Source organism: Pseudoalteromonas sp. A22, assembly GCF_018141345.1.
Taxonomy (GTDB): Bacteria; Pseudomonadota; Gammaproteobacteria; order Enterobacterales; family Alteromonadaceae; genus Pseudoalteromonas; species Pseudoalteromonas maricaloris.
Genome location: NZ_CP047238.1, coordinates 1,360,687 through 1,418,357 on the forward strand (window position 1 = coordinate 1,360,687; position 57,671 = coordinate 1,418,357).

53 protein-coding genes (1 of these 53 running past the window's edge) are annotated in these 57,671 nt (G+C 42.5%); 48 read left to right on the top strand and 5 right to left on the bottom strand.

Translation table 11 applies throughout. From position 1 onward, the window contains the following. Positions 1 to 37: 37 nt before the first annotated feature. The 24 genes from flgE (at position 38) to GSF04_RS11030 (ending at position 27,854) form a co-directional block, all read left to right on the top strand. Entirely contained in the window at positions 38 to 1,438 is a 1,401-nt protein-coding gene (flgE, locus tag GSF04_RS10915; RefSeq protein WP_039492582.1) for a flagellar hook protein FlgE, read from the top strand. Between the two features lie 123 nt (positions 1,439 to 1,561). Beyond that, on the top strand, positions 1,562 to 2,326 hold the full coding sequence (locus GSF04_RS10920) for a flagellar basal body rod protein FlgF (RefSeq protein WP_010369280.1): 765 nt from the start codon (positions 1,562 to 1,564) through the stop codon (positions 2,324 to 2,326). A gap of 16 nt (positions 2,327 to 2,342) precedes the next feature. After that, entirely contained in the window at positions 2,343 to 3,131 is a 789-nt protein-coding gene (flgG, locus tag GSF04_RS10925) for a flagellar basal-body rod protein FlgG (RefSeq protein ID WP_039492578.1), read from the top strand. Between the two features lie 16 nt (positions 3,132 to 3,147). Then, the gene (flgH, locus tag GSF04_RS10930) at positions 3,148 to 3,831 is read left to right on the top strand and encodes a flagellar basal body L-ring protein FlgH (RefSeq protein ID WP_010606306.1); all 684 of its coding nucleotides are present in this window, start codon (positions 3,148 to 3,150) and stop codon (positions 3,829 to 3,831) included. Positions 3,832 to 3,940: 109 nt separating this feature from the next. After that, complete coding sequence (locus tag GSF04_RS10935; RefSeq protein WP_253105307.1) at positions 3,941 to 4,951, top strand: flagellar basal body P-ring protein FlgI; 1,011 nt, start codon at positions 3,941 to 3,943, stop codon at positions 4,949 to 4,951. A 108-nt stretch (positions 4,952 to 5,059) separates the two neighbouring features. Further along, positions 5,060 to 6,034 carry a flagellar assembly peptidoglycan hydrolase FlgJ gene (flgJ, locus tag GSF04_RS10940; RefSeq protein WP_211859533.1) on the top strand — a complete coding sequence of 325 codons (975 nt, stop codon included), beginning with the start codon at positions 5,060 to 5,062 and terminating at the stop codon, positions 6,032 to 6,034. A gap of 1 nt (position 6,035) precedes the next feature. Beyond that, positions 6,036 to 8,048 (top strand): flagellar hook-associated protein FlgK, encoded by a 2,013-nt coding sequence (flgK, locus tag GSF04_RS10945; RefSeq protein ID WP_099030237.1) that lies wholly within the window; start codon positions 6,036 to 6,038, stop codon positions 8,046 to 8,048. A 2-nt stretch (positions 8,049 to 8,050) separates the two neighbouring features. After that, positions 8,051 to 9,286, top strand: coding sequence for a flagellar hook-associated protein FlgL (flgL, locus tag GSF04_RS10950; protein WP_211859534.1), 1,236 nt, complete (start codon positions 8,051 to 8,053; stop codon positions 9,284 to 9,286). 316 nt (positions 9,287 to 9,602) lie between these two features. Further along, positions 9,603 to 10,574, top strand: a complete 972-nt coding sequence (locus GSF04_RS10955) for a flagellin (RefSeq protein ID WP_039492570.1) — start codon at positions 9,603 to 9,605, stop codon at positions 10,572 to 10,574. Between the two features lie 688 nt (positions 10,575 to 11,262). Continuing rightward, the gene (locus GSF04_RS10960; RefSeq protein ID WP_039492569.1) at positions 11,263 to 12,237 is read left to right on the top strand and encodes a flagellin; all 975 of its coding nucleotides are present in this window, start codon (positions 11,263 to 11,265) and stop codon (positions 12,235 to 12,237) included. A gap of 154 nt (positions 12,238 to 12,391) precedes the next feature. Further along, a complete protein-coding gene (locus tag GSF04_RS10965; protein ID WP_039492670.1) occupies positions 12,392 to 13,363 on the top strand; it encodes a flagellin in 972 nt (323 codons plus the stop codon). A gap of 78 nt (positions 13,364 to 13,441) precedes the next feature. Then, positions 13,442 to 13,849, top strand: coding sequence for a flagellar protein FlaG (locus GSF04_RS10970; protein WP_211859535.1), 408 nt, complete (start codon positions 13,442 to 13,444; stop codon positions 13,847 to 13,849). A 20-nt stretch (positions 13,850 to 13,869) separates the two neighbouring features. Further along, the gene (gene fliD / locus GSF04_RS10975; protein ID WP_211859536.1) at positions 13,870 to 15,294 is read left to right on the top strand and encodes a flagellar filament capping protein FliD; all 1,425 of its coding nucleotides are present in this window, start codon (positions 13,870 to 13,872) and stop codon (positions 15,292 to 15,294) included. A gap of 15 nt (positions 15,295 to 15,309) precedes the next feature. Continuing rightward, positions 15,310 to 15,738, top strand: coding sequence for a flagellar export chaperone FliS (fliS, locus tag GSF04_RS10980; RefSeq protein WP_039492563.1), 429 nt, complete (start codon positions 15,310 to 15,312; stop codon positions 15,736 to 15,738). Next, a complete protein-coding gene (locus GSF04_RS10985) occupies positions 15,731 to 16,027 on the top strand; it encodes a hypothetical protein (protein WP_130126599.1) in 297 nt (98 codons plus the stop codon). Before fliS ends, GSF04_RS10985 begins: the two co-directional genes overlap by 8 nt. A 4-nt stretch (positions 16,028 to 16,031) precedes the next feature. Beyond that, positions 16,032 to 18,110, top strand: coding sequence for a 6-hydroxymethylpterin diphosphokinase MptE-like protein (locus tag GSF04_RS10990; protein WP_045989525.1), 2,079 nt, complete (start codon positions 16,032 to 16,034; stop codon positions 18,108 to 18,110). Positions 18,111 to 18,457: 347 nt separating this feature from the next. Further along, positions 18,458 to 19,765 carry an aminotransferase class III-fold pyridoxal phosphate-dependent enzyme gene (locus GSF04_RS10995; protein ID WP_211859537.1) on the top strand — a complete coding sequence of 436 codons (1,308 nt, stop codon included), beginning with the start codon at positions 18,458 to 18,460 and terminating at the stop codon, positions 19,763 to 19,765. Positions 19,766 to 19,817: 52 nt separating this feature from the next. Further along, entirely contained in the window at positions 19,818 to 20,321 is a 504-nt protein-coding gene (locus tag GSF04_RS11000; RefSeq protein WP_211859538.1) for a GNAT family N-acetyltransferase, read from the top strand. Positions 20,322 to 20,369: 48 nt separating this feature from the next. After that, entirely contained in the window at positions 20,370 to 21,134 is a 765-nt protein-coding gene (locus tag GSF04_RS11005) for a glycosyltransferase family protein (protein WP_082083462.1), read from the top strand. Positions 21,135 to 21,136: 2 nt separating this feature from the next. Further along, entirely contained in the window at positions 21,137 to 22,177 is a 1,041-nt protein-coding gene (gene pseI, locus GSF04_RS11010; protein WP_211859539.1) for a pseudaminic acid synthase, read from the top strand. After that, positions 22,177 to 22,422, top strand: coding sequence for a phosphopantetheine-binding protein (locus GSF04_RS11015; RefSeq protein WP_211859540.1), 246 nt, complete (start codon positions 22,177 to 22,179; stop codon positions 22,420 to 22,422). Before pseI ends, GSF04_RS11015 begins: the two co-directional genes overlap by 1 nt. After that, the gene (gene pseG, locus GSF04_RS11020) at positions 22,422 to 23,993 is read left to right on the top strand and encodes a UDP-2,4-diacetamido-2,4,6-trideoxy-beta-L-altropyranose hydrolase (RefSeq protein WP_211859541.1); all 1,572 of its coding nucleotides are present in this window, start codon (positions 22,422 to 22,424) and stop codon (positions 23,991 to 23,993) included. Before GSF04_RS11015 ends, pseG begins: the two co-directional genes overlap by 1 nt. Beyond that, complete coding sequence (locus GSF04_RS11025) at positions 23,986 to 25,497, top strand: class I adenylate-forming enzyme family protein (RefSeq protein ID WP_211859542.1); 1,512 nt, start codon at positions 23,986 to 23,988, stop codon at positions 25,495 to 25,497. Before pseG ends, GSF04_RS11025 begins: the two co-directional genes overlap by 8 nt. A 32-nt stretch (positions 25,498 to 25,529) precedes the next feature. Beyond that, entirely contained in the window at positions 25,530 to 27,854 is a 2,325-nt protein-coding gene (locus GSF04_RS11030) for a glycosyltransferase (RefSeq protein ID WP_211859543.1), read from the top strand. A 309-nt stretch (positions 27,855 to 28,163) separates the two neighbouring features. On the opposite strand, the gene GSF04_RS11035 is transcribed toward GSF04_RS11030, so the two are convergent. The 4 genes from GSF04_RS11035 to pseB are packed head-to-tail and all read right to left on the bottom strand — an operon-like array spanning position 28,164 to position 32,346. Beyond that, positions 28,164 to 29,312 carry a Gfo/Idh/MocA family oxidoreductase gene (locus tag GSF04_RS11035; RefSeq protein ID WP_223193695.1) on the bottom strand — a complete coding sequence of 383 codons (1,149 nt, stop codon included), beginning with the start codon at positions 29,310 to 29,312 and terminating at the stop codon, positions 28,164 to 28,166. A 15-nt stretch (positions 29,313 to 29,327) separates the two neighbouring features. Continuing rightward, positions 29,328 to 30,209 (bottom strand): aldo/keto reductase, encoded by an 882-nt coding sequence (locus tag GSF04_RS11040; RefSeq protein WP_211859544.1) that lies wholly within the window; start codon positions 30,207 to 30,209, stop codon positions 29,328 to 29,330. After that, a complete protein-coding gene (gene pseC, locus GSF04_RS11045) occupies positions 30,206 to 31,348 on the bottom strand; it encodes a UDP-4-amino-4,6-dideoxy-N-acetyl-beta-L-altrosamine transaminase (RefSeq protein WP_211859545.1) in 1,143 nt (380 codons plus the stop codon). Before pseC ends, GSF04_RS11040 begins: the two co-directional genes overlap by 4 nt. After that, positions 31,345 to 32,346 (bottom strand): UDP-N-acetylglucosamine 4,6-dehydratase (inverting), encoded by a 1,002-nt coding sequence (pseB, locus tag GSF04_RS11050; RefSeq protein ID WP_039492537.1) that lies wholly within the window; start codon positions 32,344 to 32,346, stop codon positions 31,345 to 31,347. The genes pseC and pseB overlap by 4 nt, the downstream gene beginning before the upstream one ends. A gap of 223 nt (positions 32,347 to 32,569) precedes the next feature. Between pseB and GSF04_RS11055 the strand changes: the two genes are divergently transcribed. Beyond that, positions 32,570 to 33,355, top strand: a complete 786-nt coding sequence (locus tag GSF04_RS11055; RefSeq protein WP_039492535.1) for a flagellin — start codon at positions 32,570 to 32,572, stop codon at positions 33,353 to 33,355. A 147-nt stretch (positions 33,356 to 33,502) separates the two neighbouring features. Next, on the top strand, positions 33,503 to 34,942 hold the full coding sequence (locus tag GSF04_RS11060; RefSeq protein ID WP_039492533.1) for a sigma-54 dependent transcriptional regulator: 1,440 nt from the start codon (positions 33,503 to 33,505) through the stop codon (positions 34,940 to 34,942). 268 nt (positions 34,943 to 35,210) lie between these two features. Here GSF04_RS11060 and GSF04_RS11065 read toward each other — a convergent pair whose 3' ends face one another. Then, the gene (locus GSF04_RS11065; protein ID WP_211859546.1) at positions 35,211 to 35,810 is read right to left on the bottom strand and encodes a DNA-3-methyladenine glycosylase I; all 600 of its coding nucleotides are present in this window, start codon (positions 35,808 to 35,810) and stop codon (positions 35,211 to 35,213) included. A gap of 236 nt (positions 35,811 to 36,046) precedes the next feature. Between GSF04_RS11065 and GSF04_RS11070 the strand changes: the two genes are divergently transcribed. The 22 genes from GSF04_RS11070 to cheY all read left to right on the top strand — a co-directional run. After that, positions 36,047 to 37,147, top strand: a complete 1,101-nt coding sequence (locus GSF04_RS11070) for an ATP-binding protein (protein ID WP_095728221.1) — start codon at positions 36,047 to 36,049, stop codon at positions 37,145 to 37,147. Next, positions 37,144 to 38,523 (top strand): sigma-54 dependent transcriptional regulator, encoded by a 1,380-nt coding sequence (locus GSF04_RS11075; protein WP_211859547.1) that lies wholly within the window; start codon positions 37,144 to 37,146, stop codon positions 38,521 to 38,523. The genes GSF04_RS11070 and GSF04_RS11075 overlap by 4 nt, the downstream gene beginning before the upstream one ends. Positions 38,524 to 38,781: 258 nt before the next feature. Beyond that, positions 38,782 to 39,114: a flagellar hook-basal body complex protein FliE gene (gene fliE, locus GSF04_RS11080; RefSeq protein ID WP_010369155.1), complete on the top strand. Its 333-nt coding sequence runs from the start codon at positions 38,782 to 38,784 to the stop codon at positions 39,112 to 39,114. 20 nt (positions 39,115 to 39,134) lie between these two features. Then, complete coding sequence (gene fliF / locus GSF04_RS11085; protein WP_211859957.1) at positions 39,135 to 40,853, top strand: flagellar basal-body MS-ring/collar protein FliF; 1,719 nt, start codon at positions 39,135 to 39,137, stop codon at positions 40,851 to 40,853. Beyond that, complete coding sequence (gene fliG, locus GSF04_RS11090; RefSeq protein ID WP_010369151.1) at positions 40,846 to 41,886, top strand: flagellar motor switch protein FliG; 1,041 nt, start codon at positions 40,846 to 40,848, stop codon at positions 41,884 to 41,886. The genes fliF and fliG overlap by 8 nt, the downstream gene beginning before the upstream one ends. Before the next feature lie 3 nt (positions 41,887 to 41,889). Then, positions 41,890 to 42,705, top strand: coding sequence for a flagellar assembly protein FliH (gene fliH, locus GSF04_RS11095; RefSeq protein ID WP_211859548.1), 816 nt, complete (start codon positions 41,890 to 41,892; stop codon positions 42,703 to 42,705). A 72-nt stretch (positions 42,706 to 42,777) separates the two neighbouring features. Beyond that, a complete protein-coding gene (fliI, locus tag GSF04_RS11100; RefSeq protein ID WP_010606357.1) occupies positions 42,778 to 44,109 on the top strand; it encodes a flagellar protein export ATPase FliI in 1,332 nt (443 codons plus the stop codon). After that, positions 44,109 to 44,555, top strand: coding sequence for a flagellar export protein FliJ (gene fliJ, locus GSF04_RS11105; RefSeq protein WP_010606358.1), 447 nt, complete (start codon positions 44,109 to 44,111; stop codon positions 44,553 to 44,555). Before fliI ends, fliJ begins: the two co-directional genes overlap by 1 nt. A 142-nt stretch (positions 44,556 to 44,697) precedes the next feature. Then, positions 44,698 to 46,785: a flagellar hook-length control protein FliK gene (locus tag GSF04_RS11110; RefSeq protein ID WP_211859549.1), complete on the top strand. Its 2,088-nt coding sequence runs from the start codon at positions 44,698 to 44,700 to the stop codon at positions 46,783 to 46,785. A 43-nt stretch (positions 46,786 to 46,828) separates the two neighbouring features. Next, positions 46,829 to 47,353, top strand: a complete 525-nt coding sequence (gene fliL / locus GSF04_RS11115) for a flagellar basal body-associated protein FliL (RefSeq protein WP_039492515.1) — start codon at positions 46,829 to 46,831, stop codon at positions 47,351 to 47,353. Between the two features lie 10 nt (positions 47,354 to 47,363). Next, positions 47,364 to 48,458, top strand: coding sequence for a flagellar motor switch protein FliM (fliM, locus tag GSF04_RS11120; RefSeq protein WP_010369125.1), 1,095 nt, complete (start codon positions 47,364 to 47,366; stop codon positions 48,456 to 48,458). A 72-nt stretch (positions 48,459 to 48,530) separates the two neighbouring features. After that, positions 48,531 to 48,929 (top strand): flagellar motor switch protein FliN, encoded by a 399-nt coding sequence (gene fliN / locus GSF04_RS11125; protein ID WP_069018761.1) that lies wholly within the window; start codon positions 48,531 to 48,533, stop codon positions 48,927 to 48,929. After that, entirely contained in the window at positions 48,929 to 49,387 is a 459-nt protein-coding gene (gene fliO / locus GSF04_RS11130; protein WP_069018762.1) for a flagellar biosynthetic protein FliO, read from the top strand. Before fliN ends, fliO begins: the two co-directional genes overlap by 1 nt. Continuing rightward, positions 49,380 to 50,117, top strand: coding sequence for a flagellar type III secretion system pore protein FliP (gene fliP, locus GSF04_RS11135; protein ID WP_010369122.1), 738 nt, complete (start codon positions 49,380 to 49,382; stop codon positions 50,115 to 50,117). The genes fliO and fliP overlap by 8 nt, the downstream gene beginning before the upstream one ends. A 1-nt stretch (position 50,118) precedes the next feature. Beyond that, the gene (fliQ, locus tag GSF04_RS11140; protein ID WP_039492511.1) at positions 50,119 to 50,388 is read left to right on the top strand and encodes a flagellar biosynthesis protein FliQ; all 270 of its coding nucleotides are present in this window, start codon (positions 50,119 to 50,121) and stop codon (positions 50,386 to 50,388) included. Positions 50,389 to 50,390: 2 nt separating this feature from the next. Further along, positions 50,391 to 51,170: a flagellar biosynthetic protein FliR gene (gene fliR / locus GSF04_RS11145; RefSeq protein WP_045989540.1), complete on the top strand. Its 780-nt coding sequence runs from the start codon at positions 50,391 to 50,393 to the stop codon at positions 51,168 to 51,170. Positions 51,171 to 51,179: 9 nt separating this feature from the next. Next, the gene (gene flhB / locus GSF04_RS11150; RefSeq protein ID WP_211859550.1) at positions 51,180 to 52,310 is read left to right on the top strand and encodes a flagellar biosynthesis protein FlhB; all 1,131 of its coding nucleotides are present in this window, start codon (positions 51,180 to 51,182) and stop codon (positions 52,308 to 52,310) included. Positions 52,311 to 52,393: 83 nt separating this feature from the next. Further along, positions 52,394 to 54,496, top strand: coding sequence for a flagellar biosynthesis protein FlhA (gene flhA / locus GSF04_RS11155; RefSeq protein WP_039492505.1), 2,103 nt, complete (start codon positions 52,394 to 52,396; stop codon positions 54,494 to 54,496). A 19-nt stretch (positions 54,497 to 54,515) separates the two neighbouring features. Further along, on the top strand, positions 54,516 to 55,991 hold the full coding sequence (flhF, locus tag GSF04_RS11160) for a flagellar biosynthesis protein FlhF (RefSeq protein WP_211859551.1): 1,476 nt from the start codon (positions 54,516 to 54,518) through the stop codon (positions 55,989 to 55,991). Next, positions 55,984 to 56,844, top strand: coding sequence for a MinD/ParA family protein (locus GSF04_RS11165; protein ID WP_010369106.1), 861 nt, complete (start codon positions 55,984 to 55,986; stop codon positions 56,842 to 56,844). Before flhF ends, GSF04_RS11165 begins: the two co-directional genes overlap by 8 nt. 2 nt (positions 56,845 to 56,846) lie before the next feature. Beyond that, positions 56,847 to 57,581, top strand: a complete 735-nt coding sequence (locus GSF04_RS11170; protein ID WP_010369105.1) for an RNA polymerase sigma factor FliA — start codon at positions 56,847 to 56,849, stop codon at positions 57,579 to 57,581. A 42-nt stretch (positions 57,582 to 57,623) separates the two neighbouring features. After that, positions 57,624 to 57,671: the beginning of a chemotaxis response regulator CheY gene (gene cheY / locus GSF04_RS11175; protein ID WP_010369104.1), read on the top strand. Its footprint extends 336 nt past the window's final position; the window shows 48 of its 384 coding nt (coding positions 1-48); its start codon is at positions 57,624 to 57,626; its stop codon lies off the right edge, out of view.

The window sequence follows — 57,671 nt, forward strand, 5'->3', positions numbered from 1 at the left end:
TTTAAAGAATTAACCTTAAGAACTTAGAGGTGAGAGTATGAGTTTCAATATAGCACTGACAGGTATTGCCGCCGCGCAAAAAGACTTGGACGTAACAGCAAATAACATTGCTAACGTGAACACGACGGGTTTTAAAGAATCTCGCGCAGAATTTGCTGATGTTTACGCGTCTTCGGTTTTTAGCTCTGGCAAAACGAAAAATGGTGATGGTGTACAAACTACTATGGTAGCGCAGCAGTTTCACCAAGGGTCATTAAAGTTCACGCAGAACTCGCTAGACTTGGCGATTGAGGGCGAAGGCTATTTTGCCATGTCAAATTCTCTTCAATCACAGGATTTTACGTATTCTCGAGCTGGTGCATTTAAATTAAATAAAGACAACTTTATCGTGAATGCAAAAGGTGACTACTTGCAAGGCTTCCCTGTTGATCCATCAACAGGTGATACAACGTCTTTGAGTCTAAGCACAACATCGCCAATTCAAATTCCAGATGCATCAGGGTCTCCTCGAGCAACATCGCAAATTTATACATCATTTAATCTAGATGCAACGGCGCAGCCACCTACGATTGCATTCGATCCTACGCAAAGTGCATCGTATAACTCAAGAACGGCAATTACGGTATATGACTCACTGGGTGAATCACATACACTGCAGCTATTCTTCAGAAAAACGGCGGATAATGAATGGTCAACTTACGCAACAATGGACGATAAGCCATTTAACCACAATGCGCAGCAAATTGACCCAACCGCTACACCACCTGTGCCATACACTCCAGTAAGCGTATTTCGTTTTGACGCAAGTGGTATTCCTTCACAAACAGCGGATGATCCATCAGCTTCACCACTGACATTTAGTAACAATACGGGTACGACGTTTAACCCGCTTAGTCTTGCAGGTCCTCAAGATGCGGTCGATCCAACTATTGGTATGTCAAACTTGTTAGAAAACGGCGCAACCTTCCCGAATGATATTGTTGTTAACTGGCGTGATGAAGCAAACACGGCTCAGAAGTTACCGACACAATATTCATCAGGTCGATTTGAAGTGAAAGCTCTGGAACAAGACGGTGCAACCGTAGGTCGACTAGCTGGTATTGATATTGGTACTGATGGCAAAGTAGTAGCTTCATACACTAACGGTGACTCGACTTTCCTAGGGCAAGTCGCGCTCGTACGCTTCCCGAATTCTCAAGGCCTCCAAGCGATTGGTAATACTGAGTGGAAGAAAAGTCTATCTTCCGGTGAGCCACTAGCAGGCGAGCCAAACACAGGTACGCTTGGTGGTATTAGTTCATCGGCGTTAGAGCAATCGAACGTCAACCTCACAAACGAGTTAGTTGACCTTATCAGTGCCCAGCGTAACTTCCAAGCGAACTCTCGAGCGCTTGAGGTTAACTCAACATTACAACAAAATATATTACAGATCCGATAATATATTATGCCCTCCAAAGGCTGCTACAAAGGCAGCCTTTTTTATGCCCGTCAAAAACATCTCATCACTTTGGCACTGTGTTTGCATTAACTAGATTAAGTTTGAATTTTATAGGTCATCGTCATGGATAAAATGGTGTATATCGCAATGTCAGGCGCTAAGCAGAGCTTACGCGGTGTGGCACTCAAAGCGAATAACCTTGCTAATGCCAACACGACTGGCTTCAAAGCAGATTTTGCTCAAGCGCGTTCAATGCAGGCATTCGGAGAAGGATTACCCTCTCGGGTTTTTGCTATGCAAGAACGTCCAGGTACTAATATGACCGGTGGTGCAATCGTTGAAACTGGCCGTGAGCTTGATATTGCAGTAGATGATAAGTCGTGGATCAGCGTCGTTGATGCGTCGGGCGAAGAAGCGTACACCAAAGTCGGCACGCTTAACATTCGTAATGACGGTGCGTTAGTCACAGCTCACGGGCGTCAACTTATTGGCGAAGGTGGACCTATTGTCTTACCTATCCCCGTTGATAAAGTGGTGTTTAGTGACGATGGCTCTATTCAAGTGCGTCCACAAGGTGCCCCCGCTAACTTTCTTGAGGTGGTTGATAGGCTGAAAATTATTGAAGCAGATAATAGTAAGCTACAGAAAGGTAATGACGGGCTCTATAGACCAAAAGAAGATAAGTTAGAAGATGGGATCTGTGGTTTTTGTGAAATATCTCCAACTGCAAAAGTAATGAGTGGCTTCTTAGAGATGTCCAACGTCAATCCCGTTCATGAGATGGTGGATATGATCAACCATCAAAGACAATTTGAAATGCAAATTAAGCTGATGAAAACAGCTGAAGAAATAGATGAGCGACACACTTCGCTCCTACGCATAGTTTAAGAGTGAGGTAGAGATTATGAATCCGGCATTGTGGATAAGTAAAACAGGCTTAGATGCTCAGCAAACTGATATTTCAGTTATTTCGAACAACTTGGCAAACGCCAGTACCGTCGGCTACAAAAAGAGCCGCGCGATATTCGAAGACTTACTGTATCAAAACATCAATCAGCCAGGTGGCCGCAGCTCTCAAGATACAGAACTACCATCGGGCTTAATGCTTGGTGCAGGTGCCAAAGTGGTTGCTAACCAAAAGAATTTTTCTCAAGGTAATATGTTAAGTACCGAAAACTCTTTGGATTGGATGATCCAAGGGCCGGGCTTTTTTGAGATTCAGATGCCAGATGGCACAACTGCGTATTCAAGAAACGGTCAGTTCACGACGGATGAAGAAGGACGGATAGTTACTTCAGGTGCGGGTTTTCCTGTGTTACCAGAGATGAATGTGCCCGACGATGCACAGTCAATCACTATTTCTCAAGATGGCGAAGTATCAGTGCGCGTTGCAGGGCAAGCTGAAAACGTTGTCATTGGGCAGTTGACGATCAGTGACTTTATTAATCCATCAGGTCTTGAGCCAATTGGTCAAAACCTGTACACAGAAACTGCGGTAAGTGGTGCACCTGTACAAGGTAACCCAAGCGTTGAGGGGTTAGGTAAAGTAGTTCAAGGCGCACTTGAGACGTCAAACGTTAATGTTACCGAAGAGCTTGTAAATCTAATCGAGACACAACGCGTGTACGAGATGAATTCAAAAGTGATTTCAACGGTAGATCAGATGCTGAGCTACATTAATCAACAGTTGTAATTGGGTAGGGGGTATTATGCGTGCATTATATTTAGCCATCGTAACGGTCGCTGCATTATCTGGATGTAGTACAACACAAAATAAAAATGTGGTGCGTGACGATCCGTATTATGCACCTATCTACCCCGAGGATAATCAAGCCCAAATGGTAGCAACAGGGTCATTGTTTAATACGCAGTTTTCCAATGATCTTTATGCTGACAAAAAAGCGTTAAGAGTCGGTGATATTATTACCATCGTACTCAGAGAAACGACCCAGGCGACCAAAGCTGCGAATTCTGAGCTGGATAAATCCAGTGATTCAAGCTTAGACCCTGTGATTGGTCTTGGCGGCAATGCCATCAATATTGGGAAGGAAGCGATACAGTTTGGTGCTAAATCCAGCTCTTCTTTTTCTGGTGATTCGAAATCTAATCAGTCAAATAGCTTATTCGGGAATATATCGGTCAATGTCACCCGAGTATTGCCTAACGGTAATTTAGTGATCCGCGGCGAAAAGTGGTTAACGCTCAATACTGGCGAGGAATTTATTCGCTTAGAAGGATTGGTAAGACCTCAGGATGTGACCGCAGATAACACCGTTGAGTCCAATCGAGTGGCAAATGCCAGAATTCAATATTCAGGTAAAGGCGACCAACAAGAAGTGCAAAGCGCAGGTTGGTTAACGAGTTTCTTTATGAGCGCGCTGATGCCGTTTTAAGGTGCTGAAAATGAACAATATGCTTAAGAATATTTTGCTTATCGGTGCGGCCATTACGTTGGTTGGTTTTTCTTCTTTGGCATCTGCTGAGCGAGTTAAAGATGTCAGTATGGTTGAAGGTGTTCGTTCAAACCAACTGGTTGGCTACGGCCTAGTTGTTGGCTTGCCTGGTACTGGTGAGCAAACCAGATTTACCGAGCAAAGCTTTAAAGCGATGTTGAACAGCTTTGGCATAACGATGCCCGCAAGCTTAAAGCCAAAAATTAAAAATGTTGCGGCTGTTGCGGTTCATGCTGACTTACCACCTTTTGTTAAACCCGGTCAAACCATTGACGTTACTGTGTCATCTATTGGTAGTGCTGGTAGTTTGAGAGGCGGCACGTTGCTTCAGACCTTTCTTAAAGGGGTTGATGGTAACGTATATGCAATTGCGCAAGGTAGCTTGATTGTCGGTGGTTTAGGCGCTGATGGTGCCGACGGGAGTCGAGTTGTGATCAACACCCCGACAGTAGGGCGTGTGGCAAATGGCGCGACAGTGGAGCGAGCAGTACCAAGTCCGTTTACTCAGGGGGATTACATTACCTTTAACTTGAATAGACCAGATTTTACTACCGCAAAGCGCTTGGCCGACACTATCAATGGTCTTGTTGGACCAAACAGTGCTAAACCTATGGATGCAGCTTCAGTTCGAGTGATTGCACCAAGAGATCCGTCTCAGCGCGTTGCGTATTTATCTACGCTAGAGAATCTTGAATTCAAACCAGCGGATACCGCTGCGAAGATCATCGTTAACTCGCGCACAGGTACTATCGTTATCGGCAAAAATGTCAAGTTGCAGCCTGCGGCAATTACTCATGGCGGCCTTACCGTAACGATTGCTGAGCAACAAAATGTGTCTCAACCTAATGCGCTGGCGAATGGCGAAACAACAGTGACGCAGCAAAGTATTATCGACGTAAATCAGGACGACTCTCGAGCGTTTGTGTTTGACCCAGGCGTGAGCCTTGATGATTTGGTTAGGGCAATTAACCAAGTTGGCGCAGCGCCTGGTGATTTAATGGCGATCCTTGAAGCGCTAAAAGAAGCGGGCGCAATAAATGGTCAATTAGTCGTCATTTGATGTTCTATTATTAATCAACTAGTTAGCCTCACAATTGTGAGGCTTTTTTTTGGCTCGGATTTTGCATTTCTATTTGTATAGTTATTAACGTCAAACAGTGCTGAGTGTATGAACACCGACCAATTGAAAAATCAAAGCTTTTTTGACCTAGGAAACCTTGATTCGATCCGTAAAGAGGCGCTGAAAGGTGCTGGCGATCAAGGTGCCTCAGATCAGGCATTGAAAAAGGCGGCACAACAGTTTGAGTCTATCTTTACGCAAATGTTGTTACAAAGCATGCGTAAAGCGAATGAGGCGCTAGAGGATAAAGACAGTCCATTTAACTCTAGTGGTGTCAAATTTTTTGAAGAAATGCATGATCAGCAACTTTCGATGCATTTATCTGAGCAGGGCAGCTTAGGACTTGCAGATCTGATTGTGCAGCAGTTGTCTCCTAATTCTGAAAAGTATAAGCCTGCCTCAGTAATGAGATCTGACGGCGATATTTCCTTTAAAAGACAGGCGACAGCGAGTGAGAGTGTACGTAAACCTGAACCGCAGGCTGTCAATGTTAAGGCAGATACCTCAAGCGGTGAACAAACAGGCTTTGGTTCTCCTGAGGAATTCGTCGACAAAATTTGGGAATACGCTCAAACAGCTGCGAAAAAGCTAGGCTTGAACCCTGCGGTAATGGTTGCACAAGCTGCACTGGAAACCGGTTGGGGTAAGCACATCATCAGCAAAAAAGATGGTAGTAGCAGTTTTAATCTATTCAATATCAAAGCGGATAGCCGCTGGAGTGGTGAAAGTGCCAGAAAATCGACACTTGAATTTGAGCAAGGGTTACCTGTGCAAAAGCAAGCCGATTTCCGTGCTTATAAGTCGCTAGAACAAAGCTTTGATGATTATGTCAGTTTTCTAAAAGGTAATCCGAGATACGAGCAAGCCTTAAACAAGGCTGGTGATAGTCATGCTTATTTAAGTGAGCTTCAAAATGCAGGCTACGCGACCGATCCGAATTATGCCAACAAAATTAAGTCAGTTTTAAAGCGTATTGATGTATCCGATTTCTTATCCGGTGCGCTAACAAAGGGAGTCAGATGAGATGTCATTTGATCTATTAAATATTGGTGCAGCAGGGGTTAGGGCTAACTCTGAGTTACTACAAACCACCAGTAAAAACATCGCTAACCTAAATACCAAAGGGTATATCCGTGAACGGACTGAACACGGAACAATGATAGGTGGCATGGTTGGCCGCGGTGAAACCGTGCGTTTGCTCAACCAATTTGCGCAGCAGCAATTAAATCGTGATATTTCTAATCAGTCTTACTATGAGCAGTTTGTCACTGAGGCAAGCCGCGTTGATACGTTGTTTGCACAAGACTCAAACAGTCTGAGCAAGAGTATCAACTCGATGTTTAACAATTTACAAAGCGCGATTAACTTACCTTCATCGACAACTAACCGCTCTTTATTTATGACGGGCGCTCAAGGCCTTGTTGATCAAATGGATAGACTGTCAGGTATTGTTGTTGATCAAAACAGTATTGTGAACGAGCAATTGGATATTTTCTCAGAAGAAGCCAACAATCTTGTGCAAAAAATCAGCGAATTAAATAAACAAGTAGCGAGTAAATCAGCACTCAATCTGAACAATGTCGATCACAGTGTACTTAACGAGCGAGATCAAGCTATCAAGGAGCTCGCTGAACTTGTAGATATAGAAACACTCGATGGTGAAAATGGCGAGAAGCTCGTATTTTTAGGCACTGGGGATGCACTTGTGATGCAAGGTGGAGCCTTCAATTTATTCGCGATGAAAGGCAACCCAGATCCTAACCATAAAGAACTAATCCTAGACATTAAAGATAAAAATGTTGTGCAGCTCGAGTTAGATAGTGGCAGCTTGAAAGGCAAAATCGGCGGGTTACTGGCATTTAGAGATGAAGTGTTGATCCCGGCACAAAACCAACTAGGTCAAATTGGCCTCGCATTAGCCGATGCTTTTAATCAGCAAAATAGATTGGGAATGGACTTAGATGGCAACATAGGTGGAGATATATTTAAAATACCTACCGTGGGTGGCTTTGCTTACAGCGAGAATACAGGCACCGCAGCGCTTACGGCAACCCTTGAGCCAGGGCGCGGCAATGAGTTGCCAGCTACCGATTTCCAAGTTACTTATACCAGCGCAACAACCGTTGAAATAACAGCTGTAGATGCCAAAGGCAATCCTATCGGAACTCCGACGACTGGTAATATTGCAGGTGGAGTCATCACGGGAACGGGCGATTATTTTGGCTTACAAATGAACGTAACAGGCAGTGGTGCAACAGGAGATAGATTTCTTGTGAAATTAAATCAACAGGCTGCAACTGGATTGGAGCTTGCAACTCAAAGACCAGAAGCACTCGCATTAGCGTCGCCAATTCGTACTGAAAAATCAGCAGACAATAATGGTACGGCGACCATTTCAGCTGGAGTCGTCACTGATACCGATCCTGCGACCAGTGCGTTTACTGCGGGAACGCCGCCAACGTTGAATGATGGTCCTTATACTTTGACAAAAACAGCCAACGCTAACGAATATACGTTAACCAGTAATTCAGGTACAACGCATACCTTTACGGCTCCTGCGGATGGCAAAGATATTCTTTCTGGAGTGGGAGCTGCGCCTGCACCTTTTGATAATCTTGGCTTCACTTTCGATATTGAGGGTACGCCGAATACCGGTGATAGTTTTGAGATTAGTTTTAACACTGGTGGCTTTGATGACAACCGTAATGGTGCAGCGCTCGATGGTCTGAAATCATCGGATTTAGTTAGACAAAATGTAGAGTCTACAGGTAGTACAGAAAGCCATAAAACCTTTAATGAAGCATATGCCGATATTGTCACTGGTGTAGGGGTTATCACCAATCAAGCAAAAACCAATGGCGCGGCATTTGAAGCGTTAGCCAATCAGTCAAGCGCATGGTTTGAATCTCTATCGGGCGTAAACCTAGATGAAGAGGCGGCCAACTTGTTACGTTTTCAACAGTCTTACTCGGCTTCAGCGCAAGTCATTTCAGCAGCAAGAACTGTGTTCGATACCTTATTAAGTGCAGCGAGGTAATTATGCGTTTATCTCAAAATCAAATTTTTAATTCTAATCTCAATTCTATTTTGCGTAATCAGCAAGACGTGAATAAAGCAACACAGCAGCTGAACACGCAAAAGCGGGTATTGAGTGCTTCTGATGATGCTTCAGCGACTGCAAGAGCCATGCTTTTTGATGACAGGATCCAAGCAAACGATCAGTTTACTAAGAACCTGACAATGTTGTCTTCGAGATTAGATACTCAAGAGTCAGTACTAGAAAATATTAAAACGGCCATTGATAGCGCTTACGCGAAGTCGATACAGGCAGGTAACGGTGGGTTATCTGACGTTGACCGTGAAGCGATTGCTGATGAGTTAGAGTCAATCCAAGATACTATTTTGGATTTGATGAACTCAAAAAGTGAGGATGGTAAGTTTATATTTTCCGGCTACCAAGATAATACGCAAACCTACAGCTTTGATTCTGCCACTGGAAAGTACGTATATAACGGTGACCAAGGACAGCATAAAATAAAAGTCTCTGAAGGGGTCGAGATACGTTCCAGTGATAACGGTTTTGATGTATTTGAAAGTGCAGAGAAGCGACTGAATATTACTTCAAATACAGGTGTGGTTTCTGGTGGTATCACCTCTGCATCGGTTTATGTAGATGAGCAAGCTGTGTTTGATAAGTTTCATAAAGCGAATTACAACGCGGATCCAAGTGCGCCTGCAGGTGCAAACACCTTTGACTTAGTGGTGACAGCGGGTACGCCAAATACTTACCAGCTTGAGCAGGGGGGAACGGTTATTTCAACCGGTACTGCAGAAGGCGGAACTATTAAAGTCGCTGGCATGGAGTTTGACTTCGCTGGTGCTGCGCCAGGCCAAATAAGCTTTGATTTGGAAAAGCCTCAGAAGGAAAACATTCTAAATACATTAGAATCTATGATTACGTCATTGAGAGACACCAGCATTACGGGTGATGATTACAAACAGGTACTGGCTGATGGCATTACTGGCCTAGATAATGCCAAGATTAAAATATCGCAAGGACAAGCGGGGCTTGGTGGCAGGTTAAATGCTGCAAAGCTTGTATCTGATGCAAATTCAGACTTGGACGTTGATAATAAAGCAAATAAAGCGGCTTTAATTGAAGTCGATTTTTATTCAGCGATTTCAGAGCTCACCAAGCATGAAACTGCATTACAGGCCTCTCAGGCAACATTTGGCCGCCTAACTAACCTTTCTTTATTAGACTACATTCGTTAAAAAGGTAGCCTTTAAAGGTTACCTTCTTCAAAACAGCCTAAAACACTACTATCTAATTTAATGTATTGAAAGTAATAGTACTTTCAATACATTTCTTCAGTATAAGCTCATAGCCATAACTTCCTGCGTATTGTTCCACATCAAACAAAAAGTATCTATTAATCAATTTCTTATGTTTTTTTTAAAAAAAACACTAAAGGAAAATTTTTGCCGACCGATAACTTAAATAACCAAGCCGGAGAGTGAAAAACATTCAAAGGTTGGAAAGTTTCTAAGTTTGAGAGTGAAAGACTCGATTTAAAGTGGGAGAACCATCATGGCACTTTATGTAAATACTAACGTAAGTTCATTGAACGCACAAAGACAATTAATGCAATCTGGTAACGCACTAGATACATCATTTAAGCGTCTATCTTCAGGCTTTCGTATCAACAGCGCTGCTGATGATGCTGCAGGCCTACAAATTTCTGACCGTTTGACTTCACAAATCAATGGTCTTAACCAAGGTAACCGTAACGCGAACGACGGTATCTCTCTTGCTCAAACTGCAGAAGGGGCAATGGACGAAGTAACTTCAATGTTCCAACGTATGCGTACCCTAGCTCAACAAGCTTCAAACGGTTCGAATACTGATGAAGACAGGTTGGCGATTCAAGAAGAAATCCGTTCTTTAGCATCAGAAGTTAACCGTGTAGCAAAAGATACAACTTTTGGTGGACAAAATTTACTAGATGGCTCATACGAGGCTAACTTCCAAGTCGGTGCTGATGCAGTACAGACAATTGGCTTCAGCATGAAAAACGTTGGTTCGTCTGCGAATGGTTCCAACTCTTTGACAGCAAATGGCGGCTTCACAATGTCTGGTATCGCGGGGATCGCTTCCGCGGTAACTGGCAAAACAATGTCGACCCTTGCTGCTGGTATCAGTAATGTTGGTACAGGTGTTACAGAAGCGACAGCTGGTTTCACCAACATGGCAGCTACAATCATTAGTGTATCGTCACAGGAAAATGCACAACAAGTGTTAGCTGCGATGGATTCAATGATTGCAGTAGTTGATAAGAAACGAGCTGAGCTTGGTGCGGTACAAAACCGATTCCAATCAACTATTCGTAACCAATCGAATATTCAGGAAAACTTATCAGCTGCAAAATCTCGAGTGAAAGATACTGACTTTGCTCAAGAAACAGCTAGCTTGACTAAAATGCAGATTCTACAGCAGGCAAGCCAAACAATTCTAAGCCAGGCTAACCAACGTCCTCAAGCTGCACTAAGTCTACTAGGATAATTTAACTAGGATGGTAAAAGGTGCCTAAGCCAGATGGGGTATTTGCTTAGGCACCGAATTGGATGATAAAGCGGAGGAGCTAAAAAATCCAATAGCGTTCATTAAAACAATGAACACGTTAATTAAAGCACATACCATGCCAAGTTTGTGTTAAAAAAATGACACTCACTCTCAAACTTACTAAAGAGGGGCTAGCCAGCCCCTCTTTTACTTCATATAACTTCCTTTATACCAACTATATATAGAGCGTAAAATCTGTTTGTTTGCCGCTAAATCAATGTATGAGGTTTGGATAAGGCATTAGATGTTCGATGCACAGATTATTTAACCAGCGACTTCAATGCCTAGGCTATTTTGTCTAAGATTTATTGGTGAGCATCGCTCACACGGTATATGAGTACCGCTCAAATAAGCACAGTAAATTGACGCTAAGATAATCTCTATATCCAAATTTCAAAATAGAAATCTATAAATTTCATATTTATCATGGTTTTAAATTAAATTTTTAGCTATGTCTATAACCTTGTGTCTTTTTGGCCTGTAACTTGCTTTAAACCCAGTAGAGTTAATTTTGGCGTCAAAGTGGCAATTGGTTGCCTTAGTAAAAAGAAAACCTGAAACATGCATGCCGCTTTGTCATTTAACTATCTATCAATTAGATATTGATTTGGCAAAAAGAGAGTGAGTTATGGCTTTATATGTAAATACCAATGTCAGTGCAATTAATGCACAAAGACAATTGACTAATTCAGGTAATGAACTAGATACTTCTTTCAAGCGTCTATCATCTGGTTTGCGGATAAATAGTGCTGCTGATGATGCTGCAGGTTTACAGATCTCCGACCGATTAAATTCACAGATCATGGGACTTGAACAAGGCAACCGTAATGCGAATGACGGTATTTCTCTTGCTCAAACAGCTGAAGGTGCAATGGACGAAATCACCTCTATGTTCCAGCGAATTAGGACGCTTGCACAACAGGCTGCAAACGGCTCTAATACCGATGAAGACCGTTTAGCGATCCAAGAAGAGATTCGTCAGCTATCAGCTGAAGTAAATCGAGTCGCAAGTGATACAACATTTGGTGGTCAAAATCTACTTGATGGAACCTACTCTGCAAACTTTCAAGTAGGTGCAGATGCCGTTCAAACAATTGGTTTTAGCATGAAGGAAGTTGGCTCTTCTGCAAACGGTAGCAACTCGATGACCACCAATGGTGGCTTCACTATGTCTGGAATAGCGGGGATTGCGTCTGCGGTTTCAGGTAAAGGGATGTCAGTGTTGGCTGCTGGTATTAGTAATATTGGCACCGGAGTAACAGAAACGACTGCCGGTTTTACGAACATGGCTGCAACTTTGATAAGTGTTTCTTCGCAAGAAAATGCTCAACAAGTTCTCGCAGCGATGGATGCAATGATAGCAGTGGTGGATAAAAAACGTGCAGAGCTGGGTGCTGTTCAAAACCGCTTTCAGTCGACCATTCGAAATCAGTCGAACGTATCTGAAAATCTAAACTCAGCGAAATCGCGAGTAAAAGACGCAGACTTTGCTTTAGAAACTGCAAAGTTAACGAAGAATCAGATTTTACAACAAGCTAGCCAAACTATATTAGGTCAAGCAAATCAACGACCTCAAGCAGCTTTAAGTCTACTACAAGGCTAATGAGTTAAATTTTTTTAAAAAAAAGCTAAAGCTTCCTCTTTTATAGTCGATAGAAGAGTTAGAGAACTATCAATCTAGTACTCTAACCTCTTCAATACTGCAGGGTAGGGGTATCCCGCAGCATTGAAATATGTATTATAAAGCGGAGGCTATTATGGCTATTTACGTTAATACCAATGTCAGTTCATTGAATGCACAAAGACAATTGATGAACTCAGGTAGTGCGCTTGATACTTCTTTTAAAAGATTGTCATCAGGCTTTAGAATAAACAGTGCAAAAGATGATGCTGCAGGTATGCAGATCTCGAACCGTCTAACAGGACAAATTAATGGATTAAACCAAGGTATTCGAAATGCGAATGATGGTATTTCTCTTGCGCAAACCGCAGAGGGTGCTTTGGATGAGACGACACAAATGTTTCAGCGTATTCGTACGCTAGCGCAACAAGCATCAAATGGTTCGAATACAGACGAAGACCGATTAGCACTGCAAGAAGAAATTCGCTCATTGGCGTCGGAAGTTAACCGTGTTGCTAAAGACACAACTTTTGGTGGTCAAAATCTACTAGATGGCACCTATGATTCAAATTTCCAAGTTGGCTCTGATGCCGTTCAGACTATAAGCTTTAGTATGAAAGACGTTGGTTCGTCTTCAAACGGCTCTAACTCTTTGACAGCAAATGGTGGCTTCACAATGTCTGGTATCGCCGGCATTGCGTCAGCAGTATCAGGAAAAACAATGTCAACATTAGCTGCTGGTATCAGTAATGTTGGTACTGGAGTTACAGAGGCTACCGCTGGTTTCACCAACATGGCTGCCACCGTAATTAGTGTATCTTCGCAAGAAAATGCACAGCAAGTACTGGCTGCAATGGATACCATGATTGCGGTAGTTGATAAGAAACGTGCTGAGCTTGGTGCGGTACAAAACCGATTCCAGTCAACTATTCGTAACCAGTCAAATATCCAAGAAAACTTATCAGCAGCTCAATCTCGAGTTAGAGATACCGATTTTGCTCAAGAAACAGCCAACCTGACTAAGATGCAGATTTTACAACAAGCAAGTAGCTCTATTTTGAGCCAAGCTAATCAGCGTCCACAGGTAGCACTATCGTTACTTGGGTAATATTCTGAGAAAAGCGTCAAGTTTGGGAATGTTCGCGAACTTGGCGTATACTCTTTATAGGCTTTACAGGAGGTCTAGATGAGTGATGTTCAAATTTCTCAAGGGCTAAACTATTCGGTTGATAGCCAACTGATTAAGCAACCAAGGCAAGAATTAAACAATGAACGCGGTAATACTCCAGATGGAGTAAAACCTGAAGATTCACCTGAGCATAATGGCGAAGGTGCTAGCAGTAATGAACAGTTAATATCAGAAGTTAAAGACAATTTAGCAAGACTAAACGATGTTATCCCCGTTACGGCTACGAACTTACAGTTTCAACTTGATGAAGAGGGTGATCCTCCAGTTGTTCTTGTTTTAGATAAGTCTAGCAATGAAGTAATTAGGGAAATTCCTTCAAAAGAGTTTAGGGAAGTAGCTAAGGCTTTGGAAGAGTTTGCCGATAAACTTACAAAGCGTGGCGTGTTATTTGATAGAACCGCCTGATATAGATTTGGAGGTAGATTATGCCACTTATTACATCTGCGGGTGTTGGCTCAGGGCTTGATTTAGAGTCAATTATAAAAGCTTCTGTGGATGCGGAAAACGTACCCAAGATGCAAAGGTTTGCTGCAAAGCAAGAATCACTGAAAGTTGAGTTGTCTTCTGTCGGTGAGGTTAAATCTGCCATTTCAAAACTTAAAGACACAATTGAAAAACTAGCGGACATCGATAACTTTGGCAAGCGAATCGCGAATATTCGTCAACCAGATGGTGCTGAAATCATCAGCGTAACACCAACGTCAGATATTTCTACGGGTAATTTCAAGATTGCTGTAGAACAATTGGCGCAAGGAAGCCGAGCCGTTTCTGCGGACGGTGCTTTTGCTTCAGCCGACGCAGTTGTAAGTGCAAGCGGTGGTACTTTGTCTTTTTCAGCAGGTGCAGATAAATCATTTGATTTAGAAGTAACTGCTGGAATGACTCTGGCTGAGTTAAGAGATGCTATTAATGCATCAGATACCAACTTCGGTATCACTGCCAATATTATTAACACAGGTGATCCCGATGTAGGCTCCAAACTTGTTTTTACGTCAAATGTCAGTGGCGATGGAAACGACCTGGTGATTACAAGTGATACTGCTGAGCTTGATGCTATTGAGACATATGACGCGACAACAAACCCGTCCGGTGGCATGGTAATTGCGGATGCGGATAAAGCTCAAGATGCAATTATAACGGTAGATGGCCTTACAGTTAACAGCGATACAAACACATTTAAAGATGCTGTTCAAGATATGACGATAAGAGCACTCGAAGTTAGCCCTGAGGACACATCTGGTACAAAATTAACAGCTAAATTGGACGTAGATTATGACAGAGAGTCTGTCACTAAGCTCGTCGATGAGTTGATTACAAATTACAATAATCTCGTAGGAATGATTGGCCTGCAAACACGAGTCGGAAAGCCTCTAAATGGTGATGCTTCGATGAGAGCATTGAGTGATCAGTTGGTTTCTACTCTGGGTTCTACGTTGACTGATGCTGGACCATTTGAGTCAGTGTTTGACATGGGCCTTGGTGTTAATAAAGAAGGTTATTTAGAAAAGTCATCACTAGTTCGCAGCTTAAACGAAGCAATGGATGATAATTACGATGATATTGGTACAGCATTTGCAGGGGAAAATGGTGTAGCCAAAAAATTAGAAGAATTGCTCGGAAACTACGTCGATTCAGATGGACTTATGAAACAACGTGAGACTAGTTTGAATGCTCAACTTGACGATTTAGAGGACGATGTCATAAATCACCAGGAGCGTATAAAGTCGTTTGAAGCTAGCTTACGTCAAAAATATGCAGGGCTTGATGTACTTATCGCGCAAATGCAGCAAACTCAATCTTATTTGGGGGCTCAACTTTCTAATCTTCCAGGCTTTACCAAATCCAAGTAATAGAGAGGATTGAACATGTATAATGCAAAAGTTAAGAATTACCAGAGAGAAGCGCTTAAAACTCGAGTGGCAGGTGCGGATCGTTATGAAATTATCCAGATGTTGATGGCAGGCGCTATTGAAAAAATGGTACTGGCAAAGGTAGCTATTGATAAAAGAAACCTTGAAGCCAAATCCGAACATATTTCAAGAGCATCAGCAATTATTGAAGCGTTACGTGAATGCTTGGACTTTGATGTTGGTGGTGAAGTAACAGAAAACTTATATGCCCTGTATAGTTATATGATGGATAGGCTACTGGATGCATCAGTACAAAATGATTCAGCCATCGTAGATGAAGTGTCTAACCTGTTGAAAGAAATTAAATCAGCTTGGGATGCGATCCCTGTAGATGTCCGCATTAAAACACTGAATAATGCTTCTCAAGACGCTAGTCATGGATAGCCAGCATAGAGACGAACTCGGGGAATTGTTGTGTTTGATTTTCGAACACCTTCAAAGAGGTGAGATGGAACTCGCTGAAACAGAAACAAAGAAATTTTGTTTATATATTCAAAAGCGTTCAGACTTGATAGAAGATGTTGAAGAAAAAAGGGTCTACTTAGAAGAGTCAATCGCAATGTTGAATGAAGTGATTGAACGTATGAATCAAGAAAAAAGAAGTACCCGAGAGCAGTTGCTGAAGATTCAGCGAAAACAATCCTCAATCAAGAAATATAACGAGTTCAAATAATATCATGGATCCAATTAAGTCCCAGTTAGAAACTCTTGAAGTAAAATTAAAGGCCGTGGAAGAACAGGCGCTGAGAGAAGAGTTGTTTATAGAAGCTGCCAATTTAAAATTTGAAAGAAACCTTAAAGCCTTCAAATCACACTTTCCAGAAATTTACGAAAAATACTTAACCTACGAGCCAAACTCGCTGTTTAATTTATTTGTTAACCCTAACGGCAGCGCCAATATTATTGATTATAAAACTGGTGTACCGATGTATAGCGAAGACCCAGTTTCACAAATACAAAAGCAGACACAGAAAAATATCGAAAATCCAATTCTTGGACGTTTAGACCACTCCGGTGTTGCATTTGTTGAAAATGGTGACATCGAGTTTCTTCATGTTGAATTGATGCGAAACTTAGGGGAAATCTTTGTTGAGACGAAATCGAACTTAGCGCCATTTAAGAAGTTAGGTAGTGCAGTTCCAAACAAGATGATTTTCGGTATTGGGCTTGGCTATCACCTTGAAGACGTTATCGATGCTTGTAAAGCTGGTTACGTAAATATTTTTGAACCGAATGAAGACTACTTTTTTGCTAGTTTGTTTGTTTCCGATTGGGTTTCTATACTTGAAAAAATTGAGGCTCAAGGTGCTTACCTTTATCTAGGTGTAGGGGTCACAGAACATGAAATTTACGAAAAGGTTTATTCACGCTCAAGAGAAATAAGTGTAGCCAGTGTCTGCCACTCTTGGTTTTATCAGCATTACCCATCAGTTGAAGTAAATAAATGGATCGCGGAATTTAAAAAGAATTACCACCAGTTTTTCGCGGGATTTGGCTTCTTCGATGATGCAATGATCGGGATAGCTAACTCATTGGGGAATGTTAAAAACAACTGCAACTTCATGTTTTCTGCCAATGAACAGCAAGATAAAGCGCTATTGCATGATATACCAGCCGTAGTGGTTGCAAACGGTCCTTCATTAGACGCCAATATTGAACCGCTAAAACGGATCCAAGATAAAGTCATTATATTCGCGTGTAACTCAGCGACTACAGCATTAATAAAGCATGGGATTATTCCCGATTTTCACGTTGCACTGGAACGAACTAAATCAACTTATTATTTCCTCAAGCAGCATATACCGGAATCGATGCGCAAAGACTTAAATTTGCTTGTTACTAATGTGATGCATCCTGATGTGGCTGGTCTATTTGGATGGGCGGGAATGGCGCTTAAACCTGGTGAGTCAGGTACACAAATGTTGCAACTATCTCACTACAGGAATGAAAATAAAGTGCTTCGAAGCCTTTCATTTTCAAATCCTCTAGTGGGCAATACTGCGCTGAGTTATGCATGTCATCTTGGATTTAAAGACATCTATCTGTTTGGTGTGGATAATGGCTACATAGACCCTGAACATCATCATAGTAAGGCAAGCTTTTATTACAGTGAAGAAGGTGAGACTGTCATTGAACCAACCAAAATAGGGGGGCAAGTCAGGATCCCTGGAAACTTTTGTGAAACGGTACTTTCTGATGAGTTTATGTATGTTGGCAACTGTCAAATGGAAAGGATTCTAGAATCATTTCTTAAAGAAAATGTAAACTGTTACAACTGTAGTAATGGTGCAAAGATTAAGCACTCTATACCACTGGAGAGTAAAGACATTTTGTTGCCTGAAAGGGGAGTTGATAAACACCAAGTTGTGGAGCATATCAAAACTAACCTTTTTGCAGCTAAAGCTGACATTGCATCTATGGAAAAGCTACTTTGCGAAGAAGAGTTTGAGCAGCTGTGCGGCACAATGGTGGAGCTTTTGGAAGAAGAGTTTGATTGTCGGGAATCTGCGCAAGAAGTTTTACTGAAAAGTCTCAGGTATTTGTACTCATTTAGAAATTCTGCAGATCATTTAGGCTTGTATCAGTTACTAGAAGGTGAAGCTCTTTATACGTCATCAATATTAATTTCAATTCTTCATAACTTTGGTGATGATTACGAAGTGGTTCCGTATTTTAGAAAAGCGTTAAAGGCTTGGGTTGATTTTCTTAAGCAATGTCCTGAATACTACCGCCAAAGAAATAGACTTTGTCAGTAAAAGTCGATATGTAAAAGGGTGACAAGATTTTGTCGCGGCTCCGAAGTTAATGAGTAGACACTTCGGAGCCAGTTTAAACCAGAAATAATAAACGTTTTGCATGGCTTGTTACTCTCTACGTTTCCCCCCATTTTCTTTTAAAATTAGCTGTTTATTTAAAATTCCCTTACACTTTACTGAAATCTGATTCTTGAGTGAAAAATGTCAGTAAAACTACCCTTGATTTCCCTGAAGGAGTTGTTTACTGAAGATTAAAAGTGACTCAAGCCAAATTTAAAGGTTAGTTACCATCTAATTGGTACTAACTTTGCTTCATCAGTGAAGTTGAAAATGTTAGTTGAGAAATCATGACGAATAAAAATACTGAAATGCAAGCAAAAGCGAAGCAACTGATCCCTGGTCTTTCACAATTATTGTCAAAGCGACCCGACATGTTTAATCAAAGTGTGTGGCCAAGTTACTTCAGCAAAGCGAAAGGTTGTTATGTTTGGGACCTCAATGAGCAACGATATCTTGATATGTCGATATCAGGCATAGGGGCAAACATTCTAGGGTATGCTGAGCCTGCCGTCGATCAGGCTGTAATTGAAACAATCAATAATGGGGTTAGTTCTAGTTTAAACTGTCCGGAAGAAGTCATGTTGGCAGAGAAATTAGTAGAGCTGCATCCATGGTCAGATCAAGTCCGATTCGCAAGGTGCGGTGGAGAGGCAATGACAATTGCAGTAAGAATTGCTCGCGCCGCGACGGGAAAAGATAAAATTGCATTTTGTGGTTACCATGGCTGGCATGACTGGTACTTGGCGGCAAATGTGTCCTCGAAAGAAAACCTAGATGAGCATTTAATTGCGGGTTTATCTCCAGCGGGGGTTCCAAAAGCGTTGGCTGGCACTGCAATACCATTTTCATATAATGACATTGACTCTCTAAAAGAGGTTGTTGAGCAACATGGCCCTGAGCTGGGCGCTATTGTTATGGAGCCAATGCGTAATATTGCACCTAATTCAGAGTATTGGAGTTTCGTTGGAAAAATAGCCAAAACACTGGGTATCCCATTAATAATTGATGAAATATCGATGGGTTTCAGAATTAATTGTGGAGGATCGCATTTACTGCTTGGTATAGAACCTGATATTGCCGTGTTTTCTAAAGCATTAGCGAATGGTTATGCGATGGCCGCAATAATCGGAAAAGAGAAGTGGATGGATGCTGCACAATCAAGTTTCATTTCCAGTACGATGTGGACGGAGCGAGTGGGTCCGACCGCAGCACTAGCAACTATACGTTATTATGAAGCAAATAACGTGCATGATCATCTTCAAAAAATTGGTGCACTGGTTAAAGCCGGTTGGCAGTCTCTTGCTGAAAAACATGGTTTGAGCATTCATATTTCTGGTATTGATGCCCTGTGTCATTTTTCTTTCGAGCATGATAACCCACTGCAGTTGAAGGCGTATTTTATAGAGCAGATGATAAACCAAGGAGTGTTAGCTACAAATATGTTCTATGCAATGTATGCACATAAAGAAGAACACGTAGATGAATATCTATCTGCAGTAGACAATGCATTTAAAGCAGTAAAAGTCGCTCTGCATGATCCTGAAGTGCTGAAGGAGGTTACTCCGACAACTGCTGGTTTTAAAAGGTTAAATTAATATTAACAACTTTTTGAAGACTGATATTTGATATTAGACGGGAAAGCACAAAATGATGATTGTTTCCGAGCGTTTCAAAATGAGAGGGTTAACTCCGTCCGACGCAACCGCTGATTATCTTTCATGGTTAAATAGTGACGTCAGTCAGTTTATTTTAAACCGACAACAAACGACCGACGATTTAGTGACATATATCAATACACAAAATAATACGCCAGATACTTATTTGTATGGAATTTTTACAAAGGAAGCTGAGCAGCATATTGGCAACGTGAAGTTTATTCTTTCAGAATATTCTGGTGGGACCTCGGCTGAAATGGGGATCTTGATTGGCGATAAAAATTGGCATGGCAAGGGAGTTGCGAAAGAGGCAATTTTTGCTTTTATCACAATAGCAAAAGACAAATACAACCTTAAGAGAGTGTTTTTGGGCGTTGATAAGTCTAATATCCCAGCTGTGAAAGCGTACATTAAAATGGGTTTCAAGACTTTGGAACCTGATCAGCTCGATGATGAAAGTCTCTCTGGGGTTAAAATGGAATTGTTATTAAATTAGTTATTGGTTTGGCCGATAACAAAGCATTGAAGTATTTTAGTTATTAGTATGAATCAAAGTGACTCTATTTATGAAAGCTTAAAAAATAAGGACTTTCATATAATTATTCAGGCGCGGATGACATCAACTCGCTTGCCGAAAAAAGTGATGTTGCCTTTGTGTGGACGTCCAGTGCTTCAGGTTATGATTGAGCGCTTATCCCCTTTCAAAGACAAAATTATTGTAGCAACAACCAATGATGGCTCCCAAACCCCAATTACCGAACTGTGTAAGTCTTTGGGGGTAAGGTTTGTTGAGGGGGATACTCACGATGTGCTCAGCAGGTATTACTTAGCAGCAGAGTTAGTAAACGCGAAACCAGATACAGTACTTGTTCGCTGTACTAGTGATTGCCCTTTGATTGATGCCTATGAAACCGCTAAGGTCGTTTCTCATTTCTTTAATATCCGCAACAATTTTGATTATGTATGCGCGGGTCCTCATTGTGGATTTCCAAATGGCCTTGACACCGAGGTATTTACATTCGCAGCGCTAGCACAAGCACATGCCAGTGCTAGCCAAGATTTTGAGAGAGAGCACCTGACACAGTATATAGTGAAAAATTTGAAGGTCGCTGATTATAGTTATCATGAGGATTTATCTGGTTGGCGTTTGACTTTAGACGAACCAGATGACTATCTAGCAATACAGAAAGTTTTTCAGCTCTTCGATAATAAGACTGAATTTAGTTTTCCTGAACTGAAGAGAAAATTAAAAGCACACCCAGAAGTACTCGACATAAATAAACATGTTGAGCAAGTAAAAGTTGGATAAATATGTTTAAACAAGAGCTTAAAATAGATGGGCGTCTAGTCGGACATCAACACCCAAATTATATTATTGCTGAGATGTCAGCAAACCATGGACAAAGCTTAAGTCGAGCCAAAGAGTTGGTTTATGCGGCAAAGGAAGCGGGTGCCGATGCAATTAAATTACAAACATATAGTGCCGACACGCTTACAATGAAGTGTGACTTACCACATTTTTTTATTAAAGATGGGCCGTGGAAGGGGCAGTATTTATACGATCTTTATCAACATGCGTACATGCCTTGGGAGTTTCATGCTGAACTTTTTGAATTAGCTAAAAAAATAGGGATTACTTGCTTTTCTTCACCATTCGATAAATCAGCTGTTGATTTATTAGAACAACTTGATGCGCCGGCATATAAAATTGCGTCTCCAGAGCTGATTGATCATCAACTTATTCGTGATGTTGCCGCAACCGGCAAGCCTGTGATTATGTCTACTGGCGGTGCGACGCTGCCTGAAATTGCAGACGCAGTAAAAGTAGCAAAAGATGCCGGTGTCACTGAATTATGCCTGTTAAAGTGTACCAGTACTTATCCGGCACCTGCTGATAGTATTAATCTAAGAACAATACCGCATATGCGAGAAGCTTTTTCGGTTCCTGTTGGTTTGTCAGATCATACACTAGGGAACGATGTGCCTTTAGCGTCGGTTGCTGTGGGTGGATGTGTTATCGAAAAGCACTTTGTAATGGATAAAAATGATCAAACTGCAGATAGCTTTTTCTCAATGACACCAGAAGAATTACAAAACCTTGTACATGGAGTAAGACAGATCGAGAAAGCAATGGGGCAAGTACATTACCCAGATACTCCTTGTCAAAAGCGCCGTTGTGTTTACCTTATTAAGGACGTTAAATCGGGTGAAACGCTGTCTGATATGCATTTGCGACAAATGCGCCCAGGTGGAGGCGAAATTCAACCAAAGCACTTGCCATCGCTTATCGGGCGACGAGTAAATAAGTCTTTACCTGCAGGTACTCAGCTTAAATGGGAGGATTTTTGTTAATGCCTAGCGAAACTCAGCTACTTGAATTTTTTCAGACCTTTCTATTAGCTCGTGGTGTAGCCGTTAAGAGTGAACAGCTACAAGGTTTTAATTTTATGGAGTCCGGGTTATTAGACTCATTTGAAATGTTATCAATGGTAATGCAGATCGAAACCGATTTTGGGGTTCGCCTAACACCTGAGCAAATGTTGAGACCAGACTCAGCGACAGTGGGTGGCCTCATTGATGTAATCTTGAGGTCTTGATGTTTGTTTTTCGTGTTAACAGCACTCAAGGAATTGGCCACCTAAAACGATGCTTGAATTTGGCTAAGGAGCTTAGTGTTCTGGGTTGTGGTAGTCATTTCATTTTAGATGAAAATGACTGTCTGAGTGACTATATCAGTGGTATTAACTACAGCGTCACCCTAATTACTCATGGGACGAGTGAATATGATGATGCCCAACAAACTTTATCTATCGCTTACCAAGTAGGTGCTGAAGCTATCGTTGTTGACTCTTATCTATTAGGTAGAGAGTGGGAAAGCCAAATTCAAGATCAATTTAAACTTGTTGTAATAGATGATTTGGGTCGTGAACATTTAGCCAATACATTAATAGATATTAGATGGCGAGGAGATCAAACCGAAGCTTATTATCATCATTTGATATCTCATGACTGTGAAACGCTTTTGGGACCTAAATATGCTTTACTTGAAAGTGTATATCACGACAGTTCGCGCGCAGATATAGAACGTTCTCATCTGCTATTTTCTCTCGGTGGTGGCGGGGATTGGGAGTTATTGACTCCTATAATTGAATTAGTGTGTCAGCTTAGGCCATGTCAGCCGATAGAAGTTGTCCTAGGACCATCTGCAACAAATTATGACTCGATAATATCGTTGCAGCATATTTATCCACAAGTTGAGATAAACAGAAGTCCAGAGAGTTTGTACCCAAGCTTTATTAGAGCACAGTTATTTGTTGGTGCGTTGGGTACTTCGTTGTATGAACTTGCTGCAACAAAAACACCTGCACTAACATTTAGTATGGCTAAAAATCAAGAGCATAATCAGAGCTGGTTGGATGATTTAGGGCACTGTTTACATCTGCCTGAGTTTTTATCTAGTGATCCGTTGGAAGTCGTTGAATTGATTAATATATTACTTGATAATTCAGACAAGCTAGCTGAGTACAGAAACCACAGTAAAGTTTGCGTCGATGGCCGGGGAGCTGCTAGAGTTTCAAGTCATTTATTATCACAACAGGCACAGTCTGAAGCGGAAATACAGTCACTTTGTAAACGTGAATATCTACCTATAGCAGCAGATTTAACCGTTAGGATGGTAGACTTTTTTGATATTAATCGCTATTTACACGCCCGCAATAGTCAACATAATAACGTCAGAATGACTATCACGGAAGCTATCCCGACACTTGGTCACTACAAGTGGTGGCATCAAAATCAACGTGAAAACTTTGTCGTTGAGTTAGATGGTAATCCTCTCATCTATATTTGGCACCAATCACTAGAGCAAAACGGGCAAACATACTTATATGGCGGCTGGTTTTCAGCCCTTGAGCAGGTTAATTTTGCGTATGTCCAGTTGGCATTAAACTGGCAGCTAAAACTCTGTGAGGAAGAATATCCTGATGGTATTTGGCTTGCAGTAATCCATAAAGACAATAAATTTGTTAATTTGCTGAATCAGCATAATGGTTTCAAAGCTATTGAGGTCGATAGTCCTCATTTTCAGGTTACACAATCAATTTTCCCATCAGCTGATCCTAAAAAGTTTAATTATGTAATGTTAACGAGAGAGAACGAGCATGGTTAATATATACCACCTTTTTCATCGAAATGTGGAAAAGTCGCCAGATAAGGTAGCAGTAGTATTTTCCGGAACGGAAGTTACCTACCGCTCGTTATTTAATTACGTCCTAATTTTAAGTCGTTTTTTTAAGGAGCAGGGTCTAACACCGGGGCAGCGAATTGCATTGTTTGCACCCAATGGCATTGAATACCCTGTTGTATTGCTAGCTGCTGCGAAATTGGGTTTAGCTGTGGTACCGTTACCAATAACCCTAAAGGGAGCTGCGTTAGAAATAGCGCTGAAGAAGACTCCTGTAAGTATGGCCATTTGTTGGCCCACTGTTAGTCGTACTTTACTGGAAAGTGCGGTTGTGAGAGAAGATGAGGTAATAACTATAGGTGAAAGCGTTCTCGGTGAACGTTGTTGGGAAGATATTTTCACCGATGTAGAACATGACGAAGAATACTCGGATGCAGCGCCTGAGTTGGACTTTATTTTGACTATGACGTCAGGCTCAACAGGTTCACCAAAACCAATCGTGTTAAGTCAAAAGTGTAAGATTGAACGCGCGTTTTCAGCAACGATAAATTACTATCAATTAACGTCAGATGATGTCATTTTGGTCGCAACACCGCTTTATCATTCCCTTGCCCAACGGGGGGTATTAATGCCGTTAATGCTCGGCGCTACAACTGTGATTTTACCTAAGTTTCAGTTACAAAGCTGGCTAGGTGCTATCGAACAGTATCAAGTCAGTTTCCTGTTTGCGGTGTCTTCACAGCTAGAGGGGTTAGTTGCCCAAGGTGTCGAAAACAAAGACATTTCCTCCGTCCGAATACTTGTGTCTTCATCAGCTGTTTTAAATACAGTGACGAAAGGGAAGTTATTAAAGTTACTTAGCTGCGAGTTTCATGAATGCTATGGTGCATCTGAAGTGGGGGTAGTAACGGACTTTTGTATCGATGATGAAGGTGGAAATCAGGGCAGTGTAGGTAAACCTCTCCCATTTGTTGATGTAAAGATCTGTGACGGCCACAGAAAGCCTGTTGAAATCGGAGTTGTCGGAGAAATTGCCTGTAAAACTACAACTCAATTTTCAGGTTATTTGAAACAGTTAGAGGCAACAAAAGCTGCATATGATGATACAGGTTATTTTTACACAGGCGATTTGGGCTACCTGAATAAGGAAGGTTTTCTATTTTATGTGGGTCGCAAAAAAGAGGTAATATCAAGTGGTGGCATCAATATTTACCCACAAGATATTGAAGAGGTAATAAAACGTCACCCCTTAGTTACTGATTGCGTTGCTTTTGGCGTTGCCGATCCTACTTTAGGAGAAGTCATTAAAGTAGTCTACGAGCAGGCGAAAGCACAACAAGAAGAAAGCCTTGAGCAAGCGTTACGTAAATTATGCTTCGCTGAATTGACCGATTATCAACAGCCTCGGATTATTGAAAAGTGTGACAATTTAGCCCGAAATGCGATGGGAAAAGTACTCCGGCAGCAAGTCAAAGAGACATACAGCTAGTCAGGTAGATAAGCACTTTAGAGAGTAATAGCATGAAGATTTCACTAATAGTACCAACTTACAACAGCGCTGAGTATATTCAAGCTTGTCTTGCAAGTTTGGTGACTCAATTAGAAGATTTCGCTGAGATCATCGTAATTGATGATTGCTCAACGGATGGTACTTTTGCGTTGTTATCAGCTTTTGCAGAGCGCAATCAAGCTGTGCATGTGCTCCAGACTGAGACTAATAGTGGTCCGGGAGCTGCGCGTAATTTGGGTATAGAGCATGCTAAAGGGGAGTGGATTTTATTTGTTGACAGTGATGATGCATTGACTGATCTAGCGTTAAAGCAGTTGATACAATTTGTTGATCCCGAAACCGTTAATTGTGATGTGGTGGCTTTTGACTGGCGATATAAAAAAGATAACGTTAACAATGAGACATTTCATTTTGAAGGTCGGTTTGATAAACCTGAATTTACAAATGAAAAAGCTTTGTTGTTAGAAAAATACGTAAAATTTAGAATGGATCATTCGGCAATTTACTTGATGATCAAGCGTCAATTATTGATAGAGCATCAGGTGTCCTTTGCTGGTGGCTTCCATGAAGATATTGACTTTACCTTTTTAGTGTACTGGCATGCAAGGGAAGTAAAATTACTGGATGAAGTTATCTATTTAAAAACCCCACGACCTGGTTCAATAGTGAATTCGGTTAGCACGTCTCACATCAAAGGGTTTTATCGCTCTTATGCAGTGATCCACACACTCCTCAAATCAGTTTCAAAGAACCAAAGCCTGCATACTGCTTTCTTAACCGGTGTAATTGGGTTGGTTGCTACTTGCATCCGGAAAATATTCTTAAAAGCGCCAAGTAAGGAGCTTCGAGAGCCTCTCTATGAATATACGTTTAAACAACTTAACGATTTTTCTGTGTCTATTGATAGCCTACCATTGGACAAAACCTATTACAGTTTGTTAGTAAAACACTTTCTTAATACCATGATGACGCATGAAACCGCAGCGCAGCGCCGAAGTGAAGTAATAGATGAATTCCTAGAAGAAAACGAAGGGAAAAAGTGGAGCTGTATAGACTTACATCACTCCGCGTTTCTTGCACCAAAAGAAATTCGTACTTGCTGTAAGCGTTTCTTTGTTGACAACGAAATGCGTGGCGACGTAACTATTGTTAATAGTGAGCAGCTAGCGCAATCCGAAAATCTAGTAAAAACGATAATGGATGCAAAGAAAAAGCTATTTGCAGATATCAATATGGGTGAGCCGACAGGTTGCGATGGTTGCCCTTACCTAGAGTTTAAACAGTGGGGGGCGATTGAATCTAGTAAAATTACAAAGGTATCGTATGAGCATCACTCAGTATGTAACTTGAAATGTAGCTACTGTAGCGATACTTACTACGGTGGAGAAAAGCCAGCTTACGACGTACTGGCTTTGCAAAAAGCATTATTAGATGAGCAACGACTGAGTGAAAAAGCGCTTTGCATTTGGGGCGGGGGAGAGCCTACCTCTGATAAGCATTTTTCTAAATTACTTTTGCAGACAACGGAGCGATTACCGCTATCAAGCAACCGGGTTATAACTAATGCGGTAGTGTTTAATAAAGCGATCTATGAGCTACTGCTCGCTAAGAAAGTTAGCATATTTACGAGTATAGATGCGGGGACTGAAGAAACGTTTGTCAAGATCCGGGGCAAAAACAGCTTACATAAGGTGATGGAAAACCTTGTAAAGTACTCCAGTGCTAATGCCGAAGCCGTTACGGTTAAATACATATTCACGGATGGAAATAAGTTTCAAGCGGAAATTCGTGCGTTTGCCGAGCTAATTGATCGATATCAGCTGAAAGCTTGTAATTTTCAGATAAGTTTTGATTTTAAAGAAGAGCGTATTAGCAGCGATGATTTGGTGCTTATTGTGCGTTTATATAAATCATTAAAGCAGCTTGGCGCACACGTGGTTTATTTAGACGACTTGATACTCATGCGTATCGGAGAGTTAAGCGCTGATGAAGAGGCGTTGTTAGCGGATAAATTGGAGCTGGCTGGGCTGAATGATATCGTCGCGTTAGCGGACTCCAAAGTGCCTGTTGTTCTTTGGGGGGCAGGAGAAACAGCACGTCTGTTATTGGAGCATAGCAACTACTTCAAAAGAGTCGAGTTAGCTTATTTTGTTGATCCAGACCCCAATAAAATTGGAACCACGTTTATGGGTAAACCGGTTTATGCACCAGATATGCTGACAAAAACCCAGACACCGGTGTTTATCGCAGCGGTTCAGTACTATGCTCCGATATATAGAGAATTTAAGCAACTAGGCTTGCCTGACAGCCGTTTGATTAACAAGCTTATTATCTAATCAGAACAGTGGACAAACTGGAAGGCCGATTGCACGTTTACGGCTGGCTTTGAGGCTACACGATGTAAAAGCACTATTATGTTCAGCACAAGGTGAGCTACAAAAGATAGGTTGAACAACACCTTATGCAAGGGGGAGATATCCCGAAAGTGATTTTTATTTTAGTGGTATGAAGAGCTAAACCGAAGGTAAAAGTCGTTAGCAAAGCTTGGCTCATTCAGAACTCAAGAGCGAAGTGTTTGATGCAATTGGCTGAAAATTTATTCCCTAAAATTGATTAGGGAATAAATAAGGTCTATTGAAACGATGTTAATTCGCTATTTTTTCCCAAGTACCAGAGTGTACAGATTCTTTGGCGGCTTTAAATAGGCACAGACCTGCTTTAGCTTGCTCTAGGCCAAATACGTAGTCATTGCTTTTCTTTTCACCTTCCAGATATAAGCATAGCTCGTGGTGTATATCTGCGTATAGGTTAGCGAATGCTTCGACAAACCCGGTAGGGTGGCCTGGCTTCATACGGTTATACCGAAATTGACCTGCGTACTCACATTGCCCAGCGCGGTCCAAAATTTCTCTGCGGCCATCATTATAGTTGAGTTCAAGTTCATCTGGGTTGAGTTGATACCAAAACGCACTCCCTTTTTCACCATAAATGCGCACTTTTAAGCCATTCCTATGTCCTATTGCTGTCTTAGACATCCACATACTACCTTTAATATTACATGGATATTTTAATAGCATATGTACATCATCTACTAAATTTGGGTACTGCGAGTGATTCGCAAATTCTGCTATGGTTTCGTTCGGTTCAATGTCGAGCAAGTAAGTGGACAAGTGATGTAAATGAACGCCTAAATCCAAACAAATTGTTGGAACTTCGCTGTCGTGTAAGCGCCAAGCCTGAGGGCTAGAAGCTTTCCCCGCAATATCTGGAGGTCTACGAAAACCCTCTTGAGGCATCTCTAAATGAACTTTCTGTATGGTTCCCAGCTTATCGTGCTTAATCAGATGCTTTAGCTCTCTGATCATGGCATAACCTGAATAGTTATAGGTAACTGCTAAGAAGTGCTTACTGGCGTTATAAGTCTTCTCGAGAGTTGCTATTTCAAGTGGGCCGCAAACTAATGATTTTTCGCAAATTACGGGTATATCTTGCTCCAACAAAGTTGTGAGAACTTCGATATGGTGGGGGGTAGGTGTCAGTACAACAAAGGCATCTACGTTACTTTTCTCTTTTTTTATAAGCTCTTTCCAGCAACGATAAGTGCGTTGCTCTGATATACCCCAGCGATTTGAGGTTGCAATGTTTTGTTCCGTATCTCGTGAAAAAGCACCAGCAACAACGGTGAATTTGTTGTCGAGTTGAGTGGCTGCAAAGTGTACATAACCGACAGCTGAATTATTGCCACCACCAATGAACGCAAGCTTTAGTGGGGACTGGTTTGTCTTCATTTGCATTTTAATTCCTATTCGTTATGGCCACAGTGCGGGGTTGGTTAACGCTAAATCATCCACACTCAAATCTGGCAAGTCACTTGAAGCTATGTGAATCGCATTCTCAAAAGCTGATAGTATGTCAGTAAGCTCTCGAGCCTTATTTACTCCAACAACACAGTGATCTATCGCTTTTTGCTGTAATACATAAGCGAGGCTAATAACTAACTTGGAGGTATTGAAGGTCTCTGCGAGTTTTGAAATCTGTTCAAGGTTGCTTATCCAAGGCTTGAAGTAAGGCGGTACTTTGTCAGATTCCATCAAAAGCAACCCCTGTAGAAATATACTTCGAGCATGAACTTCAATTCCCCGTTGTCGGAATTGAGCTAACCATCCTGTCTGTTCAAAGTATCTGTCCAATATATTGTATGGTAGTTGAACTAGATCAAGCTGATAAAGTGATAAGAGCTGTTTACAGTCAGCATTGGCATACATCGATACACCTAGCTTTGAAATTTTTTTTTCACTTTGGAGGGCTGTTAGTCTTTGCCAGATTGCTTCTACTCCGGGCTTTAGGAGATCTGCACTTTGGTGAAATAACACGCCGTATAAAGAGTCGGCGCCGAGTTCCTCAAAAGCACTTTCAATATATTGCAGGTAATGGTCTACATCCGACTTTTCGAAGTAAGCTTTGTTGAGCGGAGGAAGTTTCGTGATCAGATTGAAATCACGTTTGGCTACATGATGATCGTTTAGGACGTTATGACTATTGCCGTAACCGATAGCAGTATCAATCAAGTTGATATTATTTTTTTCAGCAATCTCTAGAATTTGAGCCACTTCTGCTGTGCCCGGTCTGCCATCAAAATTACTCACTCCATAATCTAAACCAAATTGAACGGTACCTAGTGCTAACTTCATAATAGCTCCGACAATATGGACGAGATGTAAGTAATATCTTGTGTTGTCAAATTAGGGTGTAGAGGCAAAGTAATGGCTCGTTTATAGTACGCTTCCGCATTGGGAAAATCACCTTTTTTAAATCCGAGAGATTGGTAAAACGGCTGTAAATGAATCGGGATATAATGGACGTGTGCAAACACTCCCTTATCGCGTAAATGTGTGACCACGTATTTTTGGTCCAAGCCTTCAGGTAGCAGCACGATATAAAGGTGATAGGAGGAGCGACGATTAGATAGCCGAGTTAAATGGCAAAACTGCTTAGGCAAATTATCACTGTAAATCTCAGCCAACTGGTTTCGCCGAGTAACAAAATCTTCTAGGCGCGACATTTGACTTAGACCGAGAGCTGCTTGTATATCTGTCAGTCGATAATTAAAGCCTAAAGATTGCTGTTCATAATACCAAGGACCGTGACTTTGCTGGAGTAATTCTTTTGGATCAGAGGTAATACCGTGGCTTCTAAATGACTTGGCTCTGTGTGCTAATTGTCCATGCTTAGTTGTAAGCATGCCTCCTTCAGCACTTGTGACAATCTTTACTGGGTGAAAGCTAAATACGCAGATATCACTGTATTTACAGTTTCCTACAGGTTCCCCTTTGTAATTCGCACCGATAGCGTGGGAGGCATCCTCTATTACTTTAAATCCATATTTTTTCGACAGTTCAGCAATTTCATACATATCGCAAGGCTGACCTGCAAGGTGCACTGGAATGATAGCTTTGGGTAGTTTATTTTCAGATTTTGATTGCTCAAGTTTTTTTGTCAAAGCTTGAATCGACATATTACCCGTTTGGGTGTCTATATCAACAAAGTCGATGCTTGCACCGCAATATAGGGCACAGTTACTACTTGCTACGAATGAGACTGGTGATGTCCAAACGATATCATCTGGACCGATTTCTAATGCTAAGCACGCTATGTGCAAAGCTGAAGTAGCACTATTACATGCGATAGCATGTTCAACATTGCAGTGTTGCGCAACTTTTAACTCAAAATCTTGAACTTTAGGGCCTTGGGTTAGCCAGTCTGACTTTAGAACTTCAATGACAGCATCTATATCATCTTGATTAATATCTTGTCTGCCATATGGGATCATTTAATTGCCTCAATGTTAAATGCCAATATTTCTTCAACAGACATATAATCAGGGTTATCGAGAGAGTTAAATTCGAAGTTAGTACTAACAGGGTGGCCTTTTTCGCCAATTGCGTTGATCGTAAAGTCGTTACTTCGACTACTGAACTTTATACCTGGAGCGATAACGAAATGATCGTCATATTCAAAAGTATCAAAGCATAAGTCTGCAGGACACATTACTTCGTGAAGTTTTTCGCCTGGACGTATACCAATAATTTTCTGCGGTAAGTTGGGGGCCATCGCGGTCGCCAAATCCGTAATCTTTATGGAAGGTATCTTTGGAACGAAGATTTCACCACCTAGCATCCGCTCAAAATTCTTCAGTACAAAGTCAACCCCTTGCTGCAGGCTTATCCAAAAACGGGTCATTTCAGGGTGTGTGATAGGAATGTGATCTTTACCTTCATCAATGAACTTTTGAAAGACAGGAACTACAGAGCCTCTGGAGCAGACAACATTGCCATAACGGACAACGGAAAAAAGAGTTTTATGTCCACCTGCAATATTGTTCGCAGCGACGAAAAGTTTATCTGATGCGAGCTTCGTAGCACCGTATAAATTAATTGGATTTGCTGCTTTATCTGTAGAAAGTGCGATAACCTTTTCTACATCATTATCTAAAGCGGCTTCAATCACATTTTCAGCCCCATTAATATTGGTTTTAATACACTCCATAGGATTATATTCAGCAGCAGGAACTTGTTTCAATGCAGCGGCATGAATGACGTAGTTGACGCCTTGCATTGCTCTTCGTAACCTATCTTTATCTCGTACATCTCCGATAAAGTATCGCATGCAGCGTTGATTAAACTCTTGTTGCATCTCAAACTGTTTTAACTCATCTCGAGAAAAGATAATGATTTTTTTAGGCTTGTATCTCTCGAGCAAAGTTTTTACATATTTTTTGCCAAAAGAGCCTGTGCCGCCGGTTATTAAAATGGTTTTATTATCAAACATAGGGTGTCCACCTACAGGTGCAATCAAAACTTTACAGTATCGAGTATCGAAACTGCTCTAGATATCTCACCGATACAATAAATTAGCTACTACTCAATACTTTATATCACTTCTATGTGTTTTGCAGTATTTATGCCAGTCATTGCAGGAAATTTAACGGCTATGGTGACTTTTTGCTCACAATAGCGTAGATTTAACCTAATGATAGTGAATGGGGGTATATATGAAAATCCAATCACAAAGTACTGCTTTTTTTAATCGTACGGAGCAGACTGCTAATAAACTCAATCAACAGCTGGCTTCTGGTAAGAAGGTTAATTCTGCTGCAGACGACGCTGCGGCTTTGCAGATCATTAATCGTTTGACGTCTCAACAGGACGGCTACAGTCAATCTATTCGTAACGCATATGATGGTATCTCGTATTCGCAAACTGCTGACTCGGCATTATCTGGTGTGAATGATGCGGTTTCCCGAATTAGAGAATTATCGATTCAAGCCGGTAATGGGGCGCTGACAGATAGTGACCGTCAAGCATTGCAAGAGGAAGTATCGCAGTTGCAAACGCAAATCAGCGAAACGTTTGAAAACACTACATTTGGTGGCGCACAAATTTTTGACGGTGAGTCTCGTAGTTTTCAGGTAGGTCCCGACGCTAATACCACTCAGTCGCTACAGCAGACTGATGGCGGTTTTGCCAGTGCAATATTGAGTGTGGACATTTCGACGCAGGCGGGCGCACAAGCTGCCATTGATGCGGCAGATACAGTCTCTGAGGATTTAAACAGCCAACGCGCGGAGCTTGGCGCATTTGAAAATGCGGTATCTAGTACAATTCGCTCTGCAAGTAACCAACGTGAGAACATTGCGGCGAGCCAAAGTCGAATTCAAGACACCGATTACGCGCAAGCGGTGAGCGATCAAGTTGCCAACGATATTTTATCGCAAGCTTCTATTGCTTTGCGTGGTCAAGCTAATCAGTCTGCATCATCGGTACTAGGTTTATTATAAATTAATACCAAAGTATTGATATAGAACAGCTCTAGTGGCGATTTTTTGGCGTTAATGTCAAAAAGTTGCCACTTAGGTATTGCATCCCCCTTAATCTCTCTTACAATCTAACTATTAAAGAATTTTAAGTAGATTGGTTCTCAAGCAATGGTCTTGATCTTAGATAACAACAACAAAAGAGCGATCGGATTAGGTGCGGCACTTAGTTTTGTCGGTCAAGCAAATGAAGTGCTGGCCGAAGAGCGTTATGAGCCCAAGATCCTTGATAACAACCAAGAACCAATTTTTGTGCTAGGCGCTTTGCAAAGCTTAACACACGAAGCGTTGATAAAATCTCATCCCGCCGTCCCGTTTTTATTAATAGGTGAAACGCTCAGGCCGCTACTTGCATTACCGAATGTAATAGGGCTTATCACCGAACCCTTTGGGCAAGAAGTCACGATGCAATTGCTACATGACTGTCAGCAATATTTACGTATGCTTCCAAATAAAGAGAACAAGCTACTAAATAAGAGCTTTGATGGTTTAGTTGGGGAAACCGAAGCGGTTAAAAACGTTCGTTTCTTGATTTCTCAAGTGGCCAAAACCGACGCCAATGTCCTTATTTTGGGGGAATCAGGAACCGGTAAGGAAGTGGTTGCTCGTAACGTACACTTATTGTCTAAACGTGCGCAGGGACCATTTGTGCCAGTTAACTGTGGTGCTATCCCTGGTGAGCTGTTAGAAAGCGAGCTTTTTGGTCATGAAAAAGGCGCGTTTACTGGCGCGATTTCAGCCAGAAAAGGGCGCTTTGAACTGGCGCAAGGCGGTACGCTTTTTCTCGATGAAATCGGTGATATGCCACTGCAAATGCAGGTGAAATTGTTACGAGTTTTGCAAGAACGTACCTATGAACGAGTCGGGGGCACAAAGCCGATTCAGGCGGATGTTCGTGTGATTGCCGCGACGCACCGTAATCTTGAAACCATGATTGAAGATGGCAAGTTTCGCGAAGACTTATTTTATAGACTCAATGTATTCCCTATTGAAAACCCCTCTCTAAACGAGCGTGCGGAAGATATTGCGCTACTGCTAAAAGAACTAACACGTAGAGTAAATGAACAAACGGGCAATTCGGTTAAGTTTACGGATAGAGCCGTAGACAGCTTAAAGTCGCACGCTTGGCCTGGGAATATTCGAGAGCTTGCAAACCTTGTGGAACGAATGGTGATTATGTTCCCAGACAAGGTTGTCGATGTGACGGATTTACCACAAAAATACCGCTATATAGAAGTCGAAGCATTTGAGCCTGAATATCCAGAAGAACTACTAGAAAAAGATGCCTTCAATGAGCTATTTAGCGATGGCTTTAGTGACGACGAAGAGGACATGGTCGCGGAAGATTTTGCGCCGCAAGCATCGAATGTTGGCTTACTGCCGGACGAGGGGATAGAGTTAAAAGAATATTTAGCAGAGCTTGAAATTGATTTGATCACTCAAGCTTTAGAGCGCTACGACTATGTGGTTGCTCGCGCAGCTGAAATCTTGGGCGTTCGCCGAACAACATTAGTTGAGAAGATGAAAAAGTATAATCTCAATCGTGATTGATAGTTCATCAATTACTACCTAACCTGAACTCGGGATAAGAAGTAAGTTAATCCACTAAAATCACTAAATTCAAAAGCGAAGTATCACTCTAGCCAGAAGTTATTTCTTAATACAAGGCAAATTTGTGCGTCAATAGCTGGCCTATTGCAAGCAAATTTAACGCAGTAGTAAGGGATAACAGCTGCTAGAGAACAAGTTGTTATTCCAAGTTCAGGTTACCTAATCAACTCAGCAAGGCCACTTAATACGCGGCCTTGTACTTTATTGTTTAAAGTTGAGTAAAATCCAAGTCTTGATAACTGGCAATAATGGTTTGTTTGCAAAAGCAGTTATCGGCATGGTCGTTAACCATGCCGCAAGCTTGCATATGTGCATACACTGTGGTTGAACCTAAAAACTTAAATCCACGTTTTTTTAAGTCCTTGGCAAATTTGTCGCTGATTTCACTGGTGGCAACGGCATCGTGTTTGTCACGCATGGGGTTGATAACAGGCTTGTAATTAACAAATTGCCACTGGTATTTTGCAAAGCTGCCAAACTCTTGCTGAATTTCAATAAATCGCTTAGCGTTGTTTATCGTTGCTGCGATTTTTGCGCGGTTTCTGATAATTCCGTCACATGCTAATAGCCGCTCGATATCTTGCTCTGTCATCAGGCTCACTTTGTGTACATCAAAATCGTGGAATGCTTTTCTATAGCCTTCACGTTTTTTCAAAATGGTATACCAGCTTAAGCCAGCTTGTGCAGATTCCAATGTGATAAACTCAAACAAGCTCTGGTCATCCAGTACAGGTCTTCCCCATTCCTTATCATGGTATTCAACATAATCGGGTTTGCTCTCGTCCACCCAGCCGCATCGTATTGTCATTGTTGGCTCTCTTCTATCTAATTGTGAATATGAATAAGCTAAATGATTTACTACGCTAACTACTCATTGCGGCATCACATTTGGCTTTCAAAAACTCTAGCATAACGCTGTATATAAAAACAGTGTCAATAAATTGATATTGTTAAGTGTTATATAACTCTATGTTTTAAATGAAATATAAAGTTGGATCGTTTTTTGCTTTTATCCATTGAGTTTATTTTTAAGAGAGCGGAAAAATGGCATTAGCACATGTTATTAATCCACAATTTGTACCAACGACGAATCGCTACAACCCCTGTTTGCTGCAAGAAGCCTACGTCGGTGAGCTAAGCGACCTTAGGCAGCAGGCGAGTTGGTTAAGCCATCTTGTTGATACTATGCCTGCGGGTGTCGTGGTACTTGATGGTCAAGGTATGATTGCCAAGGCGAATCAAATTGCGATGGATATGTTGGGTGAACCACTCGAAGGTGAAAAGTGGTTTAGCGTTATTCAGCGTTCATTTCGACCACAGCAGGACGATGGTCATGAAGTCTCTCTTAAAGATGGCAGAAGAATTAAGTTAGATATTACCGCGCTAACACCAGAACCTGGGCAACTCATTTTGATGACAGATCTCACCGAGACGCGCCGGCTTCAAAGCCGTGTTGCGCATATGCAAAGGTTAAGTGCGTTAGGAAAAATGGTTGCTTCATTGGCGCATCAAGTGCGTACGCCGTTATCGGCTGCGATGTTATATGGTGCAAACCTAGGTGCAGCTAATCTTCCTTCGGCTTCTCGAGAAAAGTTTCACGATAAGTTGATGTCTCGGTTAAAAGACTTAGAAAGCCAAGTTAATGACATGCTGTTGTTTGCTAAAAGCGGTGAACAACAAGTGGTTGAGCGAGTGTCAATGCAACAATTATTAAGTGAAGTCAAAGCGGGTGCTGACGCTATGGTTGAGCTTAACCAAGCAAAATTGGAAGCATTTTTACCCGAGCCAGATATCGAAATATTAGGTAATCGTACTGCGCTTGCAAGTGCGATCCAAAACCTGATCCACAACAGTATTCAAATAATTGGCAGTGCGGCACACATTGAACTTAATGCAGAGCGCGAGCCGTGTGGCGAGTATGTACGTATCTCAGTTGTTGATAATGGTCCTGGTATTGATGAAACCTTAGTAGACAAGTTGTTTGAACCATTTTTTACAACTAAGTCGCAGGGGACTGGGCTAGGACTTGCGGTGGTTAATTCGGTCGCTAACGCGCACAAAGGGTTTGCGCAGGCAGACAATGTTGAAGGTAAGGGCGCACGTTTTAGCTTGGTACTACCACTAATTGAGGCGGAGGAACTATGAGTAACAGAGTTTTAGTTGTTGAAGATGATGCTGGTTTAAGAGAAGCACTTATCGATACATTGCAGCTTTCAAATATCGAGTGCGTAGAAGCAAGTTGTGCGGAACAAGCCGTTTTATTGCTAAAGCAGGAAACCTTTTCTTTGGTGGTGAGTGATGTGCAAATGGGTGCCATGAGTGGGCTTGACTTGTTAAAGACCATTAAACTCAACTATCCCGAATTACCGGTATTGATGATGACAGCATACGCGACCATTGATGATGCGGTTGAGGCGATGAGATTGGGTGCCATCGACTATATGGCTAAGCCATTTGCGCCTGAAGTATTGCTTAATATGGTTGGACGTTATCTACCTGAGAAGGAAAAAGAGACAGATGGCCCCATTGTTGCCGATCCCAAGAGTATTAAACTACTTGAACTGGCTGCAAAAGTAGCTAAGTCGGATGCCAGCGTGATGGTACTTGGACCAAGCGGTTCGGGTAAAGAAGTGTTGGCTCGCTATATTCACGATAAATCCGACAGAGCAGACGAGCCTTTTATCGCAATTAACTGCGCTGCAATCCCAGAAAATATGCTCGAAGCGACTCTATTTGGTTACGAAAAGGGGGCGTTTACAGGTGCCATTCAAGCGTGTCCTGGAAAATTTGAGCAAGCACAAAAGGGAACGATTTTGCTTGATGAGATCACAGAGATGGATTTGGGATTACAAGCAAAATTACTTCGCGTATTACAAGAGCGGGAAGTAGAGCGTTTAGGCAGTAGAAAAACCATTTCACTGGACGTCAGAGTGTTGGCAACCAGTAACCGCGATTTAAAAGAAGCGGTGGAGGATGGGGTATTTAGAGAAGATTTATATTATCGCCTCAATGTTTTCCCACTAGAGTGGTTGCCACTGAAGGACAGAGCGGGTGATATCGCAGTGTTAGCCGAGCATTTGTTGGTAAGACATACGCAAAAAGCAGGCAAGCCAACACCTATATTAAGCAGCGGTGCAAAGCACAAGCTCAGTTCGCATAGTTGGCCTGGAAACGTAAGAGAGCTAGATAACGTTATTCAACGTGCCCTGATTTTGTTCCAAGGTAATGAAATTCAAGAAGATGATATTTTTATCGAAAATTTCTCGCCGATGGCTTTGATTGAATCTGCACCACTTGTAAATAATGATGCATCAGCTTTAATGGAGCGCTCACAAGGTGAGGATGAAATCATTAGCTATAAAGATGAGCTACAGGATAAAGAACACCAAATTATTTTAGATACGCTGGCAAAGTTTAACGGTAAACGCAAAGAGGTGGCGGAGGTATTAGGTATGAGTCCTCGCACACTTCGCTACAAGCTGGCAAAAATGCGAGATTTAGGGATTGCGCTACCCGCTTAACCTAAGTTAGCTGAGCTTAAAAAACAATGAGTTAGTTCGTTGCTTATCCAAACCTCAGGCTAAGCTTTATCTGTTAATTCAAATTTAATCAGGTGCCTATAAAGATCAGCAGATCTTAGGCGCCTAGTTTTCACTTCTATGTACTGCCAATTTTTCGACATGATTAAAATCCCATAAGGTGTTGAAAATAAAAGATTTTAAGTTGGCACGTTTTCTGCTTTATTACAGGTAAGTAAGAGTTATTTTGAGTAAAGCATCATGAAAGTACAATCATCAGCGCTATTTCAAGAAATGCAGGCAATGGCTGCAGAAGCGACGAGAAACACACAGCCATCAGTGCAGCCGGTTAAGACTGCGGCATCTTCATCGGCTCAGTTTGGCGATTTACTCTCAGACGCACTTAATACGGTTCATGGCTTACAACAAGAAGCGAAACAAAAAGTCACCGCTGTTGAAATGGGTGACAGAAGCGTTTCTCTTGCAGAAGCCATGATAGCGAAACAAAAATCGTCGGTCGCTTTTGAGGCAACAGTGCAAGTTCGTAATAAACTTGTTGAGGCCTATAAAGAAATCATGAGCATGCCAGTTTAATTGAGTGACTGTGGAGAGTAATCGTGGCTACTAATCAATCAACAGATCTTACGCTTTCCGATGCAGCGCTGAATAATGACAGCGGATCGGATGAGCAACAAGAGCAAAAATCAGGCTACTTCAGTGCGCTAAGCGGTGTTGATATGTTGCGCCAGGTTACTCTGGTTATTGCCCTCGCTATTTGTTTAGCAATCGCAATCTTTATTATCATTTGGGCGCGCCAACCAGATATGCGCCCACTTGGTAAATACCCAACAGAAGAACTCGTCGAAACGTTAGACTTTTTAGATCAACAGAAAATTGAATACCAATTAGATGGTAATACCATTTTAGTCGCTGAGTCGGACTATCAAGACATAAAACTACGCATGGCGCGTGACGGTTTTACCCAATCTCCGAGTTCTGGCACTGATATTCTGATGCAAGATATGGGTTTTGGTGTTAGCCAACGTCTTGAAAGAGAGCGCTTAAAGCATAGCCGTGAGCAACAACTTGCAAGAACAATTGAAGAGTTACAAGACGTAAATCGTGCAAAAGTGTTGCTTGCAATACCAAAAGAAAACGTCTTTGCACGTCGCGAGAAAAAGCCCTCAGCAACCGTAGTTATTACCCTTAAACGTGGCAAAACGCTTGGCGGCGAAGAAGTTGATTCAATCGTAGACATCGTGGCATCAGCGGTACAAGGTCTAGAGCCTTCACGCGTGACCGTCACCGATCAAAACGGCCGCCTACTCAACTCCGGTTCTCAAGACTCTTTAGCTGCACGCTCGAGAAAAGAGTATGAAATTGAGCGTAAGCGTGAACAAGAATATCTAGAAAAAATTGATAGCATCCTGATCCCAACTGTAGGTCTTGGTAACTTTACCGCTCAGGTTGACTTAACGATGGACTTTAGTGCAGTTGAAGAAACACAAAAACGTTATAACCCAGATTTACCTGCGGTTCGTAGCGAAACAACCTATGAAGAAAATAATATTGGTGGTTTAGCTGTAGGTATTCCGGGAGCACTGACTAATCAGCCTCCAGTGAACTCAAATATCCCAGAGGTTGCAGGGCAAGGCGGCAATGGTCAAAGTGCAACACCAAGCAGCAATCAAAAAGAAGCAACCCGTAACTATGAGTTAGATACCACTATTAGCCATAAACGTCAGCAAACAGGGGTTATTCGCCGGATCAGTGTGAGTGTGGCCGTTGACTACCTCGCAAAACCTGATGCTGAAGGTAACATGGCAATGACGCCGCGTACGCAAGAAGAGTTAAATAACATCCGTCGTTTGCTACAAGGTGGTGTGGGCTTTGATATGCAGCGAGGTGATGCGTTAGAGGTAGTTACTGTGCCATTCGTACGTGAAGATCTCACTGAAATGCAGGAGATACCACTTTGGGAGCAAGATTGGTTCCAAAAGACAATTCGTCTTGCAGCAGGTACCTTAGTGATCATTGTGCTAATCTTAGCGGTAGTAAGACCTATGCTTAAGCGTCTAATTTACCCAGATGATACGCTTGAAGATTTTGATGAAGATGCGTTGACCAGTGGTGTTGATTTAGGTGACAGTACACTCGATATGCTAAATAACGAATTCGATGAGTCTGCGGTTGGCTTCTCTTCTGACGGTAGATTACAATTGCCAGACTTACATGGCGACGAGGACTTACTCAAAGCAGTACGTGCCTTAGTTGCTAACGAACCAGAACTCTCATCACAAGTTGTGAAAGCGTGGTTGACAGAAGATGACTGATCAAGAACAAAAACAATTGCCCGCAGCCTTTGACGTTGACAAGCTAGATGGCGTCGACAAGGCTGCCATCTTACTGCTTAGTTTGACTGAAGAAGATGCGGCTCAGATTTTGAAACACTTAGAGCCAAAGCAAGTGCAAAAGGTCGGTATGGCAATGGCCTCCATGGATGACCTATCTCAGGCTAAAATAGCAGCTGTGCACAATTTGTTTATCGAACAAATTCAAAGTTTTAGTACAATTGGTTTCCAATCGGAAGATTTCATTAAGAAGGCGCTAACCGCAGCACTTGGTGAAGACAAAGCGGCAAGTCTTATTGACCAAATCGTTATGGGCTCTGGTGCAAAAGGGTTGGATTCATTGAAGTGGATGGACTCGAAGCAAGTTGCCAATATTATCCGCAACGAACACCCGCAGATCCAAACGATTGTATTGTCTTATCTCGAGCCTGAGCAATCCGCTGAAATCTTGTCTCAGTTTCCTGAGAAAGTACGCTTAGATTTAACTATGCGCATTGCAAACTTAGAAGAAGTACAACCTGCGGCATTACAAGAACTCAATGAGATCATGGAGAAGCAGTTCGCTGGTCAAGCTGGTGCACAAGCAGCGAAAATGGGTGGCTTAAAAGCCGCTGCAGATATCATGAACTACTTGGATACCAATATTGAAGGTCAGTTGATGGATTCAATCCGAGAACATGACGAAGAAATGTCGCAACAAATTCAAGACCTCATGTTTGTGTTTGAAAACTTGATGGATGTAGAAGACAGAGGTATCCAAGCCATACTGCGTGAAGTGCAGCAAGACGTACTGATGAAAGCAATTAAAGGCGCGGATGAATCTTTAAAAGAAAAGATTATGAAGAATATGTCTAAGCGTGCTGCTGAGATGATGCAAGATGACCTTGAGGCTATGCCTCCAGTGCGGATCAGTGAAGTGGAAGCTGCACAAAAAGAAATTTTGGCAACGGCTAGACGTTTGGCTGACTCAGGCGAAATTATGCTTGGCGGTGGTGGTGGCGAGGAGTTCCTATAAACCATGGTCGATAAAAAGTTGTATAAAGGCCGCCCAGTCAGCACCGAAGCGCTGGATGAGTTATTAGAAAACTGGCCCATTCCAGATGTTACGGATAAGCCCGAAAAATTCCGCGGTCGTTCGACCGCATTCGGTACACCGCTTGAAGAGTTGTATACGAAAAAGCAGGCACACCCCGAACCTGAGCCACAAGAGCCTGAATTTCCTACTTTGACCATCGAAGAATTAGAGCAGATCCGTCAGGACGCCTACGACGAAGGAATAAAGCAAGGCCACGAACAAGGCTATATTGAAGGCTTTGACAAAGGGGTTTCTGAAGGTAAAGAAGCCGGTTATAAAGAAGGTGTAGAAATAGGTAAAGAAAAGGGGCTTGAGGAAGCACAACCGCTTATTGAAGAGAGGATGAAGGCGCTATCCACTATTCTAGATGGCATGCAAACGCCACTAAAAAAGGTTGATGATGAGTGTGAAAAGCAGCTGGTTGTACTCGTCAATTTATTGGCGGAGCAGGTTATTTTTAAAGAGCTTAAGACCACGCCTGAACTCATTTTAAACGCGTTGAAAAAAGCAATGGACGCGTTGCCTGTCAAAGATCAAACAGTACGCATCCATCTGCATCCAGAAGATTTGGCCTTAGTGCAAGCCATGTACGGCGAAGAACATATACAATCACAGCATTGGCAGTTACTTCCAGAGCCGACGTTGGACAGAGGTGGCTGCGAGGTGAAAACGCCACAGTCATCCATTGATATGACGCTTAAGAACCGTATTAGCGAAGTGTTGGAATCATTTTTGCAAGATAGCGGTATAAACCAATAATACTGCACTGTTATCTAGATAAGCGAAGCAATCAAATCAGGATAACGATGCCTTCCTAAGGTAATTGCGAACATGTCGACATCTGCTGCTATGAGCGAGCGCATCAGTAAGTATCAGAAATTTGTCAAACCATACGGGGTTGCGGTTGCAGGCAGCCTCACCCGTGTGGTTGGCCTCACCCTTGAAGCTAGGGGGCTAAGTGCTCCCGTCGGCAGTCAATGTAAAATCGAGACGCTGGGCGGTTTTATTGATGCAGAAGTCATCGGTTTCAATCAAGAAACGCTTTACCTTATGCCAAACGATCATATTACAGGTGTCCTTCCTGGAGCGCGAGTGATCCCAAAGGTTAAGGATGCTGGATTACCTGTCGGAATGGGTCTACTTGGCCGCGTGGTTGACGGACTTGGTAGGCCACTAGATGGCCTTGGTGCCATTGACGCTGAGAAGCATCTGAAATTTGCCGCAGCGCCCATTAACCCACTTGCAAGGCGTCCAATCGACTCACCAATGGATGTAGGTGTACGCGCGATAAATTCGATCGTGACAGTGGGTCAAGGCCAACGTATGGGTCTGTTCGCAGGGAGTGGTGTGGGTAAATCGGTATTGCTTGGCATGATGACGCGAGGCAGTGAGGCGGATGTTATCGTCGTTGGCTTGGTCGGTGAACGTGGTCGTGAGGTGAAAGAATTTATCGACGAGATTTTGGGCGTCGAGGGTAGACGCCGCTCCGTTGTGGTTGCCGCTCCCGCCGATGCCTCACCGTTGATGCGCTTAAAAGGCTGTGAAAGTGCAGTGACTATTGCGGAGTATTTCCGCGATCAAGGATTAAACGTACTGTTATTACTGGATTCGGTGACGCGTTATGCCATGGCACAGCGTGAGATAGCGCTTGCGGTTGGTGAGCCGCCAGCCACAAAAGGATATCCGCCTTCCGTGTTTGCAAAGCTCCCAGCATTGGTTGAGCGCGCAGGTAATGGTGGTGAAGGACAAGGCTCAATTACCGCATTCTTTACGGTATTGAGTGAAGGTGATGATATGCAAGACCCCATTGCCGATGCTGCCCGAGCTATTTTGGATGGTCATATTGTGTTATCACGAGAGCTTGCCGATAGTGGTCATTATCCAGCGATAGATATTGAAAAGTCCATCAGTCGAGTCATGCCTCAAGTGGTATCAGAGGCACACATGCAGCAAGCCAGAGTGCTCAAGCAAGTCTATTCAATGTACCAGCAGAATAAAGACATGATCACCTTAGGTGCTTATCAACGTGGCAGTGATCAGATGTTAGATCAGGCGATAAATATGATGCCTGCGGTGAATAACTTCCTTCAGCAAGGCATGAAAGACGTGATCAATTATGACGAGTGTTTACAAGGCCTCGCTAAGCTACTAGGACAAGCATAATGGCAAATAACAAACTGACTTTATTGCTTAAGCTAGAAAAAGACAAAGAAGATAGCCTTCGAGCGAATTTTGTTCAAGCGCAGCAGCACTTAGCAACAAACCAACAACGGTTATCGGGACTAAACGATTTCCGTCTGGAATACAGCATGCAGCTTCATAGTAAAGCACAAGTTGGTCTGTCTAGTGGCGGATTCAATCAATACCATAACTTTATTAATAAGATTGAGCAGGCTATTGATCAGCAAGCAAAAACGGTCAACACCGCGAAGCAGGTGGTTGAACAACGCCGCAAGCTATGGCTAGCGCAACAGGCTAAAACGAAGGCAATTGAAAAGCTTATCGAGAAGCAAGCCCTCGCGAAGCAAACTCGTCTAGCCAAAGCAGAGCAAAAGATGCTGGATGAGTTTGCAACGAATCAGTTTGTACGAAGAGAGCGTGCTTGGTAAGTTGGCTCGAAATATGCTTCGTAGTAATTAGCGTTTTATTATTTAGGTAGTTCACTAGTAAAAGTCACTAATATTCATAGTGTTGGTTTTTAACGGTGTATTACAACGGCAGGACATTGCCACTTTATGAGGTAGCTTTAAGATGAATCTAATGCTTGCATCCATGCTGCAACGAGGCAGTAACGAGGTTGATATTAAAGAAAAATCCCAAGAGACGGATGCTGAGGGTTCTGAGGGCGGCTCTGGGTTTAGTGCTTTAATGGCTGAGTTAGCGGAACAAGAGAGTGCAAGCAAGCAGGTAAAAGAATCTGCAGATCCTGTAACCTCAGATCTGGATGTGCCAATAGATAGCGAAGTCGCATCAGATGATGCTCCGCAGTCTGATAGTAAAGCACAAGCCTCTTCTTCTAAGCAGCAAGGGGAAGTACCAACTTCTACTGTTAGCTACACTGACAAAGGTCAGGTAGTTGTGGACAAACCGCTTCCTGATTCCCCGGATAATGACTTATATGCTCAGATCAACGCTGCAAAACAGCAGAGCACTTCATTAAGCCAAAGCCCAACAGCAATTGCGCAATCAGTCAAAGAAGCATTGGGCAATGCTTCTTCGGCTGATGAAGAGGTTGTAGCTAGCGATAGTGCACTGTCTCAGGAGCAACTACAAGACGAAGCCAGTCAACTCAGTCGAGGGGGGAAAGGCCAAACTGAAAACGCCGGCACTAAGCCAACCTCGTTATTACAGCAGGCAGCTTCTTTGGACAGCCAAGACGCAGAAGGTGAGGTTGCTAAACCTTCGTTATTGAATGACAGTTCAGAAGCTAAAGAACAAACATTACAGCCTAAGTTGCAAAAGGATACTGGTACTCAAGCCTTGGTTACCAATACAAACATAGAAAAACGGGATCCAAGCGCTAATAAGCCAGTCGAGTCTCAAGTTGAAAGTGAGTCTGAAAACGCACAACTGAAAGAACTCTTAGGCGCTAAGAAATCAGAGCTTGCTCAATCTGTTTCCTCATCTGAAACTAAGCAATCAGAGACAAAGCAAATCATTTCTGAGGCGAGTGCACAAACAGCGAAAGACAAAAACGCAGTAAGTACAAAAAGCACTACAGATGTGCAAACCATGGTAGAAAGGTTGACCGTACAGCAACAACAAGAATTAAAAGCCGTGATGGCTGGTAAGCTGGATATTTATGATGCGTCACCGGCTGTACAAAAAACCGTAGCTCAGTTAATTGGTAAAGGTGTTGATCTCGCAAATGTACAGCCGTTTAAAGCGTTTGTGTCATCCTCCGTCGTAACACAAACCTCAACAAACACGCCGCAAGAAGCTGCTACAGATGTTAAAAATACTACTCAAGCGTCTTTTAACGTAAATAGCACGCAAGAAAAGTCTAGCAATAGTGAGCAGCAGGCCGTGGTAGTTAAAGAGGGTGAACGTGCTGAAAAAAATATAGCTGTAAATAAATTGACTAGCGATGAAAAGTTGGCAGCAGAGAAGCAAAGTTCAGAAAAACAGAACTTAGAAAAACAAATAAGTGAAAAGGTAATTGATAAAGAAAACAGTAAGCTGATGCAAGCGGAAGCAAGCATCGCGAAAGAGGCTGTCAAAAATGAGCGTCAATCGGCCAATGCCGCAACAGCGATACCAACTCCAGTCAAACCTGAAGCAATCCCTATAAGTGCATCGCAAGATACAAGCTCACTAAACCAAACATTGAAAGAAGTTCAGCAAATTCAACAGTCTCAGCCAACAAACCAAAGTACAACACAGACAAAACAAGCAACAGATGCTAATCTTCAACAGGCGATTAACATAGCGCGTCAAGATGCCGCTAAAGAGCTTCATCAACGGGTAGGGCTGATGCTTAACCTTAACAATAAAGAAGCTGAAATTCGCTTAGACCCGCCAGAGCTAGGGGCGATGCAAATTCGGATAAAAAGCGATGCAGAGCAGGCTCAAGTGAATATTGTGGTGCAAAATCAGCAAGCTAAAGAGTTGTTAGAGCAATCACTTCCAAGACTAAGAGAAATGTTAGCTGAGCAGGGTATTGAACTGGGTGATAGCCAAATATCACATCAGCAAGGTGGAAATACTGAATCAGAGTCGCAAACTGCTGGTGGCAATACGAGTGGACAGCAAACTCTAGGTGATGAATCGGCGGTTTCTGATAATTCACAATCGTCGCAAAAGAGAAATACTGATTCTGCAATAGATTACTATGCCTAACACCTGCTATTATTGTAATTAATAAAGATCATAAGGGCTTGCTATGGCTGAAGAAACCGACTTAGAAATAGAAGAAACGGGTGGTTCTAAGAAAAAGCTGATTATCATTATTGCCGCGGCGGTATTGGTACTTGGCGGTGTCGCAGGGTTTTTCTTATTTTCAGGCTCAGACGCACCAGAAGAATCCCTTGCGGAAGAAACAACAGCAAGCGAAGTTAAAGCGGAGCAAGGTAGCGCTGCGCAAATGGGGAGCGCACTGTACGTTGCTATGCCTCGCCCTTTTGTTTTTAATGTGCCAGGTGCCAGTCGCGATAGAATCGTGCAAATTAAAGTTCAGCTGTTGGTTCGCGGTGATGTTAATGAAGAAGTAGCAAAGAAGCATATTCCCTTGATTGAAGGTACTTTACTGAGCGTGTTTTCAACGACTACGGCTGATGAGCTAAGCACGAGTGCAGGTAAAGAAACTTTGCGCTTAACGGCGCTAGATAAAGTCCAAGCTGCGATGGAAGGGGTTGAAGGTAGCAAAGTAATCGAACGTGTGTTGTTTACTGGCTTTGTAATGCAATAAGGTAGTATTTGTGAGCGATTTATTATCCCAAGACGAAATTGATGCGCTACTCCATGGTGTAGATGAAGTCGAAGAAGACGAAATCGGCGACGGTGGTGACGGCGAAGGTGCAGGTGCCTTACAGTATGACTTTTCGTCTCAAGATAGGATTGTGCGTGGGCGAATGCCGACGCTTGAAATCGTTAATGAACGATTTGCCCGCCATATGCGGATAAGCCTTTTTAACATGATGCGCCGCACCGCTGAGGTGTCTATCAATGGCGTACAAATGCTGAAATTTGGCGAATATATCCATACTCTATTCGTTCCTACCAGCTTGAATATGGTGCGCTTTAGACCGCTAAAAGGTACTGGCCTGATAACCATGGAAGCGCGTCTGGTCTTTATTCTTGTAGACAACTTTTTTGGTGGGGATGGTCGTTATCATGCCAAGATAGAGGGGCGTGAGTTTACACCAACAGAACGTCGTATCGTGCAAATGCTCCTTAAGATCATCTTTGAAGATTACAAAGAAGCCTGGGCGCCGGTGATGGATGTGTCGTTTGAATACCTCGACTCAGAAGTGAACCCTGCGATGGCTAATATTGTGTCACCGACAGAAGTGGTGGTGATTAGCTCTTTTCACATCGAGTTAGACGGTGGAGGGGGCGATTTCCATATTTCACTGCCTTACTCTATGTTGGAACCTATTCGAGAGTTACTCGATGCTGGTGTTCAATCAGATACTGAAGATACCGATCTGCGTTGGAGTAAGGCGCTTCGTGATGAGATTATGGATGTAGAAGTTGAGATTTCTTCCCAGCTACTGGAAGTTGACTTATCGCTTGAGCAAATAATGAAGCTTCAAGCTGGTGATGTTATTCCTGTGGAAATGCCAGAACATGTAACGGTTTTTATTGAGGAATTGCCAACGTTTAGAGCAAAAATGGGCCGTTCTCGTGACAATGTCGCGTTGCAGATCAGTGAAAAAATTAAACGTCCAGAATCAGTTAAGTCTGAGCTTCATGTATTTACCAAAGGTGGTAAAAAGCTCGATTCTGATGCTGAACTGGCAGAATTAGAAGAAGATCTACATCTTTCCGAAGGTGTAGATTTAGATTGGTAGTCGCGGACTTGTATACGCAAAATCGTGAGACTAATTATGGACAACAAATTAACTTAATCAGGTAGTAATCCAATGAGCGATGATCAAGATACTATGGACGAATGGGCAGCAGCACTCGCTGAAGCCGAAGGTGCCGAAAGTGGCAGTGAGCCAGAAGTTGCAGAGTTAGATGAACTCAAAGATTCAGCGCCTGCATTATCGTCAGATGAAAAACGTAAACTCGATACCATTTTAGACATTCCAGTCACCATTTCTATGGAAGTTGGCCGTTCTAAAATTAATATTCGTAATTTACTCCAGCTAAATCAGGGTTCTGTTGTTGAGCTTGATCGCGTGGCCGGTGAACCGTTAGATGTGCTTGTTAATGGCACATTGATAGCGCACGGTGAAGTGGTTGTAGTAAACGACAAGTTTGGTATTCGCTTAACGGACGTCATTAGTCAGGTTGAGCGTATTAAAAAGCTACGTTAATGCGCTGGGGTTGGTCTTTAGCAGTGTTTGGCATCGCTTTTTATACACGGGCTGTCACTGCAACAACCTCAGAGACAGTACCTAAATCTTCTGTAGGGGCAGGTACCGCGGGGTTAAGCTCAGAGCTACTTTCCATGGGATTGTCTCTGATGTTGGTGATCTTACTTATTTTAGGCTTAGCGTTCGTTTTAAAACGTTTAAATCCCAATATTGTAAACCAGAAAGACTTTAAGGTGATCCGCAGTATATCGCTCGGTACGAAAGAACGTTTGCTGGTTATCGAATTGGATGAAAAGCAGCACTTGCTTGGAGTAACACCAAATAATATCAACTACTTATACCAGTTGGAAACACCGTTAGATGATGTTAGCCGAACGCCATTTGCAAATGAGTTACAAAAGTTTTTAGCGGGCAAAGGGCAAGTAGCCAATAACCATAATAAGAAAAGTCATGATTAGATTGCTGATACTCTGTTTATTACTGTTTTCTGGGGTAGCTTCTGCGGAAGGGATAGAAGCAATAAACGTTACAACAAACCCTGATGGCTCTCAAGAGTACTCAGTGACACTTCAAGTACTTGCCATTATGACAGCGCTGAGTTTTATTCCAGCAGCTGTTATCATGATGACTTCGTTTACTCGAATAATTGTTGTGCTTGCGATTTTGAGACAAGCGATTGGTCTGCAGCAGTCGCCATCGAATCAAATTTTACTCGGTTTATCGTTGTTTTTGACGTTATTTATAATGGCACCCATATTTTCGCAGATAAATGATGAGGCTGTGCAGCCGTATATAAAAGAAGAAATCACGTCAATCCAGGCACTTGAACGTGCTAAAGAACCGATGAAAGCCTTTATGCTGTCACAAACTCGAATTAAAGACCTTGAAACCTTTGCCAAGATAGCGGGTTATGACAAGCTTGATAGCCCTGAAGACACGCCGTTTATCGTTATTATTCCGGCTTTCGTTACATCCGAGCTGCAAACGGCTTTTATTATCGGCTTTATGTTCTTTATTCCATTTTTGATAGTCGACTTAGTCGTAGCCAGTGTCTTGATGGCCATGGGTATGATGATGTTATCTCCAATGATAGTTTCCTTGCCGTTTAAGATTATGCTTTTTGTGCTCGTCGATGGTTGGAGTTTGGTCATGGGGACACTGGCCAGAAGCTTCGGGTTGGGGGTGTAATGTGGAACCAGAAGTCTTTGTTGATATCTTAAGTGATGCATTGTTTTTAGTCATTAAGCTGGTGGCGGCGATTGTCGTACCTGGGCTTCTAGTTGGTTTAGTTGTTGCTGTGTTTCAAGCAGCAACATCGATTAATGAACAAACATTAAGCTTTTTACCTCGTCTCATTATTACTATCCTTGCGCTGATCATTGGCGGCCATTGGCTCACTCAAGAACTAATGGACTATTTTACCTCTTTGGTGATGCGCATCCCTGAAATTGCAGGCTAATCATGGAGTTCACCTTTGCGGTAATCATGCAGTGGCTAAGTGATTTTTTACTTCCACTGGTGCGGATAAGCTCAATGATGATGGTAATGGCGGGGCTTGGGGCACAGAGTGTACCTGCCCGAATTAAGTTTGCACTCGCCGTGGTCGTTACTTTTGCCGTGGTCCCCGTTTTGCCCAAATCAGAATTTACTGATTTGTTCTCCTTTTCGATGATTTTAGTTGTTATTCAAGAAATGGTCACTGGGGTAGCTATTGGGTTTGGTTCATTGCTACTTCTGAATACTTTTATCATTGCGGGTCAAATCCTTGCTATGCAAACCGGTCTTGGTTTCGCATCTGTAGTAGATCCGGCCAATGGGTTGAGTGTACCTGCTGTCGGTCAGTTCTATTTAATATTAGCGACATTACTGTTTTTTGTTTATAACGGCCATCTGATGATGATCCAAATGGTAGTGTATAGTTTTGAAAGCTTTCCCATTGCAGGGAACTGGTGGGCGGTAGACAATTTTTGGCGAATAGTTAATTGGGGGGGATGGATGTTCTCTACGGCTCTTGCACTTGCATTAGCTCCGTTAACTGCAATGTTGATTATCAATATCTCATTTGGGATTATGACTCGAGCCGCGCCTCAAATGAACATTTTCTCTGTGGGGTTTGCTTTTACCTTAGTTGCAGGGCTTACCATTATTTGGGCGACATTGGGTAATTTTTTAGCACAATTTGAATTTCAATGGCTCAAAATGACAGAGCTGATGTGCGATCTAATTGGTTGCACGGTATAGGAGTCTGAAATGGCAGAAGATTCCGGTCAAGAACGCACCGAAGAACCCACCTCCAAGAAAATAGACGATGCTAGGAAGAAGGGCCAAATAGCCCGTTCAAAAGAACTCGGCACGACGTTTGTGTTATTGTTTTCTGCAATAGCTCTACTTTTGTATGGGCCTGGAATTGGGAAGGCGCTCTACAATGTTATGGGGCGAATGTTGTCGCTCAATCGCAATGAAACCTACGATACAACCAAAATGTTTGCTGTGTGGGGAGATATTGCTGCTGAACTGCTATTTCCAATGGCCATGTTTGTTTTTATCATCGCAATTGCAGGAATAGTGGGGAATACGTTACTCGGGGGCTTTAACTTTTCTTGGCAGGCAGCCGCTCCAAAAGCAAGCAAAATGTCTCCAATGAAGGGATTGAAGCGAATGTTAGGCCCGCAAGCGGCCATAGAGTTATTGAAGTCCGTTCTTAAGTTTGTATTAGTAGCAGGCTTTGCAATCTTGCTTATCAATATGTATTTTAACGAAATATTACACTTGAGTATTGAGCAAATCCCATCGAGTATAGAGCATGCGTTAGAAATCATTGCGTGGATGTTCTTAGCACTTAGTTGCACTATGATCATTATTTCAGCGATTGATGCCCCTTATCAAAGTTATAATCACCATAAGCAGCTAAAAATGACGCTGCAAGAAGTCAAGGATGAATACAAAAACTCAGAAGGTGACCCTCAGATAAAAGCGCGGATCCGTCGAACACAAAGAGAAATGTCGCAACGACGTATGATGCAAGATGTACCAGATGCAGATGTTGTTGTGACCAACCCTACTCACTATTCGGTTGCGCTTAAATACGACACTGAACGAGCGGGAGCGCCTATTGTTATTGCAAAAGGGGTTGATGAACTTGCGATGCAAATTAGAAAAATAGCCAAAGGAAATGAAGTGCCGATTGTGGAGTCACCCGTATTGACTCGTTCACTTTATCACACCACCGAAGTCGGTGATCAAATCCCTGAACAATTGTTTACCGCGGTTGCACAGGTACTTGCTTATGTATTTCAGCTAAATCGTTTTCAAAAGGGCAAAGGGAAAAGACCCGTTGCACTTACTCGAGATTTACCAATCCCAGACGATTTGAGGCATTAAAATTGCTCTCATAAAAATAAGCTATTAATTGGAACGCATATTGCATTTGTTGCTATGTGTCAATTTTTTGCTTGTGTTAAGTTATGGAATTTAAAGCAGTTTTACAACAACTCAATCGAGATAAAAAAGAATATGCTAAAGGTGTGGGTACTCCATTGTTGGTGCTTGCAGCACTTGGCATGGTTATTCTGCCGCTACCTCCTTTTTTGCTTGATATTCTATTTTCCTTCAACATTGCATTGGCACTTGTGGTGCTATTGGTGACTGTTTATACCTTGAAGCCACTTGAATTTGGTATGTTTCCTGCGGTACTACTGATCGCGACTATCATGCGATTGGCACTAAACGTAGCTAGTACTCGCGTCGTATTACTTGAAGGTCATAATGGTGGTGATGCGGCAGGTAAGGTGATCGAAGCCTTTGGTAGTGTTGTTATTGGTGGCAACTACGCCGTCGGTTTAGTTGTATTCCTTATCCTTATTATTATTAACTTTGTCGTAATTACCAAAGGTGCAGGCCGTATTTCTGAGGTGTCTGCGCGTTTCACCCTTGATGCTATGCCGGGTAAGCAAATGGCCATTGATGCAGACTTAAATGCCGGTTTTATCTCTGCAGATGACGCCCGGGCTCGTCGTGAAGAAGTGACTCGAGAAGCTGACTTTTACGGTTCAATGGACGGTGCAAGCAAATTCGTTAAAGGTGATGCTATTGCAGGTATCGTGATCCTTGCCATTAATATAATAGGTGGCCTTTTCGTTGGGATGATCCAGCATGATTTAAGCTTTGGTCACGCGATGGAAGTATATACCATGCTGACAATCGGTGACGGTCTGGTCGCGCAAATTCCTTCTCTTTTACTCTCAATTGGCACTGCAATTGTCGTAACGCGTCAAAATGAATCGCACAACATGGGCGATCAGTTTAAAAACCAACTGGGTAATGAAAAATCACTAGCTATTGCTTCGGGTATTTTGATCACCATGGGACTCGTTCCTGGCATGCCACATGTTGCCTTCCTAGGGTTAGGCGTATTACTTGGCTATATAGCCTATTACACAAGTCAGCAAAAGAAAAAGGCGGAGATCGAAAAGGCGGAACAAGCTGCCAAAGGACCTGCAGCCAAAGGTGGCCATCAACAAGATCAAAAAGAGCTTGGTTGGGATGATGTACAACCTGTTGATGTGATTGGTTTAGAGGTAGGTTATCGCCTAATTCCTCTAGTTGACCAAGCCCAAGGCGGGGAGCTTCTCAGTCGTATTAAAGGGGTGCGTAAAAAGCTATCTCAGGAACTGGGCTTTTTAGTACCGCCGGTACATATTCGCGATAACCTAGAATTAGATCCAAATGCATACAATATTACTTTAATGGGAGTTGGCTCTGGAACCGGTGAGTTGAAGCATGGCGACGAACTTGCAATTAATCCTGGGCAGGTATTTGGGCCGATTAAAGGCATAGAGACTAAAGATCCTGCATTTGGCCTAGATGCAGTATGGATTAAGCCAGACCAAAAAGATGAGGCGCATTCGCTTGGCTATACAGTAGTAGATGCTGCAACTGTGGTGGCAACACATATTAGTCAATTATTAACGAATAATGCGTCACTATTACTTGGTCATGAAGAGGTACAAAATCTATTAGATATGCTTGCGAAAAGTCACCCTAGATTAGTAGAAGGCTTAGTACCTGATATTTTACCGCTCACTACCGTGGTAAAAGTGCTACAAAATCTGCTTAATGAGGGCGTTGCAATTCGAGATATGCGCTCGATTGTACAAACCTTAGTTGAGTACGGACCACGTAGCCAAGACCCTGATGTATTAACGGCTGCGGTAAGAATTTCATTACGCAGATTGATTGTTCAAGATGCCGTTGGAAGCGAAGAAGAAATTCCTGTCATAACATTGGCGCCTGAGTTGGAACAGATGTTGCATCAGTCACTTCAGAACGCAGGTGATGAGGGGGCAGGTATTGAACCTGGCTTGGCTGAGAGGCTTCAAGAATCATTAAGAGAAGCACATCACAACCAAGAAATGCTAGGGGAACCGTCCATCTTATTAACCTCAGGTATGTTAAGAAGTGTGCTATCTCGATTTGTTAAACATACAATTCCAGGTCTTAGAGTGATGTCATATCAAGAAGTGCCGGAAGAAAGACAAATTAAGATAGTGAGCTCGGTTGGACAATAGAGGATAAAGGGGCTGTAACATGAAAATTAAACGTTTCTTCGCAAAAGATATGCGTACGGCTTTAAATGAAGTAAAAGAAGAGCTTGGTGCAGATGCTGTCATTATGTCTAACAAAAAGTTAGCAGATGGTGTTGAAATCGTCGCAGCAGTTGATAATGACCGTGCTGCTGCACCAGTTAAGCAAGCTCCCACTGCCCGTGCGACTGCCTCAAACGAGGCTCCGACCCGCTTTGTCCGTCCAGAGCCTCGCCAAGCACAGCCAGCAAAGCAAGCGCAAGTTGCCGATAGCTTAGCTGCTTTGCTTGAGCGTCAGGCACCGCGCCCGCGCTCACCAGAACTTGCTTCTATGTTCTCCCAGTCGGGGATTGATACAGAGCAAATGTTAAGCAGCCAACGTAAAACACAAACTGCTGCGCCGGCGCACCAAGCGAAGCCACAGCAAACTCGTCGCCAATCTTTTGACTTTGATGATGATGCATTTGAGCAGCCACAGCAGTGGGGCGAGTCGGATGAATTAGACAACGGTTTTGGTGATGATTTACCTGAGTTAAATGCCAAGCCTGACGAAATGAGTGCAATGCGTGAAGAAATGAACGCTATTCGTCAATTACTTGAACATCAAGTATCGGGTCTGATGAAACAAGAAATGGCTCGTCGCGACCCAACCCGTGCGTGTCTTGTAGATCGTCTGGAAGGAATGGGCATAGACAAAGACGTTGCTGAGCAAATGGCATGCTTTATCCCTGATGATGTTTCTCGTAAAGAAGCCTGGAATGCATTGTTAAATATGGTGATCAACCAAATGCACACCACTAACAATGATATTCTTCGTCAAGGTGGCGTATTTGCGATGGTGGGTCCAACTGGTGTTGGTAAAACCACAACGGTTGCAAAATTAGCGGCATTAGGTGCACAAAAATACGGTGCAGATAAAGTGGCGTTAATAACGACTGATACCTACAGAATAGGCGCTTACGAGCAGTTAGCTACCTATGGTAGAATCATTGGTTGTCCGGTTAAGCAAGTTAAAGATGCAAATGAACTTGCAGAAGTGCTTTATCATTTACGCAATAAGCGTCTAGTATTAATAGATACGGCGGGAATGAGTCAAAGAGATTTGCGCTTAACTGAACAGTTAAATACACTTATGCGTAGCGCAAGAGTAGATATTCGCAGCTATTTAGTATTAAGTGCGACAGCACAGATGAATGTGTTACAAGAAACAGTAAGACACTTCAAAAAAGTAAATTTAAGTGGCTGTATTTTCACAAAACTTGATGAAAGTCTAAGTTTAGGTGAGATAATTAGCATAGCGATTCAAAATCGCTTGCCAATAGGGTATCTTACCAACGGTCAGCGAGTGCCAGAAGACATTCGCGTAGCAAATGCTCAAAAGCTAGTAAAAAAGGCTGAGCAATTGTATTTAAAAAGAATAAAAGCACAGCACTCTCGACGTGTACCTGTAGCGTCAGAGTCAGTAGGAATGTATGATTAACACAGTTTTAGATCAAGCAAGTGGCCTGCGTAGAATGAGTCAAAATAGCAACCAGGGTGTAAAAGTAATAGCCGTGACCGGTGGAAAAGGTGGGGTGGGTAAAACCAACGTCTCGCTCAATACTGCCATCGCTATGGGCCAACAAGGACAGCGAGTTCTCGTTTTAGATGCGGACTTGGGCTTGGCAAACTGTGATGTGATGTTAGGTCTAAGGGTAGAAAAAAATCTGTCGCACGTGTTGTCGGGTGAATGTGAACTAGATGAGATTCTCGTAGAAGGTCCCGCTGGAATTAAAATTGTACCGGCGACGTCAGGCTCTCAAAGTATGGTAGAGCTGACTCCCGCAGAGCATGCAGGACTTATTCGTGCATTTAGCGAGCTTAACACGCAATTTGATGTCTTAATTGTTGATACCGCAGCCGGTATCTCAGATATGGTTCTGAGCTTCTCTCGAGCTGCACAAGATGTGATGGTTGTGGTGTGTGATGAACCGACTTCCATTACAGATGCTTACGCGTTGATCAAAGTTTTGAGCAGAGAGCATGGTGTCTATCGTTTTAAAATTGTTGCCAACATGGTCCGCAGTATGCGTGAAGGGCAAGAATTATTTGCTAAACTTTCAAAAGTTACAGACCGTTTTCTTGATGTAGCACTGGAATTAGTGGCCACCGTACCGTTTGACGAAAACATGCGTAAATCTTCTCGCAGACAAAGAGCTATCGTGGATTTATTTCCGAGTTCCCCTGCGGCGATTGCGATTAAGGGACTTGCTGCTAAGGCAGTTAAATGGCCAATTCCGCATCAACCTTCCGGTCATCTAGAATTTTTCATTGAACAACTTGTAAACGGGTGATTATGGCTTCTCCGGTCAATAGAGCTGCGGGATATCAAACTTCAGACCACATTCATAAGGTGGTTGAACGGCATGCTCCACTTGTCAAAAAAGTGGCGTGCCACCTGATTGCTCGACTTCCGGCAAGTGTGCAACTCGACGATCTGATCCAGTCAGGTATGATTGGATTGATTGAAGCATCTAAAAATTTCGATGCAACTAAAGGCGCTAGTTTCGAGACCTTTGCCGGGATCCGTATTCGAGGCGCAATGCTGGATGAAATCCGTCGTGGTGATTGGGCGCCTCGTTCTGTTCACAAAAATAGCAGAATGGTTGCAGAAGCTATCTCCGAGTTAGAATCTCTCCTTGGTCGAGAACCAAAAGACACTGAAATCGCTGAAAAACTTGATATATCTCTAGATGAGTACCATCATATTTTACATGATGTAAATGCAAGTAAAGTCATCGGTATTGAGGATCTTGGGGTTGATGAAGACGTGATAACCCCAGCAAACAGCGATTTTGCGCTAGACAAACCGTTTAATAACGTTAAAAATGAACGTTTTAACGAGTCTTTAGTAAATGCTATCAAAGCGTTACCCGAAAGGGATGCTCTGGTTTTATCACTTTACTATAACGACGAAATGAATTTAAAAGAGATTGGTGCCATCCTTGATGTCAGTGAATCTCGAGTAAGCCAAATTCACGGTCAGGCAATGATAAAGCTTAAAGCTAAAATCAATGACTGGATAAATTAGAGTACATAAAATAGTTGGGTTCGAACCTCACTGGAGGAAGTTTTGGATAAGAACATGAAGATTCTCGTGGTTGATGATTTCTCTACTATG

Coding starts and splice junctions, on each gene's coding strand:
- flgE (WP_039492582.1), top strand. CDS start 38: ATGAGTTTCAATATAGCACTGACAGGTATTGCCGCCGCGCAAAAAGAC.
- GSF04_RS10920 (WP_010369280.1), top strand. CDS start 1,562: ATGGATAAAATGGTGTATATCGCAATGTCAGGCGCTAAGCAGAGCTTA.
- flgG (WP_039492578.1), top strand. CDS start 2,343: ATGAATCCGGCATTGTGGATAAGTAAAACAGGCTTAGATGCTCAGCAA.
- flgH (WP_010606306.1), top strand. CDS start 3,148: ATGCGTGCATTATATTTAGCCATCGTAACGGTCGCTGCATTATCTGGA.
- GSF04_RS10935 (WP_253105307.1), top strand. CDS start 3,941: ATGGTTGAAGGTGTTCGTTCAAACCAACTGGTTGGCTACGGCCTAGTT.
- flgJ (WP_211859533.1), top strand. CDS start 5,060: ATGAACACCGACCAATTGAAAAATCAAAGCTTTTTTGACCTAGGAAAC.
- flgK (WP_099030237.1), top strand. CDS start 6,036: ATGTCATTTGATCTATTAAATATTGGTGCAGCAGGGGTTAGGGCTAAC.
- flgL (WP_211859534.1), top strand. CDS start 8,051: ATGCGTTTATCTCAAAATCAAATTTTTAATTCTAATCTCAATTCTATT.
- GSF04_RS10955 (WP_039492570.1), top strand. CDS start 9,603: ATGGCACTTTATGTAAATACTAACGTAAGTTCATTGAACGCACAAAGA.
- GSF04_RS10960 (WP_039492569.1), top strand. CDS start 11,263: ATGGCTTTATATGTAAATACCAATGTCAGTGCAATTAATGCACAAAGA.
- GSF04_RS10965 (WP_039492670.1), top strand. CDS start 12,392: ATGGCTATTTACGTTAATACCAATGTCAGTTCATTGAATGCACAAAGA.
- GSF04_RS10970 (WP_211859535.1), top strand. CDS start 13,442: ATGAGTGATGTTCAAATTTCTCAAGGGCTAAACTATTCGGTTGATAGC.
- fliD (WP_211859536.1), top strand. CDS start 13,870: ATGCCACTTATTACATCTGCGGGTGTTGGCTCAGGGCTTGATTTAGAG.
- fliS (WP_039492563.1), top strand. CDS start 15,310: ATGTATAATGCAAAAGTTAAGAATTACCAGAGAGAAGCGCTTAAAACT.
- GSF04_RS10985 (WP_130126599.1), top strand. CDS start 15,731: ATGGATAGCCAGCATAGAGACGAACTCGGGGAATTGTTGTGTTTGATT.
- GSF04_RS10990 (WP_045989525.1), top strand. CDS start 16,032: ATGGATCCAATTAAGTCCCAGTTAGAAACTCTTGAAGTAAAATTAAAG.
- GSF04_RS10995 (WP_211859537.1), top strand. CDS start 18,458: ATGACGAATAAAAATACTGAAATGCAAGCAAAAGCGAAGCAACTGATC.
- GSF04_RS11000 (WP_211859538.1), top strand. CDS start 19,818: ATGATGATTGTTTCCGAGCGTTTCAAAATGAGAGGGTTAACTCCGTCC.
- GSF04_RS11005 (WP_082083462.1), top strand. CDS start 20,370: ATGAATCAAAGTGACTCTATTTATGAAAGCTTAAAAAATAAGGACTTT.
- pseI (WP_211859539.1), top strand. CDS start 21,137: ATGTTTAAACAAGAGCTTAAAATAGATGGGCGTCTAGTCGGACATCAA.
- GSF04_RS11015 (WP_211859540.1), top strand. CDS start 22,177: ATGCCTAGCGAAACTCAGCTACTTGAATTTTTTCAGACCTTTCTATTA.
- pseG (WP_211859541.1), top strand. CDS start 22,422: ATGTTTGTTTTTCGTGTTAACAGCACTCAAGGAATTGGCCACCTAAAA.
- GSF04_RS11025 (WP_211859542.1), top strand. CDS start 23,986: ATGGTTAATATATACCACCTTTTTCATCGAAATGTGGAAAAGTCGCCA.
- GSF04_RS11030 (WP_211859543.1), top strand. CDS start 25,530: ATGAAGATTTCACTAATAGTACCAACTTACAACAGCGCTGAGTATATT.
- GSF04_RS11035 (WP_223193695.1), bottom strand. CDS start 29,312: ATGCAAATGAAGACAAACCAGTCCCCACTAAAGCTTGCGTTCATTGGT.
- GSF04_RS11040 (WP_211859544.1), bottom strand. CDS start 30,209: ATGAAGTTAGCACTAGGTACCGTTCAATTTGGTTTAGATTATGGAGTG.
- pseC (WP_211859545.1), bottom strand. CDS start 31,348: ATGATCCCATATGGCAGACAAGATATTAATCAAGATGATATAGATGCT.
- pseB (WP_039492537.1), bottom strand. CDS start 32,346: ATGTTTGATAATAAAACCATTTTAATAACCGGCGGCACAGGCTCTTTT.
- GSF04_RS11055 (WP_039492535.1), top strand. CDS start 32,570: ATGAAAATCCAATCACAAAGTACTGCTTTTTTTAATCGTACGGAGCAG.
- GSF04_RS11060 (WP_039492533.1), top strand. CDS start 33,503: ATGGTCTTGATCTTAGATAACAACAACAAAAGAGCGATCGGATTAGGT.
- GSF04_RS11065 (WP_211859546.1), bottom strand. CDS start 35,810: ATGACAATACGATGCGGCTGGGTGGACGAGAGCAAACCCGATTATGTT.
- GSF04_RS11070 (WP_095728221.1), top strand. CDS start 36,047: ATGGCATTAGCACATGTTATTAATCCACAATTTGTACCAACGACGAAT.
- GSF04_RS11075 (WP_211859547.1), top strand. CDS start 37,144: ATGAGTAACAGAGTTTTAGTTGTTGAAGATGATGCTGGTTTAAGAGAA.
- fliE (WP_010369155.1), top strand. CDS start 38,782: ATGAAAGTACAATCATCAGCGCTATTTCAAGAAATGCAGGCAATGGCT.
- fliG (WP_010369151.1), top strand. CDS start 40,846: ATGACTGATCAAGAACAAAAACAATTGCCCGCAGCCTTTGACGTTGAC.
- fliH (WP_211859548.1), top strand. CDS start 41,890: ATGGTCGATAAAAAGTTGTATAAAGGCCGCCCAGTCAGCACCGAAGCG.
- fliI (WP_010606357.1), top strand. CDS start 42,778: ATGTCGACATCTGCTGCTATGAGCGAGCGCATCAGTAAGTATCAGAAA.
- fliJ (WP_010606358.1), top strand. CDS start 44,109: ATGGCAAATAACAAACTGACTTTATTGCTTAAGCTAGAAAAAGACAAA.
- GSF04_RS11110 (WP_211859549.1), top strand. CDS start 44,698: ATGAATCTAATGCTTGCATCCATGCTGCAACGAGGCAGTAACGAGGTT.
- fliL (WP_039492515.1), top strand. CDS start 46,829: ATGGCTGAAGAAACCGACTTAGAAATAGAAGAAACGGGTGGTTCTAAG.
- fliN (WP_069018761.1), top strand. CDS start 48,531: ATGAGCGATGATCAAGATACTATGGACGAATGGGCAGCAGCACTCGCT.
- fliO (WP_069018762.1), top strand. CDS start 48,929: ATGCGCTGGGGTTGGTCTTTAGCAGTGTTTGGCATCGCTTTTTATACA.
- fliP (WP_010369122.1), top strand. CDS start 49,380: ATGATTAGATTGCTGATACTCTGTTTATTACTGTTTTCTGGGGTAGCT.
- fliR (WP_045989540.1), top strand. CDS start 50,391: ATGGAGTTCACCTTTGCGGTAATCATGCAGTGGCTAAGTGATTTTTTA.
- flhB (WP_211859550.1), top strand. CDS start 51,180: ATGGCAGAAGATTCCGGTCAAGAACGCACCGAAGAACCCACCTCCAAG.
- flhA (WP_039492505.1), top strand. CDS start 52,394: ATGGAATTTAAAGCAGTTTTACAACAACTCAATCGAGATAAAAAAGAA.
- flhF (WP_211859551.1), top strand. CDS start 54,516: ATGAAAATTAAACGTTTCTTCGCAAAAGATATGCGTACGGCTTTAAAT.
- GSF04_RS11165 (WP_010369106.1), top strand. CDS start 55,984: ATGATTAACACAGTTTTAGATCAAGCAAGTGGCCTGCGTAGAATGAGT.
- GSF04_RS11170 (WP_010369105.1), top strand. CDS start 56,847: ATGGCTTCTCCGGTCAATAGAGCTGCGGGATATCAAACTTCAGACCAC.